The 57,671-nt window shown below is 42.6% G+C and carries 59 protein-coding genes (1 of these 59 running past the window's edge); all 59 read right to left on the bottom strand.

What is annotated here, in order from left to right:
• Positions 1 to 194: the 5' portion of a dipicolinate synthase subunit B gene (gene dpaB / locus ACOJQI_RS08080; protein ID WP_421384669.1), read on the bottom strand. It extends 400 nt beyond the left edge of the window; the window shows 194 of its 594 coding nt (coding positions 1–194); it begins with the start codon at positions 192 to 194; its stop codon lies beyond the left edge, outside the window.
• A 5-nt stretch (positions 195 to 199) separates the two neighbouring features.
• Positions 200 to 1,093 (bottom strand): dipicolinic acid synthetase subunit A, encoded by an 894-nt coding sequence (gene dpaA, locus ACOJQI_RS08075; RefSeq protein WP_421385424.1) that lies wholly within the window; start codon positions 1,091 to 1,093, stop codon positions 200 to 202.
• A 224-nt stretch (positions 1,094 to 1,317) separates the two neighbouring features.
• Positions 1,318 to 1,551, bottom strand: a complete 234-nt coding sequence (locus ACOJQI_RS08070; protein WP_421384667.1) for a YlmC/YmxH family sporulation protein — start codon at positions 1,549 to 1,551, stop codon at positions 1,318 to 1,320.
• A gap of 177 nt (positions 1,552 to 1,728) precedes the next feature.
• Positions 1,729 to 2,973, bottom strand: coding sequence for a M16 family metallopeptidase (locus ACOJQI_RS08065; protein WP_421384665.1), 1,245 nt, complete (start codon positions 2,971 to 2,973; stop codon positions 1,729 to 1,731).
• Between the two features lie 33 nt (positions 2,974 to 3,006).
• A complete protein-coding gene (locus tag ACOJQI_RS08060; protein WP_421384663.1) occupies positions 3,007 to 4,005 on the bottom strand; it encodes a polysaccharide deacetylase family protein in 999 nt (332 codons plus the stop codon).
• 555 nt (positions 4,006 to 4,560) lie between these two features.
• Entirely contained in the window at positions 4,561 to 6,681 is a 2,121-nt protein-coding gene (pnp, locus tag ACOJQI_RS08055; protein ID WP_421384661.1) for a polyribonucleotide nucleotidyltransferase, read from the bottom strand.
• A 365-nt stretch (positions 6,682 to 7,046) separates the two neighbouring features.
• Positions 7,047 to 7,316, bottom strand: coding sequence for a 30S ribosomal protein S15 (gene rpsO / locus ACOJQI_RS08050; RefSeq protein WP_006837488.1), 270 nt, complete (start codon positions 7,314 to 7,316; stop codon positions 7,047 to 7,049).
• A 128-nt stretch (positions 7,317 to 7,444) separates the two neighbouring features.
• Positions 7,445 to 8,395, bottom strand: a complete 951-nt coding sequence (gene ribF / locus ACOJQI_RS08045; RefSeq protein ID WP_421384659.1) for a bifunctional riboflavin kinase/FAD synthetase — start codon at positions 8,393 to 8,395, stop codon at positions 7,445 to 7,447.
• A gap of 19 nt (positions 8,396 to 8,414) precedes the next feature.
• On the bottom strand, positions 8,415 to 9,320 hold the full coding sequence (truB, locus tag ACOJQI_RS08040) for a tRNA pseudouridine(55) synthase TruB (RefSeq protein ID WP_421384657.1): 906 nt from the start codon (positions 9,318 to 9,320) through the stop codon (positions 8,415 to 8,417).
• 456 nt (positions 9,321 to 9,776) lie between these two features.
• Positions 9,777 to 10,136: a 30S ribosome-binding factor RbfA gene (rbfA, locus tag ACOJQI_RS08035; RefSeq protein ID WP_421384655.1), complete on the bottom strand. Its 360-nt coding sequence runs from the start codon at positions 10,134 to 10,136 to the stop codon at positions 9,777 to 9,779.
• Positions 10,137 to 10,182: 46 nt separating this feature from the next.
• On the bottom strand, positions 10,183 to 10,461 hold the full coding sequence (locus tag ACOJQI_RS08030) for a DUF503 domain-containing protein (protein WP_421384653.1): 279 nt from the start codon (positions 10,459 to 10,461) through the stop codon (positions 10,183 to 10,185).
• Complete coding sequence (infB, locus tag ACOJQI_RS08025) at positions 10,461 to 12,614, bottom strand: translation initiation factor IF-2 (RefSeq protein ID WP_421384651.1); 2,154 nt, start codon at positions 12,612 to 12,614, stop codon at positions 10,461 to 10,463. The genes ACOJQI_RS08030 and infB overlap by 1 nt, the downstream gene beginning before the upstream one ends.
• A 4-nt stretch (positions 12,615 to 12,618) precedes the next feature.
• Positions 12,619 to 12,939 carry a YlxQ family RNA-binding protein gene (locus ACOJQI_RS08020; protein ID WP_421384649.1) on the bottom strand — a complete coding sequence of 107 codons (321 nt, stop codon included), beginning with the start codon at positions 12,937 to 12,939 and terminating at the stop codon, positions 12,619 to 12,621.
• A gap of 10 nt (positions 12,940 to 12,949) precedes the next feature.
• Complete coding sequence (gene rnpM, locus ACOJQI_RS08015) at positions 12,950 to 13,219, bottom strand: RNase P modulator RnpM (protein WP_421384647.1); 270 nt, start codon at positions 13,217 to 13,219, stop codon at positions 12,950 to 12,952.
• 12 nt (positions 13,220 to 13,231) lie between these two features.
• On the bottom strand, positions 13,232 to 14,356 hold the full coding sequence (gene nusA, locus ACOJQI_RS08010) for a transcription termination factor NusA (protein ID WP_421384646.1): 1,125 nt from the start codon (positions 14,354 to 14,356) through the stop codon (positions 13,232 to 13,234).
• Between the two features lie 38 nt (positions 14,357 to 14,394).
• The gene (rimP, locus tag ACOJQI_RS08005; protein ID WP_421384644.1) at positions 14,395 to 14,865 is read right to left on the bottom strand and encodes a ribosome maturation factor RimP; all 471 of its coding nucleotides are present in this window, start codon (positions 14,863 to 14,865) and stop codon (positions 14,395 to 14,397) included.
• 424 nt (positions 14,866 to 15,289) lie between these two features.
• The gene (locus ACOJQI_RS08000; RefSeq protein WP_421384642.1) at positions 15,290 to 19,612 is read right to left on the bottom strand and encodes a PolC-type DNA polymerase III; all 4,323 of its coding nucleotides are present in this window, start codon (positions 19,610 to 19,612) and stop codon (positions 15,290 to 15,292) included.
• Between the two features lie 146 nt (positions 19,613 to 19,758).
• The gene (locus tag ACOJQI_RS07995) at positions 19,759 to 21,465 is read right to left on the bottom strand and encodes a proline--tRNA ligase (RefSeq protein WP_421384641.1); all 1,707 of its coding nucleotides are present in this window, start codon (positions 21,463 to 21,465) and stop codon (positions 19,759 to 19,761) included.
• A gap of 156 nt (positions 21,466 to 21,621) precedes the next feature.
• A complete protein-coding gene (rseP, locus tag ACOJQI_RS07990; RefSeq protein WP_421384639.1) occupies positions 21,622 to 22,878 on the bottom strand; it encodes an RIP metalloprotease RseP in 1,257 nt (418 codons plus the stop codon).
• Positions 22,879 to 22,941: 63 nt separating this feature from the next.
• Complete coding sequence (gene dxr, locus ACOJQI_RS07985; RefSeq protein ID WP_421385423.1) at positions 22,942 to 24,093, bottom strand: 1-deoxy-D-xylulose-5-phosphate reductoisomerase; 1,152 nt, start codon at positions 24,091 to 24,093, stop codon at positions 22,942 to 22,944.
• Between the two features lie 62 nt (positions 24,094 to 24,155).
• The gene (locus ACOJQI_RS07980; RefSeq protein ID WP_421384638.1) at positions 24,156 to 24,950 is read right to left on the bottom strand and encodes a phosphatidate cytidylyltransferase; all 795 of its coding nucleotides are present in this window, start codon (positions 24,948 to 24,950) and stop codon (positions 24,156 to 24,158) included.
• Positions 24,947 to 25,741, bottom strand: coding sequence for an isoprenyl transferase (locus ACOJQI_RS07975; protein ID WP_421384636.1), 795 nt, complete (start codon positions 25,739 to 25,741; stop codon positions 24,947 to 24,949). Before ACOJQI_RS07975 ends, ACOJQI_RS07980 begins: the two co-directional genes overlap by 4 nt.
• Before the next feature lie 318 nt (positions 25,742 to 26,059).
• Positions 26,060 to 26,617: a ribosome recycling factor gene (gene frr / locus ACOJQI_RS07970; RefSeq protein ID WP_421384635.1), complete on the bottom strand. Its 558-nt coding sequence runs from the start codon at positions 26,615 to 26,617 to the stop codon at positions 26,060 to 26,062.
• Positions 26,617 to 27,342 carry a UMP kinase gene (gene pyrH / locus ACOJQI_RS07965; protein WP_421384633.1) on the bottom strand — a complete coding sequence of 242 codons (726 nt, stop codon included), beginning with the start codon at positions 27,340 to 27,342 and terminating at the stop codon, positions 26,617 to 26,619. Before pyrH ends, frr begins: the two co-directional genes overlap by 1 nt.
• 105 nt (positions 27,343 to 27,447) lie before the next feature.
• On the bottom strand, positions 27,448 to 28,332 hold the full coding sequence (gene tsf / locus ACOJQI_RS07960) for a translation elongation factor Ts (RefSeq protein WP_421384631.1): 885 nt from the start codon (positions 28,330 to 28,332) through the stop codon (positions 27,448 to 27,450).
• Positions 28,333 to 28,527: 195 nt separating this feature from the next.
• Positions 28,528 to 29,238: a 30S ribosomal protein S2 gene (gene rpsB / locus ACOJQI_RS07955; protein ID WP_113929918.1), complete on the bottom strand. Its 711-nt coding sequence runs from the start codon at positions 29,236 to 29,238 to the stop codon at positions 28,528 to 28,530.
• Positions 29,239 to 29,390: 152 nt separating this feature from the next.
• Entirely contained in the window at positions 29,391 to 29,957 is a 567-nt protein-coding gene (locus ACOJQI_RS07950; protein WP_421384629.1) for a hypothetical protein, read from the bottom strand.
• A 66-nt stretch (positions 29,958 to 30,023) separates the two neighbouring features.
• Positions 30,024 to 30,779, bottom strand: coding sequence for a FliA/WhiG family RNA polymerase sigma factor (locus ACOJQI_RS07945; protein ID WP_421384628.1), 756 nt, complete (start codon positions 30,777 to 30,779; stop codon positions 30,024 to 30,026).
• Positions 30,780 to 30,861: 82 nt separating this feature from the next.
• Positions 30,862 to 31,359: a chemotaxis protein CheD gene (locus ACOJQI_RS07940; RefSeq protein ID WP_421384626.1), complete on the bottom strand. Its 498-nt coding sequence runs from the start codon at positions 31,357 to 31,359 to the stop codon at positions 30,862 to 30,864.
• Positions 31,356 to 31,991 carry a chemotaxis protein CheC gene (locus ACOJQI_RS07935; protein ID WP_421384624.1) on the bottom strand — a complete coding sequence of 212 codons (636 nt, stop codon included), beginning with the start codon at positions 31,989 to 31,991 and terminating at the stop codon, positions 31,356 to 31,358. The genes ACOJQI_RS07940 and ACOJQI_RS07935 overlap by 4 nt, the downstream gene beginning before the upstream one ends.
• A gap of 108 nt (positions 31,992 to 32,099) precedes the next feature.
• Complete coding sequence (locus ACOJQI_RS07930) at positions 32,100 to 32,540, bottom strand: chemotaxis protein CheW (RefSeq protein WP_421384623.1); 441 nt, start codon at positions 32,538 to 32,540, stop codon at positions 32,100 to 32,102.
• A 15-nt stretch (positions 32,541 to 32,555) separates the two neighbouring features.
• Positions 32,556 to 34,631, bottom strand: a complete 2,076-nt coding sequence (locus ACOJQI_RS07925) for a chemotaxis protein CheW (RefSeq protein WP_421384622.1) — start codon at positions 34,629 to 34,631, stop codon at positions 32,556 to 32,558.
• A gap of 15 nt (positions 34,632 to 34,646) precedes the next feature.
• Positions 34,647 to 35,729, bottom strand: a complete 1,083-nt coding sequence (locus ACOJQI_RS07920) for a protein-glutamate methylesterase/protein-glutamine glutaminase (RefSeq protein WP_421384620.1) — start codon at positions 35,727 to 35,729, stop codon at positions 34,647 to 34,649.
• On the bottom strand, positions 35,730 to 36,599 hold the full coding sequence (locus ACOJQI_RS07915) for a MinD/ParA family protein (protein ID WP_421384619.1): 870 nt from the start codon (positions 36,597 to 36,599) through the stop codon (positions 35,730 to 35,732).
• The gene (gene flhF / locus ACOJQI_RS07910) at positions 36,596 to 37,747 is read right to left on the bottom strand and encodes a flagellar biosynthesis protein FlhF (protein WP_421384618.1); all 1,152 of its coding nucleotides are present in this window, start codon (positions 37,745 to 37,747) and stop codon (positions 36,596 to 36,598) included. The genes ACOJQI_RS07915 and flhF overlap by 4 nt, the downstream gene beginning before the upstream one ends.
• Positions 37,744 to 39,780 (bottom strand): flagellar biosynthesis protein FlhA, encoded by a 2,037-nt coding sequence (gene flhA / locus ACOJQI_RS07905; RefSeq protein ID WP_421384616.1) that lies wholly within the window; start codon positions 39,778 to 39,780, stop codon positions 37,744 to 37,746. Before flhA ends, flhF begins: the two co-directional genes overlap by 4 nt.
• Positions 39,781 to 39,805: 25 nt before the next feature.
• On the bottom strand, positions 39,806 to 40,888 hold the full coding sequence (gene flhB / locus ACOJQI_RS07900) for a flagellar biosynthesis protein FlhB (RefSeq protein WP_421384614.1): 1,083 nt from the start codon (positions 40,886 to 40,888) through the stop codon (positions 39,806 to 39,808).
• A gap of 1 nt (position 40,889) precedes the next feature.
• A complete protein-coding gene (fliR, locus tag ACOJQI_RS07895) occupies positions 40,890 to 41,666 on the bottom strand; it encodes a flagellar biosynthetic protein FliR (protein ID WP_421384613.1) in 777 nt (258 codons plus the stop codon).
• A 4-nt stretch (positions 41,667 to 41,670) separates the two neighbouring features.
• Complete coding sequence (fliQ, locus tag ACOJQI_RS07890) at positions 41,671 to 41,940, bottom strand: flagellar biosynthesis protein FliQ (protein WP_421384611.1); 270 nt, start codon at positions 41,938 to 41,940, stop codon at positions 41,671 to 41,673.
• Between the two features lie 13 nt (positions 41,941 to 41,953).
• On the bottom strand, positions 41,954 to 42,619 hold the full coding sequence (gene fliP, locus ACOJQI_RS07885) for a flagellar type III secretion system pore protein FliP (RefSeq protein ID WP_421384609.1): 666 nt from the start codon (positions 42,617 to 42,619) through the stop codon (positions 41,954 to 41,956).
• The gene (locus ACOJQI_RS07880; RefSeq protein WP_421384607.1) at positions 42,612 to 43,286 is read right to left on the bottom strand and encodes a flagellar biosynthetic protein FliO; all 675 of its coding nucleotides are present in this window, start codon (positions 43,284 to 43,286) and stop codon (positions 42,612 to 42,614) included. The genes fliP and ACOJQI_RS07880 overlap by 8 nt, the downstream gene beginning before the upstream one ends.
• 61 nt (positions 43,287 to 43,347) lie before the next feature.
• A complete protein-coding gene (locus ACOJQI_RS07875; protein ID WP_421384605.1) occupies positions 43,348 to 43,710 on the bottom strand; it encodes a response regulator in 363 nt (120 codons plus the stop codon).
• 18 nt (positions 43,711 to 43,728) lie between these two features.
• Positions 43,729 to 44,934 (bottom strand): flagellar motor switch phosphatase FliY, encoded by a 1,206-nt coding sequence (gene fliY / locus ACOJQI_RS07870; RefSeq protein ID WP_421384603.1) that lies wholly within the window; start codon positions 44,932 to 44,934, stop codon positions 43,729 to 43,731.
• Positions 44,924 to 45,922 (bottom strand): flagellar motor switch protein FliM, encoded by a 999-nt coding sequence (gene fliM, locus ACOJQI_RS07865; RefSeq protein ID WP_421384601.1) that lies wholly within the window; start codon positions 45,920 to 45,922, stop codon positions 44,924 to 44,926. Before fliM ends, fliY begins: the two co-directional genes overlap by 11 nt.
• A 31-nt stretch (positions 45,923 to 45,953) precedes the next feature.
• A complete protein-coding gene (gene fliL / locus ACOJQI_RS07860) occupies positions 45,954 to 46,376 on the bottom strand; it encodes a flagellar basal body-associated protein FliL (RefSeq protein ID WP_421384600.1) in 423 nt (140 codons plus the stop codon).
• Positions 46,366 to 46,587, bottom strand: a complete 222-nt coding sequence (locus tag ACOJQI_RS07855; RefSeq protein WP_421384599.1) for a flagellar FlbD family protein — start codon at positions 46,585 to 46,587, stop codon at positions 46,366 to 46,368. The genes fliL and ACOJQI_RS07855 overlap by 11 nt, the downstream gene beginning before the upstream one ends.
• A 58-nt stretch (positions 46,588 to 46,645) precedes the next feature.
• A complete protein-coding gene (locus ACOJQI_RS07850) occupies positions 46,646 to 47,866 on the bottom strand; it encodes a flagellar hook protein FlgE (protein ID WP_421384597.1) in 1,221 nt (406 codons plus the stop codon).
• 72 nt (positions 47,867 to 47,938) lie between these two features.
• Positions 47,939 to 48,331: a TIGR02530 family flagellar biosynthesis protein gene (locus ACOJQI_RS07845; protein ID WP_421384596.1), complete on the bottom strand. Its 393-nt coding sequence runs from the start codon at positions 48,329 to 48,331 to the stop codon at positions 47,939 to 47,941.
• 16 nt (positions 48,332 to 48,347) lie between these two features.
• A complete protein-coding gene (flgD, locus tag ACOJQI_RS07840; protein WP_421384594.1) occupies positions 48,348 to 48,983 on the bottom strand; it encodes a flagellar hook assembly protein FlgD in 636 nt (211 codons plus the stop codon).
• Positions 48,984 to 48,992: 9 nt separating this feature from the next.
• Complete coding sequence (locus ACOJQI_RS07835) at positions 48,993 to 50,354, bottom strand: flagellar hook-length control protein FliK (RefSeq protein ID WP_421384593.1); 1,362 nt, start codon at positions 50,352 to 50,354, stop codon at positions 48,993 to 48,995.
• Between the two features lie 32 nt (positions 50,355 to 50,386).
• On the bottom strand, positions 50,387 to 50,989 hold the full coding sequence (locus tag ACOJQI_RS07830) for a MotE family protein (RefSeq protein WP_421384591.1): 603 nt from the start codon (positions 50,987 to 50,989) through the stop codon (positions 50,387 to 50,389).
• An 8-nt stretch (positions 50,990 to 50,997) separates the two neighbouring features.
• On the bottom strand, positions 50,998 to 51,441 hold the full coding sequence (gene fliJ / locus ACOJQI_RS07825; RefSeq protein ID WP_421384589.1) for a flagellar export protein FliJ: 444 nt from the start codon (positions 51,439 to 51,441) through the stop codon (positions 50,998 to 51,000).
• Entirely contained in the window at positions 51,438 to 52,760 is a 1,323-nt protein-coding gene (gene fliI / locus ACOJQI_RS07820) for a flagellar protein export ATPase FliI (protein WP_421384587.1), read from the bottom strand. Before fliI ends, fliJ begins: the two co-directional genes overlap by 4 nt.
• Positions 52,757 to 53,536 carry a flagellar assembly protein FliH gene (fliH, locus tag ACOJQI_RS07815; protein WP_421384585.1) on the bottom strand — a complete coding sequence of 260 codons (780 nt, stop codon included), beginning with the start codon at positions 53,534 to 53,536 and terminating at the stop codon, positions 52,757 to 52,759. The genes fliI and fliH overlap by 4 nt, the downstream gene beginning before the upstream one ends.
• Complete coding sequence (gene fliG, locus ACOJQI_RS07810) at positions 53,529 to 54,545, bottom strand: flagellar motor switch protein FliG (protein ID WP_421384583.1); 1,017 nt, start codon at positions 54,543 to 54,545, stop codon at positions 53,529 to 53,531. The genes fliH and fliG overlap by 8 nt, the downstream gene beginning before the upstream one ends.
• 12 nt (positions 54,546 to 54,557) lie before the next feature.
• Positions 54,558 to 56,144, bottom strand: coding sequence for a flagellar basal-body MS-ring/collar protein FliF (fliF, locus tag ACOJQI_RS07805; RefSeq protein WP_421385422.1), 1,587 nt, complete (start codon positions 56,142 to 56,144; stop codon positions 54,558 to 54,560).
• Positions 56,145 to 56,196: 52 nt separating this feature from the next.
• Positions 56,197 to 56,502 (bottom strand): flagellar hook-basal body complex protein FliE, encoded by a 306-nt coding sequence (gene fliE / locus ACOJQI_RS07800; RefSeq protein WP_421384581.1) that lies wholly within the window; start codon positions 56,500 to 56,502, stop codon positions 56,197 to 56,199.
• 11 nt (positions 56,503 to 56,513) lie between these two features.
• A complete protein-coding gene (gene flgC / locus ACOJQI_RS07795) occupies positions 56,514 to 56,975 on the bottom strand; it encodes a flagellar basal body rod protein FlgC (protein WP_421384580.1) in 462 nt (153 codons plus the stop codon).
• Position 56,976: 1 nt separating this feature from the next.
• Complete coding sequence (flgB, locus tag ACOJQI_RS07790) at positions 56,977 to 57,366, bottom strand: flagellar basal body rod protein FlgB (protein ID WP_421384579.1); 390 nt, start codon at positions 57,364 to 57,366, stop codon at positions 56,977 to 56,979.
• Positions 57,367 to 57,671 lie beyond the last annotated feature (305 nt).

Raw genomic sequence — 57,671 nt, 5'->3', positions numbered from 1 at the left:
GTTACATCTTCAATTCTTTTGATCCAGTCCTCTCCGTCACCGAATCTTGTAACTGTATTTTTCACTGTCGAGGTTACAACAGGGATAACTTCCGCCCCTTCATTCACCAGTCTTTCAATCTCCGGAAAAACCGCATCGTAGGTACAATGTGAACCTGTCAATCCAAATCCGATTCGTTTTCCTTTAACACTCATGTAAATTACTCCTTTCTTGATGTTAAGTCATGAAGCAAGAGTTGAGACAAAACATTTGCCAAAATCTGTCCTGCTGATTTTGGAGCTACAATCCCAGGAAGTCCAGGTGCAAGCAATGCTTTCACCCCGCGCTTCTCGGCATACCTGAAATCGGTTCCGCCAGGTTTCGAAGCGAGATCAATGATGAGGGTATGTGCAGGCATCTTGGCAATGACACCGGCTTTAACCACTTGTGCTGGTATGGTATTAATGCACATGTCACACTCTTTGACCTCTTTCTCCAAGTCATCAAGATGGAACGGCTGAAGCCCCATTTCCGTAATTCGTGCCAAATGTTCACTCTTTCTAGCTCCGACCTTTACCCTCGCACCCAGGTGATGGAAGGTTCGCGCGACACTCATCCCTACACGGCCAAGCCCGAGAACGATCAAGTTGGAGCCATGAATCGTAAAGTCGGTATGCTGTATAGCCATCATGATGGTTCCTTCCACGGTCGGAATGGAATTATAAATTGCCACATCATCCCGTTCAAATAACTGAATCAGCTCTCTCTTTGCCGAAGAAGTGATTTCACTAAGATACTTATTCGTAATCCCAGAATAGATTTTGCAATGGGAAGGAGTACTCTTCAGTATCTCTTCTGTAAGCTTTATTTTTTCATTGGAGAAAATCGTTTCAATTTCCCCCTCCAGGCTGGTGCCAGGTACAGGGAGAATGATTGCGTCAACTGAATCAAATTCAACTTCATCTATCTTTTCTTTAACCGCACCTGTAAAAGCATGGTCCAATTGTTCAAATCCTATCAAGGAAATTTTCGCATCGAGCTCTGTAAGCTTACGAATAATCTCGAGTTGACGAGCATCTCCGCCTAAGACTGCGATCTGCATTCCAGTCAACATCAATGCTTTCACCTTCTTTTAACGTAATCGCGTTGCCACCTGCAAAGGTTTATCACTTCAACATTGTATGAAGGCGGAGGGCAATAGGTGAGTAGCCTTAGGAAATTAAGGGATATTGTTCAAACTTAGTTCATGTCTCCCACTCTTTTAAAAGCAAAAAATCCCCTTGTAAGAAGGGGATTTAACCTGAAAACCAATTTACATTATTCACGATTTCCTCTTGACTATTCCTCTGCCACTTCCAGGATGATCATATCAGACCCTATAGTGCGGATATGCTGCCAGGGCACCCTGATTTCACTGTTTTGCTTTCTCATCCACTTTCCTGTTGGGATCACCAGGGCGTTGATCTGCCCTGTCCGCTCATTGAATTCCAGGTCCGTCTGTCCAAGCACACCAAGCCTTTCTGCTCTTTTGAAATCCACTATTTCCTTGCCGCTCAATTCACTTAATCGCATAGGAATCATCCGCTCCTTATGAATATTTTCCTCCAGCAGTGCAGCTTACCGGCTGACTGAATCCTTATATTAAATGTATAAACTGCTTTTCCATTTTAGAAGTGAGTTTGCAAATTAATATAGGAATAGCCATATCAAAAATAAAAAGCTTCAGGCCAAATGGCCTGAAGCTTTTTATCAAGAATTACGTATATTGGCCGGCATTTCTCCATCCGGACTGATAAGGGCAGCAGAAAAATCGTTGTTGAAAATTTCTTTGCCAAGATTGTTAACCCTGTCAATTGTCACTCCATCAATTTCTTCCACGATCTCATCCAGTGAACGATGTTTTTTCAATAGTAATTCATTTTTACCATTTCTGCTCATTCTGCTGTTGGTGCTCTCGAGGCTGAGCATCAGGTTCCCTTTTAGCTGCTCTTTGCTGTTTGCCAATTCTTTGGAAGTAATTCCATCTGCTTTTAATGTGTCCAGTGTGGACTGAATTGTCTCAAACAACTGGTTTAATTGCTTAGCACCCGTTCCGCCGTATATTGTAAGCATGCCGCTGTCTTCATAAGCAGAATGATACGAAAATACAGAATAAGCCAATCCTCTTTGCTCCCTGACTTCCTGGAATAAGCGGGATGACATGCTTCCTCCAAGGACATTATTCAAAACGATAAGGCTGTAGATATCATCGTGGCCGATCTGCAGACCCGGATATCCAAGGCATAAGTGAGCCTGCTCCGTATCTTTTTTCTTGGATACCTTATTATGGTGGAAAGACGGTGCAGCATTTTGTTCATGCCCCTTGCCGCCTTCATATTCCCCGAATAACTTCTCGACCTGCTTAATGAAAGAAGCATCAACATTCCCCGCCACAGATATCACTACGTCATCCGGAGTATACATATTATGCATATAATCCCTTAATGTCTGGCCATTGAAAGTGTCAAGCGTTTCCTCCGTCCCAAGAATCGGATACCCGAGTGGATGACTCTTGTATACCGCCTTGCTGAGTACATCATGGACGATATCATCAGGGGTGTCTTCATACATTTTGATTTCTTCGTATACGACATTCTTTTCCTTCTTCAATTCCTCTTCATCAAAAGCGGAATTAAAGAACATGTCAGCAAGTGTTTCCAAAGCATACTGAGCATGATTATCAAGGACCTTTGCATAATAGCAAGTATACTCCTTCGAGGTAAAAGCATTTACCTGGCCCCCGATACTATCAAAGGATTCGGCGATTTCACGTGCACTTCTTGTTTCTGTCCCTTTAAAAAACATATGCTCCAGGAAATGAGAAATCCCATTATTCTCCTTGTTCTCATGGCGGGATCCCGTACCAATCCATATACCGATTGCAACGGATCGGACAGTCGGAATTTCTTCCAGAACTATTCTTAGACCATTTGAGCATGTATATTTGTTAATCAAAAAAATTCCTCCTGTTCATGTTGTCAACATCTTCTAGTTCTTATCATTACTTTTTCCTTTTAGGAGAGAATTATTTCCTGTTTTTATAATTCTTTCTTCCTTCAGCAAACTAGAGACTGTTCCAATTCTTAATTCTTCTTTCTTAACAGCTGTAATAAGTGCAGGAAGCGCAGATGAAGTGGATGCTGTCGGATGCATAAGTATAAGTGCTCCCTTATGCAGTTTTGATGTTACTCTTTCTACTATGACACTTGGTGCCGGTTTTTGCCAGTCAATTGTATCGACACTCCACAAAATCGTCTTCATTTTATACTCGCCTGCAATTTTAACTACTTCATCATTGAACCCTCCGCTTGGCGGACCAAATAACTTCACTCTTTTACCAGTGGTCGCTTCAATGATTTCATTCGTTTTTGAGATTTCTTCCCTGATCTTCGCTCCAGAAAGTGTCTCCATTTTAGGATGGGAATAGGAATGATTTCCGATTTCATGGCCTGAGTCTGCAATCATCTTGGCCAGGTCAGGATTTTCTTTTACCCACCTTCCCTCCAAAAAGAAAGTGGCATAAACTTGATGCTTCTTCAGTGTGGCAAGCATATCCGGTATGTATTCATTTCCCCACGCAACGTTAATAATAAACGAAGCCATTGGTTTTTCCGGATTTCCCCTATAAATAGGAAGCGGGGGAAGATCAGTCAGGTGCACTGCAGGGGAAACCTGATCAAAAACTAACCGCTCACTATTAAAAACACCCTCATTCTTCATTTTCTCATAAGAACTCTTAATATTCACCTCTAAACCATTGTACCCAGGTGTTCCCTTCCATACAGGATCATTCTTGGCATCAATCGCAGGAACTTCATATTTTTCAGCCTCTGTTTTGATTTGGTCCAGAAGCTTTTCCGGCTTGGCATCAACTGTAACGGCGCCTTCCTTCAAACTTGATAGATATTGAGACGTCACAGGATTGCTGACAGATATAATGGCAGCGACGACACATACAGTAATGCCGGTCAGTACCTTGTAATTCATCTTTCCCTCACCCTTTCTTATCCCTATCAGCATATGATAAAACGGGACAAGGTAGAACTTTAGAGGCACAGCAGTTGGAAAGGTATTCAATGTGAATTCGGTATTCCTATTTTGATTTCGATACCCTGGCTGGCAAACAGTTATAGTGTAATCCTCCTGGTGCTGTTTCGTACAAAAGAGACCTGTATGTCGCTGAATAGCCGCTTACGCTTAGTTTTCAACACCGCCCCAGAGTCACCCACCTCGAGTCTGGTTCAGACTAACCCTTTTAAACCAAGATACTTACGAAAGGCTGTATTCAAAAAGATTATTTCTTTTACAGTAGGTTCTCGTTTGTATCAAGGGTTGATTGGAGCGGAAGGTGTGTGATCTCCTGCGGGACTAGCGGGACAGGTGAGACCCCGCAGGCGCAGCCGAGGAGGCTCAACGCCCGCCCCGCGGAGTCGCACACCTGGAGAGGAAATCAACAAACTCATCCAGATAGCAACAATCCTTTAAGAAAAGAGCGAAAAGAAAAAAAGCCAACCGCATTCGGTCAGCTTCTTTTCTTTTCATTTATTTTTGAGCCTGTTCTGCTTTTTCGCGCTGCTCTTTCAATACTGCTTTGCGGGAAAGGTTTACACGGCCTTGTCTATCGATTTCAGTCACTTTTACAAGAAGTTCGTCCCCGATGCTGACTACATCTTCAACTTTGCCGATTCTTTCCTCTGCAAGTTCAGAGATATGAACCAGACCGTCTTTTCCGTTGAAGATTTCAACAAACGCTCCAAACTTCTCGATTCGTTTAACTTTACCAAGATACATTTGACCGACTTCAACTTCGCGTACAATGTCCTCAATGATCTTTTTGGCTTTTTTATTCATCTCTTCGTCAGTTGATGAGATGAATACAGAACCATCTTGTTCGATGTCAATCTTCACGCCGGTTTCTTCAATGATTTTATTGATCTGTTTACCGCTTGGTCCGATAACATCCCTGATCTTATCAGGGTTGATGGACATTGTGAGGATTTTTGGTGCATATTGAGACAACTGTCCACGGGACTCGGAAATTGTTGAAAGCATGCTGTCAAGGATATGCATCCGTCCACTCTTAGCCTGTTGAAGTGCTTCTTCAAGGATTTCCCTGGACAGCCCTTCGATTTTGATATCCATCTGTAAGGCGGTTACCCCTTTGGAAGTACCAGCAACTTTAAAGTCCATGTCTCCCAGATGGTCTTCCATACCCTGAATATCAGTCAGGATAGAGTAATGTTTACCTGATTGGATCAGACCCATTGCAATCCCTGCAACAGGAGCCTTGATCGGTACACCCGCATCCATCATCGCAAGTGTGCTTGCACAGATACTTGCTTGTGAAGTGGAGCCATTTGACTCCAATACTTCGGAAACCAGACGGATGGTATAAGGGAAATCCTTCTCCTCAGGAATTATTGGCTCAAGAGCTCTTTCACCAAGTGCCCCGTGTCCGATTTCACGGCGTCCCGGACCACGGATAGGACCCGTTTCCCCAACACTGAATAGCGGGAAATTGTAATGGTGCATAAAACGTTTTGATTCCTCAAGCCCTAAACCATCGATTACCTGGACATCTCCCAATGCACCAAGAGTACAGATACTCAGAGCCTGAGTTTGTCCGCGGGTGAATAAACCTGAACCATGTGTTCTTGGCATTAACCCTACTTGTGATGCTAACGGACGGATTTCGTCAAGCCCGCGTCCATCCGGACGGACTTTTTCTTCTGTGATCAAGCGGCGTACTTCACCTTTTACAAGCTTGTCCAGAACCTGTTTCACTTGTTTAAGCTGATCATCGTCTGCTTCCTTCTCTTCAAATTTAGCAATGACATCATCTTTAACAACTTTAATCGCAGCTTCGCGGGCATGTTTCTCCTGCACCTGAATCGCCTTGACCATATCTTCTTCACAAAGTTCGCGAACTTCTGCTTCAATATCTTGATCGATTTGATAAAGTTCTACTTCCATCTTTTCCTTGCCGACTTGTGCAGCAATTTCTTCTTGGAAGGAAATCAGCCTTTTGATTTCTTCATGGCCGAACATGATAGCTTCAAGCATGGTTTCTTCAGGAACTTCATCCGCTCCAGCTTCAACCATATTGATGGCATCTTTCGTTCCAGCTACAATCAGGTTGATTTCACTTTTGTCCAGTTGTTCAACATTTGGATTGATGATGAATTCGCCTTCAATCAGTCCGACTTGAACACCTGCAATCGGTCCTTCAAACGGAATATCAGAAACAGTCAATGCAAGCGAAGAGCCAAACATCGCTGCCATTTCAGATGAACAATCCTGGTCAACACTCATCACCATACTGATGACTTGAACTTCATTTCTGAATCCATCTGCAAACAGCGGACGGATTGGACGGTCAATCAAGCGGCTTGTCAGTACGGCTCTTTCACTAGGACGTCCCTCACGTTTGATGAAACCTCCTGGTATTTTCCCTACAGCATACAAACGCTCTTCATAGTTGACAGTCAATGGGAAGAAATCCAAAGGCTTTGGCTGTTTTGATGCTGTCGCTGTGCTTAATACAGCTGTATCACCGTAGCGGATTAAAACGGCACCATTTGCCTGTTTCGCCAGCTGTCCATATTCTACTGTTAATTTCCTGCCTGCCCAATCTATGGAAAACTCTTTTGTTTCTTGTTCCATAATGAACCCCTCTCTTTTACTTCTCAATTAAGAGTATTCGGTTTCTCTCATACCCTTGAAGCAGATATATACACAATTTTCAATTGAAATAAGCGACTTTTATATGTATTTTGACTTATCCTGTATAGGAATATTCCTTAGTCAGGTCCTTTCCAGAATTATAAAGCCATCGGCGCCACCAAGGAAAAATACTGGCTAGCGAAAAAATCCGCAACTTTCAAATGCTTGAAAGTAAACAATCAAAAATGAAAAAGCAAAATGCTTTTTGCTGCTTCATTCTTGATTGTTTGATTAGCAGTATTTCCCTTATAGTGTATGCCCTAAACCTAAATAAAAAGCGGGAAAAAATCCCGCTTCTGAGTCACTTATCGGCGTAAACCTAATTTGTTGATCAAATCACGGTAGCGCGCTACATCTTTATTACGCAAGTACGTTAAAAGATTACGACGGCGACCTACCATTTTCAAAAGACCGCGACGAGAGTGGTGGTCTTTCTTGTGAGTACGTAAATGGTCGTTCAAAGTGTTAATTTCTTCTGTAAGGATAGCAATTTGAACTTCTGCAGAACCAGTATCGTTCTCGTGAGTTTTGAACTCGTTGATTAGTTCGTTTTTGCGTGTTTGTGTGATAGCCATCCATTTCACCTCCTAATATTCTTTCGAAATCCCCTGATACCCAGCAAACGTTGGTGAATCGTGCTGCCAAGTAAAGGTTCATTGTCATACGTTTATTAGAATACTACTTTTTCTATCATAAATCAAGTCTAAACGAATAATTTTTGAAAGTATGCAATAGCTTCCTGTTTATCTTTCTCAATTTGTGCAATCAACTGCTGAATTCCATCGAATTTCTGCTCGGATCGGATATACCTATGCCATTCAACTCTTACTTCTTCACCATAAATGGAAGAATTATAATCAAAAATATGGACTTCAATGGATAAAACCTTATCATCGGGATTGTTGAATGTCGGCTTATAACCTAAGTTTGCAACTCCGTTATGCCACTTGCCTTGCACAAATAGCCTGACTGCATACACACCTTTTCTGGGAATGATGTAATCATCCGACAGCTCAATGTTCGCTGTCGGGAAACCGATTTTTCTCCCGCGTTTATCCCCATGAACCACTGTTCCTGAAGTCGTGTAATATCTGCCAAGGAGCTTTTCCACCTTTGCAGCTTCTCCTTCGTTAAGGGAATGCCTGATAGAGGTTGAACTGATTTTCTCATCCTCATCTGTGAGCTTATTAACCGTTGTATAAGTGAACTTATCCCTTGAATGAAATTGCAGTGTCTCCATGTTGCCTTTTCCAAGCTTTCCATATGTAAAATCAAAGCCTGCAGAAACATGCTTGACATTCAGATTAATGATATATTGATCCACATATTCCTGAGGATGCAAATTGGCAAAATCAGAAGTGAATCTCACAATGAACAAGTAATCGACTCCCAATTCTTCAATCAGCCTGACCTTATCCTGAAGCGGTGTAATATAGTGGACATGCTTATGTTTACGCCCCAATACCACTGATGGATGCGGATCGAATGTCATGACAGCACTCTGTAAGTTCCGTTTCTCTGCCTCCATGACCGCCGTATTGATTACTTGTTGATGTCCTTTATGCACTCCGTCGAAATAACCCAGCGCCATTGAAAGAGGAGGAAAATCCTCTGAACTGAATGAATGGGGATGATGGACCGTAATAACCTTCATGTTACCTCACCTATTTTCGCTAATCATTGAATAATACTTTTACAGGCTTTATGATGCCCGGCTTTTCTGGATGCGCCTGATAGATCGCTAACGTTTTTCCATTATGGTTCATCGCAACTTGATCATCCGGCCACTTTTCCGGCATATTAAGCACTGCACCGTTCTTTACTTTCATAGCTAATGTATCACTTAAATCCCATTTCGGCAAATGAGAGATGCCTTCTTCAATTGGAAACAAAGCTCGTTCCACTTGGCCGGCGCTAATGAGTTCTTCCAATTTTTCGAAAGTGACACAATCTTTCTCTTCAAAAGCGGCAGACCTGATCCGTGTCAATTCTGACATGTGTGCCGGGTAACCCAGCCTCTCACCAATTTGGACTGCGAGTGTTCTAATATAGGTTCCTTTGCTGCAAGAGACACGGAATTTGAAACTGATGCTTCCCCCATCTAAGATATTGCGGTCATCAAGTAGTTCGATATCATGAATGGTTACAGTCCTGCTGGGGCGCTCGATGACTTTGCCCTCTCTTGCATACTCATATAATCGCTTGCCATTAACCTTGACAGCTGAAAACATGGGGGGAGTCTGAGTTATTTCTCCTTTAAAGGAGTTTAAAACGTCAATGATTTGTTCTCTGGTATATGATTCAGTGACTTGCTTCTCTTCTACAGTTTCTCCCCATGCATCTTCAGTTGTGGTCGACCTGCCGATGGTTACTTCGCCTTCATAGGCTTTTCCGCCATTCATGATATATTCGGCTACTTTGGTAGCTCTGCCGATACACAGGGGCAGGACACCGGTCACTTCAGGATCGAGTGTGCCGGTATGCCCTACTTTCTTTGTCCTAAGCATCTTTCTGACCTTAAAGACACAATCATGGGAGGTCATCCCCCTTGGCTTCCATAGTGGTAAAATGCCATTCATGTTCTATCCCTGCCTTTCTTGTGAAGATTGATTTCCGCTCCAGGTGTGCAACTCCGCGGGGCGTGCGTTGAGCCTCCTCGGCTTCGCCTGCGGGGTCTCACCTGTCACGCTAGTCCCGCAGGAGGTTGCCCACCTTCCGCTTCAATCAACGTTGCTTTAAATATAGATAAATAATAAAAAAAATTTTTATTTATTTGTTCAAGAGTTATATGTAAAGGACATTAATTATCTTCAGTCTACAAATATCATTCTTCTCATCTCGTCTAAGTATGAATCCTATCTATACCAGATTGGCCGCTAGTTTCCCTAAGAACTATCACCATACAGCAAATAAACAATCCTTTCTGGTAAGATTCATCTTGACAACATAATATTACAATGAAAAAGGCTGACCCAATCTCTTGGTCAGCCTTTGTTCATTTATGAAGAAAGCTCCTGTTTCCCCAGCCGGGAAAATCAGTCGCGCTTTTCTTCAGGTTCATCTTGAATTTTTTTAAGCAATGATTCGATGCGGTTTCCATAATCGATCGATTCATCAAATTCAAAAATGAGTTCAGGTGTTTTGCGCAAACGAACCCGCTGTCCGATTTCCGAACGAATAAATCCTTTAGCTTTAGCCAGTCCCTTCAAAGTGCTTTCTCTCTGTTCTTCATCACCAAGAACAGTGATATATACTTTGGCTTGCTGCAGATCCCCTGATACTTCAACATCAGTCACTGTTACAAAGCCGACTCTCGGGTCTTTGATTTTTCGTCCGATAATATCGCTGAGCTCCTTTTTCATCTGCTCGCCAACACGGTTAGAACGATGGCTCATCAATATCACCTCTAACTTCCTTGTTTATAGCTGAAGCTTAAAAGACTCAAAGCAGTTCATGCACTGTCTCTCCTCTTTCCCATTCAGGAAATGAATCTGTAAGCTTCAGAGCACTGTCAATGACCGAACGGGCGGATTGACTCGAAGATGAGACAGTGACGATGGCAATCCTTGTCCGCTGCCATACATCCTGGTGGTCAATTTCTGATACCGCCACATTATATTTCTGCTTCAAACGGGTCAACACCCGCTGAAGCACTGCTCTTTTGTCCTTAAGAGAATGAGAATCGTGGATAATAAACTCACATTCTACATAAGCGATCATTATCTTTTGATTTCCTCCATTACGAACGCTTCTATGATATCTCCTTCTTTGATATCGTTGAAGTTCTTGATGGTAATACCACACTCATAGTTAGTGGCAACTTCCTTAACATCATCTTTAAAGCGTTTCAAGACATCGAGTTCACCTTCATAGATGACTACTCCATCACGGATGACACGCACTCCGCTGTCACGGGTGATTTTCCCGTCTGTTACATAGCTTCCCGCAATTGTCCCGACTTTAGACACTTTAAATGTCTGGCGTACTTCAGCCTGGCCGATGATTTTCTCTTCAAACTCAGGATCAAGCATACCTTTCATGGCGGATTCGATTTCTTCAATCACGTTATAGATGATACGGTGAAGGCGGATTTCTACTCCCTCTGCGTCTGCAGCACGTTTGGCATTGACATCCGGTCTGACATTGAAACCGATGACAATCGCATTTGATGCAGCAGCCAGGGTAATATCAGATTCATTCAGCGCACCCACACCAGTATGGATGATCTTAACATTTACACCTTCGACTTCGATCTTTTGAAGTGAAGCAGCAAGTGCTTCAACTGAACCTTGGACATCCGCCTTCATGACGATGTTCAGGTCTTTCATCTCGCCTTGTTTCATCTGCTCAAACAAGTTATCAAGGCTGACACGGGATTTTTCTCCACGCTGGGCCTGAAGAGCCTGCTGTGCACGTGTTTCTCCAACAGAGCGGGCAGTCTTTTCATCTTCAAATACAACGAACCTGTCTCCTGCTTGAGGGACATCGTTTAATCCTGTAATTTCAACAGGAGTAGAAGGGCCTGCTTCCTTGACCCTGCGTCCAAGATCATTGACCATTGCGCGTACACGACCGAATGTTGTGCCTACCACAATTGGGTCTCCGACTCTCAGCGTACCGTTTTGAACAAGCAGTGTAGCTACAGAACCGCGGCCTTTGTCAAGTTCTGCTTCAATAACAGTACCTTGAGCCAAACGGTTTGGATTTGCTTTAAGCTCTTCTACTTCGCTGACAAGCAAGATCATTTCAAGAAGGTCATCGATTCCTTCACCTTTCAAGGCAGAAAGAGGAACGAAGATAGTGTCTCCTCCCCATGCTTCAGGAACAAGCTGGTACTCAGTCAGTTCCTGCATGACACGATCAGGGTTCGCTGCTTCTTTATCCATTTTGTTAACAGCAATGATAATCGGCACCTCAGCTGCTTTAGCATGGTTGATTGCTTCTACTGTTTGCGGCATGACACCGTCATCAGCAGCAACAACAATGATTGCAATATCCGTAACTTGAGCTCCGCGCGCACGCATTGTAGTGAAGGCAGCATGCCCCGGAGTATCCAGGAAGGTAATCTTTTTGCCGTTTTCTACGATTTGATAAGCACCGATATGCTGAGTGATCCCGCCGGCTTCACCTTCTGTTACTTTTGTGTTTCTGATGGAATCAAGAAGCGTTGTTTTCCCATGGTCGACGTGTCCCATGATCGTTACAACAGAAGGACGCTCAACTTGATCCTCTTCTTGATCTTCTGTGAAGTACACTTCAAGATCAGATTTATCCACAAGGATTTCCTCTTCTACCTCTACACCATATTCCGCGGCTACAAGTTCGATTGCTTCTTTTTCAAGCTCCTGGTTGATTGTCGCCATGACGCCAAGCATGAAAAGCTTTTTAATGATTTCAGAAGGCTCACGGTGAAGCTTCTTCCCAAGCTCTGCCACAGTCAGAGACTCTGAGAAAGTAATTTTTTCCGGAAGCTCTTTTTCTTTTTTCTTCTGAGGCTGATTGTTTGAGTGATTATTTTGGTTGTTCTTATTGTTTCGGTTACTTCGGTTGTTTGACTTGTTATTAGGCTTATTGTTGTTTTTACCTTTATTAGAGTTGTTAAACCCTTTTTTCTGCTGGTTTTGTTGTTCAGCAGGCTTCTTGCCGTCGCGGTTTTTTGGCGCTCCGGTTTTCACTTTATCATTCTTTGGCGCTTTGTCTGCGGAATTACCTTCATTGCCGCCATATGATTTATCCAGCTTCTTAACGGTGTCGTCTTCTAGTGTTGCCATATGATTTGATACCTCAATATTCATTTCTTTTAGTTTAGAAATAACGTCCTTACTTGAAACGTTATGTTTTTTAGCGTATTCGTATATACGTAATTTGCTCATATGTTCACCCCCATTGAGATTCATCGAGCAGCTTGGAGATCTTAGCTGCAAAGCCGGCATCAAGTACCGCTACAGTCACTCTGGCGTCTTTGCCGATTGCTCGTCCGAGAATACCTCTGTCTTCCACTTGATAAACAGGAACTTCATAAAAGCTGCATTTATCAGTGATCTTCTTCCTGGTATTTTCAGAAGCATCGCCTGCAAGAATGACGACCTTTGCCTTTTTGCTTCGGATTTCCTTAATGACAAGCTCTTCGCCTGAAATTACTTTGCGTGCCCGATTTGCCAATCCAAGCAGAGACATCCATCGATTTTGCTGATTCATTCGTCAGGAACTACTCCTTTTCCACTAAAGCAAGCAGTTCATCATAAATTGAATCATCCACTTTTGCCTGTAATTGATTGGCTATTGCATTTTTCTTTTTTGCTGTTGATATTGCATCCTTCGTTTTAGAAAGGTATGCCCCTCTCCCTGATTTCTTACCTGTCTGGTCGACGGAAACTTCGCCTTCCTTAGAACGAACAATTCTGATCATTTCTTTTTTAGGTTTCATTTCCCCTGTGGCCAAGCATTTTCTTAGAGGGATTTTCTTTTTCGTACTCATCGGTTATCACCTTTATTCCAGATCTTCAGAAGGATTTTCTTCATAATCCTCTTCATCATTTACCGGAAGAAGAGGTTCGTCTGTCCTCGGGTATATGCCTATTTCACGAGCATCGGTTTCACTTTTAATATCAATCTTCCAGCCTGTCAGTTTTGCTGCAAGCCGGGCATTCTGGCCTCTTTTTCCGATAGCGAGCGACAATTGATAGTCAGGGACGACAACTGTTGTGGCTTTTGCCTCTTCATCAACCTGCACATCCAATACTTTGGAAGGGCTCAAAGCGTTTGCAACAAATGTAACCGGGTCTTCTGACCATTGGACAATATCAATCTTTTCGCCTTTAAGTTCATTCACGATTGCCTGGACACGGGCTCCCCGGGTTCCAACACAAGCGCCTACCGGATCGATTTCCTCATTTGCGGCGGCCACGGAGATCTTGGAACGGTCGCCGGCTTCACGCGCCACTGATTTGATTTCTACAGTTCCGTCAAAAATTTCAGGCACTTCGATTTCAAATAAGCGCTTCAGTAATCCCGGATGGGTTCTGGATACAAAGATCTGAGGACCCTTAGTCGTTTTTTCAACCTTCGTGATAAAGACCTTAATGCGGTCATGAGGCTTATAGGATTCATTCGGCATCTGCTCATTTACTGGAAGAAGAGCTTCAATTTTGCCAAGGGCCACATAAATGAAACGGCCATCCTGTCTTTGAACAATTCCGGTCATGATATCTTCTTCTCTGTCAGCGAACTCAGAGTAGATGATTCCGCGTTCAGCCTCTCTTACACGCTGGGTAACGACCTGCTTGGCCGTCTGTGCCGCAATTCTCCCGAAATCTTTTGGAGTGACTTCAAGCTCGACCACATCGCCAGTATCATATCCCGGATTGATTTCTTTCGCATCGTCCAGGGAGATCTCAAGACGTGAATCAAAGACTTCGTCAACAATTTCTTTTCTTGCAAAGACACGCATTGATCCATTTTCAAGGTTCAGGTCAACCCTGACGTTTTGCGCCTGGTTGAAATTCCGCTTATACGCAGAAACGAGTGCCGCCTCAATCGCTTCAATAATTACATCTCTAGAGATGCCTTTTTCTTTTTCAAGTACATTTAGAGCTTCAAGTAATTGAGAACTCATAGTTATGTCATCCCCCTTCTAATAAAGGTCCTTCCGTCTTATGAAAAAGTGACAGCCAGGCGCGCCTTAGCTACTTTTTCCATCGGAATGTCTACCTGTTTCTTCCTTGTCTTGATTGTCATTTCTATTGATAAAGAATTTCCATCATAGGACAGAAGCTTCCCTTCAATCGCTTTTTCACCATTGATAGGTTCATATGTTTTCACATGGACATTCTTCCCGACCGCTCTCTCAAAGTCCTTTTCCTTCTTGAGCGGGCGCTCAGCACCTGGTGAAGAAACTTCAAGGAAATAATTATGAGTGATCGGATCGATTTCATCCAGCTTTTCACTCAGCCGCTCACTAACGATTCCGCATTCCTCAATGTCAACACCGGTTTCTTTGTCGACAAACACACGCAGGAACCAATTGGAGCCTTCCTTAACATATTCAACGTCTACCAATTCAAGTGACATGTCATCTAAAATCGGTGTCACGAGTTCATCTACGAGTTCAGTAATTTTACTCATACATACCTCCTGGATAATAAAAAGAAATCTTGGACCAGGAATCATAATTCCCAGCTAATAAAATATCGGACCGCCTAGTAATATAGACAGGCAATGTTACAGCCTGGGCTGCAACCCCTGTCTATTACTTTAACTCTCGTTAGTCTGGTACAAGCCTGAAAGCTCAGCGAAATCCGCTTTGAAAGATATTTTATCATTCCTGTTACAAGATGACTTTCGGCTTGAGGGATGAAAGGCAGAGCAAGATTCGTTTCTGTCATAAGATGAACAAATAGAATCCAGTCAGGCAAAAAATCCCTAATCAACAACGAAAGAGTGGGGGCGCCCCACTCTTTCCTTCAGAGTTATCATTAGTATTTCCAATAAAAATATACCATAACCAACATTTTTTTGCAAACAAAAGCCTTGACAATCCAAGCTCTCATTAGAACAGAGATAATTGGTTCTGGTCAGGAAGAGCATCCAGGCATCCATGGTTCGTCAAATACTCAATGATTGTTTTGGAGACCCTTCCTCTTTGCTGAAGGTCTTCCTTAGAAAGGAATTCCCCTTCTTTCCTTGCATTCACTATATTGATAGCGGCATTTGTCCCTAATCCGGGAATCGCATTGAATGGAGGGATCAAAGAATCGCCATCAATGACAAATTCAGTGGCAGATGAGCGGTATAAATCCACCTTCTGGAACTTATAGCCTCTTTCACACATCTCCAATGCCAGTTCAAGTACTGTCAACGTATTCTTTTCTTTAGGGGAGGCATCCAGTCCCTTGCTGGTTATTTCTTCTACTTTGGCCCGGATTGCCTGGCTTCCCCTTACCATCGCTTCTATATCGAAATCTTCAGCACGGACAGTAAAGTAAGCAGAATAATACAGCAAGGCATGATGAACCTTGAAATAGGCAATCCTGACTGCCATCAGTACGTAAGCTGCAGCATGGGCTTTAGGGAACATATACTTGATTTTCTTACAGGAGTCGATATACCAATTCGGCACTCCATTCTTGATCATTTCCTCTTCCCATTCAGGCTGAAGTCCTTTCCCTTTTCGTACAAACTCCATGATTTTGAAGGCAAGGGAAGGTTCCAGCCCCTGATAAATCAAGTAAACCATGATGTCATCACGACAACCGATTACCTCGCTAAGGTTACAAATATTATTATGGATGAGTTCCTGGGCGTTCCCAAGCCATACATCCGTTCCGTGTGAAAGGCCGGAAATCTGAACTAGTTCAGAGAACGTTGTCGGTTTTGTATCCTCAAGCATTTGTCTAACAAATCTTGTTCCGAATTCAGGTATACCCAATGTACCAGTTTTACACATGATTTGTTCCTCTGTGACACCCAGGGACTCAGTGCCGCTGAATATCTTCATTACTTCAGGATCATCGGTCGGGATTGTCTTAGGATCGATCCCCGATAAATCTTGAAGCATGCGGATGACCGTCGGATCGTCGTGGCCGAGGATATCAAGTTTCAAGAGATTATCGTGGATTGAATGGAAGTCAAAATGAGTCGTTTTCCACTCCGAATTTTTATCATCAGCCGGAAATTGGATAGGAGAAAAGTCGAAAATATCCATATAATCCGGCACAACAATAATCCCGCCCGGATGCTGCCCGGTGGTTCTCTTAACTCCCGTGCATCCTTGCGCAAGCCTGTCTACTTCAGCACCCCTGATCTGGAGGTTGTTATCCGAAGCGTATCCCTTCACATATCCAAATGCTGTCTTGTCCGCAACCGTACCAATTGTTCCTGCGCGATATACATTATCTTCACCGAAAAGGACCTTTGTATAGTCATGTGCCTGAGGCTGGTATTCCCCGGAGAAGTTCAAATCGATATCGGGAACCTTATCTCCTTTGAATCCAAGGAATGTCTCAAACGGGATATCATGTCCGTCTTTCTTGAAGACATTTCCGCACTCAGGACAATTCTTGTTTGGCAGGTCAAAGCCTGATCCGACTGATCCATCATCAAAGAACTCCGAATGTTTGCACTTCGGGCAAACGTAATGAGGAGGGAGTGGATTCACTTCTGTGATTTCCGTCATTGTGGCCACAAAAGACGAACCGACCGATCCACGGGATCCTACCAGATATCCGTCACTAAGAGACTTCTTAACAAGCTTTGCTGAAATAAGATAGATAACCGCAAATCCATGTCCAATGATGCTTTTTAATTCTTTTTCAAGCCGTGCTTCAACGATTTCAGGGAGCTCATCTCCGTATATGCTCCTGGCCATCTCATAACTCATGCGGCGCATCTCTTCATCCGCCCCATCAATCTTCGGTGTATAAAGATCATCTTTGATCGGTTTGATCTCGTCGATTAAGTCAGCAATCTTGTTGGTATTCGTCACAACAATTTCCTTTGCCTTTTCTTTTCCAAGGAATGAGAAACAATCCAGCATCTCGTTTGTTGTCCTGAAATGGACATCAGGCAGTTTATGCCGGTTCAGCGGGTTGGCACCGCCTTGGGAACCTACAAGGATTTCCCTGTGGATTTTATCCGTTTCATTAATGTAGTGGACGTTTCCTGTTGCTGCAACCGGCAAATCAAGTTTTTCACCAAGTTTCACAATATTCCCTATGATCTCTTCAAGGTTCTGGTCCGATTGAATCAGTTCAAGTTCTATCAAGTGTTGATAGACTTCCTTAGGATGAACCTCGAGATAATCGTAGAACCGCGCCGCTTCCTCTACTTCTTCCGGGGCTTTTTGCATCATCCCTTCAAAGACTTCTCCCTTATCGCACCCCGAACCAACCAGGATTCCGCTGCGGTATTTCTGCAGCAGTGATCTCGGAATACGTGGTACACGATAGAAATATTCCAAATGGGATATGGTTACAAGCTTAAATAAGTTCTTGAGCCCTTCTTCCGTTTGAGCAAGCAGTGTCACATGTGATGGACGGGAACGTTTATATGCATCGCCTTTCCCCATGTAATCATTAAACTGATCATGGTAGGTGATCCCTTTTTCATTGGCATCTTTCAGCATTTTAAGGAGCAGATAACCTGTTGCTTCGGCATCGTAAATGGCTCTGTGATGCTGGGTAAGTTCCACATCAAATTTTTTGGCAAGAGTGTTTAACCGGTGATTCTTCATCTCTGGATAGAGAAGTCTCGCCAATTCAAGGGTGTCGATAACCGGATTTTCAGCCTTTCCTAATCCAGCCTTACCATAACCAACATTAAGGAATCCCATATCAAATGAAGCATTATGTGCGACAAGTACGGCGTTTTCAGCCCATTCTTTAAATGATTTCAATGCCTCTTCAACTTCAGGAGCATTCTGCACCATGTCATCCGTTATTCCTGTCAAATTGATGGTCGTTGCTGAAAGCGGATGATGAGGATTGGCAAAAGATTCAAATCTATCAATGATTTCGCCATCTCGTATCTTAACCGCGGCCAGCTCAATTATCGTATTATACATGGCTGATAATCCGGTGGTTTCAACGTCAAACACTACATAAGTGTCTTCATCAAGATTTCTATGGGCATCGTTGTATGCAATCGGCACGCCGTCGTCAACTAGATTGGCTTCTAAGCCGTAGAGGATTTTGATGCCGTGTTTTTTACTTGCGTTGAAAGCCTCGGGAAACGACTGCACGACTGCATGATCGGTAATGGCCACTGCTTTGTGTCCCCACTTACTTGCTTGTCCTACCAAATCGCCGACAGATGAGACTGCATCCATTTGACTCATTGGAGTATGAAGATGCAATTCAACCCGCTTTTCATCTTCCGCTGCTGTATCTTTTCTTAGTACAGGGGCGATCTCATTGACATCATTGGCAATCATGACGAGATCTCTGACAAATGTATCATTTTGAATGCTTCCGCGGCATCGCACCCACATTCCCTTTTTCACCCTGTTCATGATGGCTGCATCTTCTTTGTCACGTGAAAACATCTTGACCATAATCGAACTTGTATAGTCAGTGATTTTAAAAGTCAATAAAGTACGTCCGCTGCGAAGCTCTTTTGTCTCAGCCGCAAAAATGTATCCTTCAAGCGCAATTCTTCTTTCTTCATCATAAATTTGTTCAATCTTTCTGAACTCCGCATCATCCTTGATGGTCAAACCGATGCTGACAGGACCTGATGGTGCCGCATCCTGTTCCTTTTCATTAGCTTGCTTTTGCATTTCAATGACTGCCTGTTTCGCTCTCTCTTCATCTTCACGCCTTTTGGCCTCAAGGAATTTCTGATAGTCGTCATTTCCACTCTCAGATTGTTTTACTTCTGCATCTATCGAATAGGCAGGGAATCCGAAATTTTGAAATACTGATGAAATGAAGCCGGCATATTTTCTCTTTAATGCAGTCGCTTCAGTTGCATTTGATGTCTGAACAATGATCTTATTGCCTTTTACTTTAGGAACCTGCTGATTCAAAAGTGCAAGCAACGGTGGTGAAATGCCGTCAATTTCTTTAATGCATTCATTCCAGTAATCCAATAATTGTTCTTCAGTGTGAGAATGATCAAGGAGTTGGATTGTAAATTGAACCTTGGCAATGTGCTGAAAGGCTTGCTGGAGTCTTATGGAAAAGGTGCTCCATACAGCACAAGGTACAAGTTTTTCTAGAGTAAAGTAAAAATGCCACCTTTTTTCCTGGCGGTCTACCAGAAGCTTTTCGATCTGAGCTGAGTGAAAATGCTGAACAACTGCATCCTCTGTCAGTCCCAGCTGCATGAGTAATACTTGAAACCTCTCTTTTTTACCGGCGGGATTATCTCGCAAATCATTTCTCCCCCATTCATTTTTATCTATCTCTAAATAGTCAAAAATAATTTTAGTACATAATAAAGGGACTGACCTTATGATCAGACCCTGTTGTCTTTAGGAATTTTTAATGAATCCCTTCTATCATACCATAAATTCCATCCTTATTGATTGCGAAATAATTCCTGCAGCTTAGCAGCAAGTTCGTCTTTATGAACTTCCAGTACTTCACCTGTCTTTCTGATTTTCACTTCAACGACACCTTCAGAAGCTTTCTTTCCGACTGTAATCCGGAAAGGCAGTCCGATAAGGTCAGAATCGGTAAACTTGACGCCAGGACGTTCCTGACGGTCATCAAGCAAGACGTCAAACTTTTGTTGCTTTAAGTCTTCATAAAGCTGTTCTGCCAGCTCACGCTGCTCATCGTTCTTGATATTAATCGGAACAATATGAAGATCAAATGGCGTTAAGCTTGATGGCCATTGAAGACCATTATCATCACTGTATTGTTCTGCGACAGCTGCAAGAGTACGGGAAACTCCAATTCCGTAACAGCCCATGATCATGGATTGGGATCTTCCATTCTCATCAAGGTACTGCGCACCCATCGCATCACTGTACCTTGTTCCCAATTTAAAGACATGCCCAACCTCGATTCCTTTGGCGAACTGAATCGTTCCTTCACCATCAGGAGACAGATCTCCTTCCTGAATGAATCTAAGGTCAGCAAATTGATCGACATTGAAATCCCTGCCATGATTGACATTGGTAAAGTGGAAGCCTTCTTCATTCGCTCCGCAAACAGCATTTTTCATGAATTTAACTGCTTCATCAGCAAAGATTTTCACTTCAGCCTTCATACTGGCAGGACCTATGGAACCTACAGGCGCATTCAGCAATTCCTTGGTTTCTTCAGCCGTGGCCAGTTCAACGACAGATGCCTCAAGCAAATTTTTCACTTTGATGTCATTTACTTCATGGTCACCTCTGACAATGACCAGAACAAATTCTTCATCCACTTTAAACAAAAGCGATTTAATGCATTGTTCTTTGCCTGTTTGGAGATGGCTGCTGACTTCCTCAATGGTTTTAATCCCAGGAGTTTCAACTTTCTCCATTTCCCTCTCTGCTTCTGTTGATTCCTCATAACGAGCTATTACCGGTGCCATTTCAATATTAGCTGCATATTGGGAGGTATCAGAGTATGCAATCGTATCTTCTCCAATATCTGAAAGAACCATGAATTCGTGGGTATCCTTCCCGCCCATTGCTCCTGAATCGGCGATTACCGCCCTGAAGTTCAAACCGCAGCGGTTGAAAACATTGGAGTAAGCTTGAAAGATCTTCTCATATGTTTCATCAAGGCTTTCGTAGGAGGAGTGGAACGAGTATGCATCTTTCATGATGAATTCCCTTCCTCTCAGCAACCCAAAGCGCGGCCTTTTCTCATCCCGGAATTTCGTTTGAATTTGGAACAATGTCAATGGCAGCTTTTTGTAAGATTTGACTTCATCCCTGACAAGGGAGGTGATGACTTCCTCATGGGTTGCACCCAGTGCGAAATTCCGCTTATGTCTGTCTTCCAAACGCATCAGTTCAGGGCCGTACGTACTCCATCTCCCTGATTCCTGCCATAACTCTGCTGGCTGGAGTGCAGGCATCAATAGTTCAACTCCGCCTGCATTGTTCATTTCTTCCCGAATGATTTCTTCTACTTTTTGGAGGACCTTGCGTCCAAGAGGAAGAAAACTATAGATACCGCTCGCGTTCTGTCTGATAAAACCCGCACGCAATAACTGCTGGTGACTTTTCACTTCTGCATCCGCTGGTGTTTCTCTTAGAGTCGGAATTAACGTCATACTTTGTTTCATATCCTACCACCTCAAACAATATTAGTTTCTTTATGTAATGCTGCTTCCCAAGACTTTAAAACTATTCAATATCACCTGTACTACGAAATCTTTTCATGGGATCATCAAAAGAAAAGAGAACGAACAGGTTCATTCTCTCTTCTGCCTTTACTTATATTACAGGAAGAACCGCTGGATATCATTCCATGTAACCACAAGCATCAATACCATCAGAAGCGCAAATCCTATAAAGTGGACCATCCCTTCCTTTTGACGGTCTACCGGCTTTCCTCTGATTGCTTCTACAGCAAAGAACATCAGTCTTCCACCATCCAATGCCGGGATAGGAAGAAGGTTCATGATACCGAGGTTGATGCTTAGGATCGCTCCCCATCTCATCAGATAATAAATGCCGGATTGAGCTACGATATCAGTAGATTGGTAAATGCCGACCGGGCCTGACAACGCATCAATCGAGAACTGCCCTGTAACCAGCTTTCCTAGCATTTCAAAAATAAGCACTGTCCATTGGTAAGTCTGCTCGAAACTATTGGTTACCACTTTCAAAGGAGATTTCTCCACAGGACTATGGACGCCTATGATGCCTATTTCCTTGTCCTCTATCACCTGTGGTTTAGGTGTTACAGAAAGTTCTTCCGTATTTCCGTTTCGATCGACAGTAAACAGCAATTGGTCCCCCGGATGTTTCTGGATGATAGTGACGATATCTTCCCACGTAGAGATTTCATTGCCATCAATACTCAGGACTTCATCCCCTTGCTGTAAACCGGCTTCCCTGGCTGCACCATCATCGGTCAGCTTCCCAAGTAACGGTTCATTGACAGGTACACCTTGAAGCAAACCTACCAGCAAAAAGATGACAAACGCCAATATGAAGTTAAAAAGCGGACCTGCAAAGATTGCCATTGCTCTTTGCCCCAAAGTTTTTGATGCGAACTGGCGGTCCCAGGGAGCCACTTGTGTTTCAACACCATCTTCAATGATGACAGCGTCCCTGCTGATAGAAAAGGTCTTCAGCTCTTCTTCGCCATCTTCGTATCCCCTGACGAAAAGCTTATGCTCAAGATCGCTTTCTTCAACTTCCACTACACGGATATTTGGATATCTGTCCTTGTTGTTAAGGATGATCTTTTGAATGGTTTCATCCTCATTTAGAACCAATCCTACACGGTATCCAGGTTTGATATCAATCATTTCAGGATCCTCACCCGCCATACGGACGAAACCTCCAAGCGGGAGAAGACGGATTGTATAGGTTGTTTCTGATTTCTTATATGAGAAAACTTTTGGCCCGAAGCCGATTGCAAATTCCCGGCACATTATTCCCGCTCTTTTGGCAAAAATCAAATGTCCTAATTCATGAAAGAAAACAAGTGCGCCAAAAATAACAATAAAGGCTATCACTGTCTGCAAATAGAAAACCACCTTTGTAAATGATGTAGAGATGAAATACCTTGCCTTTCAGCCCCCTGGAAGTTATGCAAGACTGATTGAATTTACAAATCGCCGGGTATCTGAATCTATGCTTCTGATTGTTTCTAAATCCGGCTGTTTAATCAACTCATGCTTTTCCAGCGCCTTTTCAATAAGAGTCTCAATCTGAAGGAAAGAAATTTCTCCATTAAGGAATCTTGCAACCGCCGCTTCGTTTGCTGCATTCAGGACAGCCGGCATAGATCCGCCAGCTTTACCGGCATCAAATGAATACTTCAGGCAGCGAAAGCGCTCAAAGTCCATTTCTTCAAAATGAAGCTTACCGAATTCCGCCAGGTTTAACCTGCTTCCATGGTTTCTTTCAAAACGATCCGGATAAGTCAAGGCATATTGGATCGGCACCCTCATATCAGGTGTCCCAAGTTGGGCCATTACTGAACTATCATGGAACTCCACCATGGAATGGATGATGCTCTCTCTATGCAATAATACTTTGATATCCTCAAAAGGGATCCCAAATAGCCAATGTGCCTCAATGACTTCCAATCCTTTATTCATCATTGTAGCAGAATCGATTGTAATTTTGGCGCCCATGGACCAATTGGGATGGTTAAGGGCCTCATCTACCGTTACACCTTCCAGTTCTGCCCTGGTCCGGTCTCTGAAGCTGCCTCCCGAAGCTGTAATGATGAGAGATTCGATATTCTTTTGATTTTCTCCCTGAAGACATTGAAAGATGGCTGAATGTTCACTGTCCACCGGAAGAAGCGGTACGTTTTTCTTACGAGCCGCTTCCATAACAATATGTCCTGCTGTAACAAGGGTTTCCTTATTCGCAATAGCTATGGTTTTACCCGCTTCAATTGCCTGTAAAGTCGGGTATAGTCCAACACTGCCAAGGACCGCATTCACTAATACATCAGCATCATGGTGGCACGCGACTTCAAGAAGCCCTTCCTCTCCCCAAAGCACCCGCGTCCCGGATGGAACTTCGTTTTCTAGAGAAAGTGCGTCTTCCTTTAACTGGACCGATACGATTTTTGGACTGAATTCATTTATTATCTTTTTCGTTTCACCTATATTTCTTCCGGCTGAAATAGCCGTAAGTTCAAACTGTTCCTTATTTTCCCTGATGACATCCAGGGTTTGCAATCCGATTGACCCGGTTGCCCCAAGTAAACTGATTTTCTTCAACATATTCACTCCTACATAAAAACACTTTCTGCTCTATTCTTACTTCCCTGATTTCCCTAAACCTATAAAACATTAAGAAAGTGAAGGAGAGGCAGAACGAATAACAGACTGTCAAAACGGTCGAGGATGCCTCCGTGTCCAGGCAGCAGATGACCCGAATCTTTAACATTATAATGCCGCTTCAACGCTGATTCCACTAAATCTCCAATTTGTCCAAAAACAGATAGGATAGCTGATACAATCAGCAGCTTGGGAAGGGAAATATTCAGGTCGGCAACAAAAGTGAAGATGATGGCTACAATCATTGCACAAACCACTCCGCCAATGGACCCTTCAATCGTTTTATTAGGACTGATATCCGGCCAGAGCTTTTTTTTCCCGAAAGCCCGTCCGATAAAATAAGCACCTGAATCAGTCGCCCATATCAGGAAGAGTGAATAAAAGACGAACTGAATTCCTGCATCAGCATTCCTTGTCTCAATAAAATAATAAAAACCTATGCCTACATAGAGAGTGGCAAGGATAGAGAACGCCACATCATCAAACGAAAATCTGTTCTTAGCTGCGACAGTGTATGTCAAAAACAATAGTACCGCCAACAGAGCAAGTTCAATTTTGCTGTAACCGAGCTCCTCTATAACATCAATATATTGATCGGGAAGTAAAAAAATCCATAAAAGTGCAATAGAAATAATCCCGGGGACTGAAAATATTTTGAGATTCCTCATTTTTAACGCTTCATACAATCCTATTGTTGCAATTAAGTATGTCAATAGTAAGAATGGCGTTCCTCCGAACAGTACAATTGGCAGAAAAACAGCCGCTGCTATTACAGCAGTAAGTATCCTTTGTTTCATTCTAATTCCTCACTTTGTATACCGCCGTACCTTCTTGACCTTCCCTGGTAAGCTTCAATAGCCTCTATTAAATGTTCCTCTTGAAAATCCGGCCAAAGAACCGGTGTGAACCAGAATTCAGTGTAGGCAAGCTGCCAGAGCATGAAATTACTCAACCGCATCTCTCCGCTCGTACGGATCAGAAGGTCGGGATCAGGAAGATCCTTTGTCATTAAATAACTCGAGAAGGTTTCTTCGTTTATTTGGTCTTTATCTATTATACCATTGCTGACATCATTTAAGACATCTTTAACAGCTTCCATGATTTCGAAACGGCTTCCGTAATTCAAAGCGAAGTTTAAAATAAGCCCATCATTTTGTTCCGTTTCTTTCATCGCTTTCTTAATGGCATTTGCTGTATGGGAAGGAAGCTTATCTTCATATCCCATCATGGTGACCTTCACATTTTCTTCTATCAATTCCGGCAAGAAAGTTCCAAGGAATTCCTCAGGCAATTTCATAAGGTATTCAACTTCCATTTTGGGCCTCTTCCAATTTTCTGTTGAGAAGGCATATAAAGTCAATGTCTTTACTCCAAGAGAGTTTGCCATCTTGGTGATTTTCCGTACCACTTTCATGCCTTCATGATGGCCTGCTATTCTTGGCAGGGCTCTCTTCTTGGCCCATCTTCCATTGCCATCCATGATAATCGCGATATGATTAGGGATTCGATGCTTTAACACTTCATGAAATTTTTCGTCAAACTCAGTCTTATCCTTTTGACTTTTCCATAATTTCATTTTATTTAACATAATTGATCCTCCACAAAAACAATAGTATCAATTTCATTCATTATCCAGTATTTTGACAAGCCTTTTCCTTATCATGACCTGTTTCAAGTTTTCAACTATGACCATTATATTCATATCGAATAAAGGCATAACCTTGCAGGAAACACAAAGATGAAATTGATTAGAAATACTTTTTCCCTACTATCATATCAAAAATATGTATATTTATCTTTAAAAATCCGGAAATACTCTACTCCGTATATAAATCCTGCGAAAGTATGGATAAGATGCAAAAAACCCCCTGAATAGAGGGTTTTTGCTTTAGATTGTTTGAATGAATCAAACTTCCAAGATTTCTTTTTCTTTATCTTTCGCAATGGAATCAATTTGATTGATATGGTCATCTGTCATTTTTTGAACATCATCAGAGTAACCGCGAAGGTCATCTTCTGTGATCTCACCGTTCTTCTCTAACTTTTTCAAGTCATCGTTTGCATCGCGTCTGATATTGCGGATTGCTACCTTCGCATCTTCTGATTCTTTCTTCACCAATTTAACGAGGTCCTTACGGCGTTCCTCTGTCAATTGCGGGATTACGATGCGCAGAATGTTTCCATCACTTGTTGGTGTGATGCCTAAATCTGATTTTAAGATCGCTTTTTCAATATCTCCAAGTGAGGACTTATCATATGGCTGAATGACAAGCATCCTTGCTTCAGGAACAGAAATACCAGCTAACTGGTTTACGGGAGTCGGTGCTCCGTAATAGTCAACAGTTATCTTATCCAGTAAAGAAGCATTAGCTCTTCCCGCACGGATAGAAGCCAATTCTCTTGTGAAAGTTTGAATCGCTTTTGTCATTCTTTCTTTAGTATTGGACATAATTTGACTTGGCATTATGCTTTCCCCCTTACGATTGTTCCGATTGATTCACCCATGACGGCGCGTTTAATGTTTCCATCTTCAGAAATAGAGAAGACAATAAGCGGAATATCATTATCCATGCATAAAGATGATGCAGTGGAATCCATGACCGCGAGACCTTCCTTGATCACTTCCAGATATGACAGCTCATCATATTTCACGGCATTTGCATCCGTTTTAGGATCAGCTGTATATACCCCATCCACGTTATTTTTGGCCATAAGGATTACTTCCGCTTCAATTTCCGCAGCTCTTAATGCAGCAGTTGTATCAGTAGAGAAGTAAGGATTCCCTGTACCGGCAGCAAAAATAACTACACGTTTTTTCTCTAGATGACGGATTGCCCTGCGGCGGATGTAAGGCTCAGCTACCTGACGCATATCGATAGAAGTTTGAACACGTGTTTCAATACCGATCTGTTCAAGGCTGTCCTGCAGTGCCAAGGAATTCATTACGGTAGCAAGCATTCCCATATAGTCAGCTGAGGCACGATCCATCCCCATTTCACTGCCGACTTTTCCACGCCAGATGTTTCCGCCGCCTACTACTACCGCAACTTCTACACCAAGCTCAGCAATCTCTTTTACATCTTCTGCGACACTTTTAATGATGGCTGGACTAAGTCCGAATCCTTGTTCACCAGCAAGTGCTTCACCGCTTAATTTTAATACTACTCTTTTGTACTTTGGAATGCTCATTTGAACCTCCATATGTAGTTATTTTTTGGTCGAATGCCTGTCAGGCTTTGAAAAAGAGGGAACACACAGTGTGTTCCCCTTTTGGAATAAAGTAGACCCTGTGGGTTACTTCTTATTTACTTGGCTCATAACTTCATCAGCGAAGTTTTCCTGGCGTTTTTCAATGCCTTCTCCAACTTCATAACGAACGAAATCTGTTAACACAGCACCTTTAGACTCAAGGAATTGACGTACTTTTTGATCAGGGTTTTTAACGAATGGCTGATCAAGGATACATACATCTTCGAAAAACTTGCCAAGACGGCCTTCTACCATTTTAGCTACGATGTTTTCAGGCTTGCCTTCATTAAGAGCTTGTTGAGTAAGCACTTCGCGCTCACGCTCAACTTCTTCTTCAGAAACCTGGTCGCGGGATACATACTTAGGGTTTAACGCAGCAGCATGCATTGCAACATCTTTTGCAGCGTCAGCATCAGTTGTACCTTCAACAACAGTTAGTACACCGATTCTTCCGCCCATGTGCAGGTATTCACCGAAAGCATCGTTATCAGATTTTGTGCGGATCGCAAAACGGCGAAGAGTGATTTTCTCACCAATTTTAGCGATAGCAGAATTGATGTATTCACCAACAGTGCTGCCGTTTTCCATTTTTTGATCAAGAGCTTCTTCCACGTTAGCCGGCTGGTTTGTCAGCAGGTGTTGAGAAAGATCTTTAACCACTGTTTGGAAGTTTTCGTTTTTAGCAACGAAATCTGTTTCAGCATTCACTTCAAGGATAACAGCTGTGTTTCCTTCACTTTGAATGTAAGTAGTACCTTCAGCTGCAATGCGGTCGGCTTTCTTAGCTGCCTTTGCGATACCTTTTTCACGAAGAAAGTCAATTGCTTTGTCCATGTCGCCGTCAGTTTCTTGTAAAGCTTTTTTACAATCCATCATTCCAGCGCCAGTTTTTTCACGAAGTTCTTTTACCATTTGCGCAGTAATTGCCATAATGATTTTCCTCCTTTGAGTATATTATGTAAGCTTATAAATGCTTGTACTCTTCTTTTTAAAAAAAGGTGATAAGGGGTATCCACTCATCACCTTTTCAGATGAACCGTACCAAGTATGATCCACAGCAGTTTCTGCTAATGTAAGGTGCAGATTATCTGTCTTCCATATAAGCCGGTCTTTAAATGCTTTTGATTACTCAGCTGCAGTTACAGCTGCTTCTTCGCCCTGCTTAGCTTCAAGGATGGCATCAGCCATTTTTGAAGTAAGTAGTTTAACCGCACGGATTGCATCATCGTTTGCAGGGATTACTACATCGATTTCATCCGGGTCACAGTTTGTATCAACAATACCAACGATCGGGATGTTCAACTTGCGTGCTTCCGCTACAGCGATACGCTCTTTACGAGGATCGATGATGAATAGTGCGTCAGGAAGTTCTTGCATATCTTTAATTCCGCCAAGGAATTTAACTAAACGCTCATGTTCTTTTTTCAATTGTACTACTTCTTTCTTCGGAAGAACTTCAAAAGTTCCGTCTTCTTCCATCTTTTCGATTTGCTTCAGACGGGAAATACGCTTTTGAATTGTTTCGAAGTTAGTCAGGGTACCACCCAACCAACGCTGGTTGATGAAGTACATTCCTGCACGTTCTGCTTCTTCTTTAACAGACTCTTGTGCTTGTTTCTTAGTACCTACGAAAAGAACTTTACCGCCGTTACCAGCTAATTCTTTAACGAAGTTGTAAGCTTCTTCAACCTTTTTAACTGTTTTTTGAAGGTCAATGATGTAGATGCCGTTACGCTCTGTGAAGATATACTTCTTCATTTTAGGGTTCCAACGGCGAGTCTGGTGACCGAAATGAACACCAGCTTCAAGCAATTGTTTCATAGAAATTACTGACATGTGTGTTTCCTCCTAATTGGTTTTTATTTTCCTCCGCTCATGATCGTCTCCAGGCAGAAACTTTTTTCAAGCACCTTCCGCCAGAATCCCGTGAGCGTGTGTAATCACACCGTTAATTACTATAGCACAGTCATATGCAGCAATCAAGAAATTTATTTTTTATTTTGTCGAAACTTCAATAAAAGCTCGATTTCAGTAATACCCCTGCCTAATTCTTTCGCAATATCATCGAGAGTATACCCTTTTTCTTGCAAAGTTTGGATTTGATTGTATACCGTATCTTCCTTTGAAGGTTCGACTGGAGGGATATGCTTTTCACTGTCTATGCTTTCTTCTTTCACGGTATTTTGTGAATAAGCTTTCACTGCATTTTGACGCTTGTAGGAGTGGTTGTTAATTGCCTTGTTTTCTACTCCCGCTTCATGATGGTGATTGTGATCATTTTGCGCTTTCTCAGCAGCTTGTTTGATTTTCTCCACTTTTTCCTGGCTTCGGCTGAAGTTTCCTTCGTTTACAGCCTGAAACTGCTGGATAAAGCGCTCATTATCCTCTTTCATTTCAAGCAGATATGAGGATATGATATCCTCCATTTCCCGGACGGCCTTTTCTTGCCGTTTCTCAACCTCAAGCAGCCTGTTCTGCCTGGTATATAGAATGACAATCGCCAAAAGGGCTGCAATATTCAAGATAAAAGAAATAAAAATTAAAAGTGTTTGCATCAGTTCACCCTTTATCTTTATTCAGTAGTATAGTTGATTCACTTTTTGAACCTTCGCCGCTTGCTTTTAAGCAAGTAGATTGCGAAGCTTGAAAATCGCTTTGGAATGGATCTGGGAAATCCTTGAAGTCGATAAACTCATGACTTCCCCGATTTCGGTCAGTGTCAGCTCTTCATAATAGAACAGGCTGAGCACCATTTGTTCCTTTTCTGACAAAGACCGGATTGTCTCTGTCAATTCTGAAATATTTTCTTTTTTGACCAGTTCGGCTTCAGGCATTATTGTATGGGCGTCTTTTATTGAAAAAGAGTGCTGGCCATCATTTTCCTCATCAGTAACCTGCTCATCTATCGAAAGAACATTTGCAAGGAAGTATTCGTTCATGGTCTGAAATACTTCCCCTTCCTCCATCTGCATTTCCTGAGCAATCTCCTCAGGGGTTACATGACGGAGCAGCTTCTGTTCCATCGTCTCAATCTTAGCTTCAATTTTCTTTGCCCTCTCTCTTGTGGAGCGAGGAAGCCAATCCTCTTTCCTAAGGCCGTCGATAATGGACCCCCTTACCCTGAAAGAAGCATATGTATCAAATTTTAAATCTCTTGAAGGATCGAACTTCTCCAATGCATCCAACAGGCCCATCAAGCCGAGACTTTTCAAATCTTCCCTGGAAACATTTTTGGGCAGGCCGACAGAGATCCTTTGAACATGATATGAAACAAGGGGCAAATATTTTTTGACCAGCATATCCCCAGCATGTGGATCTTTCGATTTCTTCCAAAGGTCCCAATAGGTTTGTTCATCTGCTGCAGAGGGTTGAGACATTGTACTCCTCCTCCCGGTATTCAAGATTGGCTGTATTTATAACTCGTGCTATATTTTAAAATTTTTGATATTGAACCTGCCATCAAATGTCTTTGGTTCCCTTATTTACGGTACGTACATTCAATAAACAAGTATCAAGATGAAATTCAATGGTCCTTCCGTTATTGCCCCCTGTATCCTCAGCTGCTATAGGAATTCCCAATTGTCCGAGTGCTATTTTCACAGCTTCCACATTTCTTGGTCCGATCCGCATTAATTCAGAGCCGGAAGTAAATTGGAACATTTGTGCTCCACCCGCAATTTTTGCTTTCAAACGACTGAGCCTGCCTCCATGGAAAATCATGAGCCTTACTAACTCAGTGATTCCTGTATCAGCAAATTTAGCCAGATTGAAATTGTTTTCTTTCGCCAAGCTAGAAGAGGGAAGCATGACATGCACCATCCCCGCAAGGTTAGCCCCCTCATCATAGAGGACGACTCCTACACAGGAACCCAGTCCTGACGTCCTGACCGACTGGCCGCCTTTGACGATCTTCAAGTCCGCTATACCAACTCTTATTACTTCTTGAATAAGATTCACGATTCTACTCCCAGTGATTTAAAAATGATATCAAACGATTTCGGGTCAGGCAGCAAAAAGAAGTGGCCCTTAACACTTTCCGCTTCAGCCAACTCATCCTCTTTAAGAGCGGTATCAATCACAATAGCGTTGTCACTGGTTTGGGAAACTTCCAATAGACCATAACTTATGATGGCTCCTGCCATATCGACCGATAGAGCAGGGACCGATGGATAGATGTTCAAATTCGTGAAATCACTCAGTGATGAAAGGTACGAACCTGAAAGTATATTGCCCAGTTCCTGCATGGCTGATAATCCAAGCTCTGAATACGGCGGCCGCTCAAAAGAAAAGTCTTTCTCCCCTGTCATCTGATGTATGAAGCGGGAACCCTGTGTTAATGGGAGAACAAAAAACATACTTCCAGGAGCATCCCCTTCAATACGCAGGAACACGCTGACAACTACATTATCTGGACCTCCAGCCATTTCCATCATTTCATCAAACGAAACAACTCTGACTTGAGGAACTTTCATATCAACTTTCTTATTCAATAGAGTTGAAAGAGCAGTTGCCGCATGCCCTGCACCAATATTGCCGATTTCCTTAAGTATATCCAGATGAAGGCTGGTTACCTTTTGGTCAATTCCCATTATTCCAAACCCCAATTTAATAGATTTATTGTTTATTTACGGAAAAGGCAAGGAGAGAGCTGTGTCTGCTGCTGCCTGGTAAACTTGTGTGGACGGGTATGATATTTTTCAGTTTAAGACTGCTTCCAGATTCAAGAGGACAAGAAGCCGCTTTTCCAGTTTGGCAACACCGCTGATATAATCAGCTCCTACTGTTCCGACGACCTCCGGCTGGGCTTCGACAGCTTCAGCAGGAATATCGAGAACGTCGTTGGCTGCATCCACTACCAGTCCGACTTCCATATCATTAAAACCAGCAATGATTATCCTTGTATCCTCTGAATTCTCTTTTTCAGGAAGATCGAAGCGGCTTCTTAAATCAATGACAGGAGTAACGACTCCCCGCAGATTGATGACTCCCCTTACAAAACGCGCCGCCTTCGGGACACGGGTGATGTGCTGGATTTTCTCAATAGAACGTACTTGGCTGACTGGTATTGCATACTCTTTTTCCATAAGTTGAAAAACAATCACTTTTAAGTCAGCAGGTGCTGTAGCATTTTCACTCATTATCGCTGCCCCCCGTTATTTGATTAATACGTTGCAATCTACAATTAGAGCTACCTGGCCATCACCAAGGATAGTTGCTCCCGAAATCGCAAATACATCAGTAAGATAATTCCCAAGTGATTTCAAAACTACCTCTTGCTGGCCGATGAATGAATCAACAACCAAACCGGCCATTCTGTCTCCTTTTCGGACAATGACAACAGAGTGGAACTCATCCTCTTCTCGTTTAGCCACTTCGAATACATCTTCCAAGAATAGCAGCGGGACGACTTTTCCCCTGAAGTCAATTACTTTCTGGTTGTGCGCGTTCAAGATATCTTCCTTTTTAATGATGGCGGTTTCAATGATGGAGGATAATGGGATTGCATACTTTTCTTTTTCCACTTCAACCAGCATGACCGAAATAATGGACAGCGTAAGCGGCAGCTGGATCGAAAAAGTGCTTCCTTCACCCAGTTCGGAATCAATTGTAATTGAACCGCCCAATGATTCTATTGTTGCTTTTACAACGTCCAGTCCTACACCTCTGCCTGATATATCAGAGATCGTTTCGGCTGTTGAAAAACCGGATGCCAGGATTAGTTCATATACTTGACGGTCAGGTAGAGAAGAAGCTGTTTCTTCCGTTACAACTCCTTGAGAGACTGCTTTTTTCAACACTTTCTCCCTGCTGATTCCGCCGCCGTCATCTGAAATCTCAATAAAGACATGATTTCCGCTGTGGTATGCCTTCAACGTTACAGTACCTTCTTCAGGCTTTCCATTCTGCCTGCGGATTTCAGGAGTCTCGATTCCATGGTCGATGGCATTTCTCAATAAGTGAACAAGAGGGTCGCCGATTTCATCAATGACTGTCCGGTCTAATTCTGTTTCAGCCCCGACGATTTCCAACTCAATCTTTTTGTTGAGATCCCTTGCAAGCTGCCTGATCATCCGAGGGAATCGGTTAAACACCGTTTCTACAGGCACCATTCGCATATTAAGAATGATATTCTGCAAGTCTCCTGAAATCCTTGACATCCTTTCAACGGTTTCATTTAACTCTGGATGATTAAGATCATTTGAGATTTGTTCAAGCCTTCCCCTGTCTATGACAAGCTCTTCAAACAGGTTCATTAGAATATCAAGGCGTTCTATGTTTACCCTGATGGTCTTATTTCCTGCGGCTGCTTGCTTGGAAGGAGCAGGTTCTTTCCTCTCGTCCTTTTTGGCATTGTGAAGTGCCGATGTTTCTTCCATTTTGTTCGGCTGTCGTTCCGGCATCTCTTGCCTTGAAGGAACGTTTATATCATGATTAATAGAAGGCTGTTCTTTTCCCTTCTCCAGTTCAACCAGGCGGACACTAACATTATGTACCTCTGAAACTTTCAGGATTTTGTTCTTGATGTCTTCTTGAGATTCTATCGTAACAATGCTTACCAGGAAGCTCTGGTCGAAATTTTCTTCCTCCAAAACATTTACAGCAGGAATTGATTTTATTACTTCTCCGCACTTTTCCAGAACTTCAAAAACCATGAAGACCCTGGCAGCTTTCAGGAGACAGTCTTCTCTCAGAGTTACAGAGATTTCATAACATTGGAAACCCTGTTCTTTTGACTGTTGAATGACCGTCTGCTCAAATTGATCATATTCAGGATGATAAGTAACGGCTGTTTCAGCTTCCATTACGGCAGCAGCAGCTTCATCCATGGCTTTAAGGCTGCCTAAAGATTCCCCTTTTTCTATCATTGCAAGCTTTTGGACAATTTCTGAAACCTCACGTTTTCCATCTCCACCTTCTGCAATGGAAAAAACCATTGCTTCCAGGTCGTCCACAGCCATGAAGACAACATCAAGAATGAGCGATGATACTTTGATTTTGCTGTTTCGGATAGCGTCCAGGACATTTTCCATCTGGTGGGTCAGATTGGCCAGATCCTCGTAACCCATTGTAGCTGCCATCCCCTTCAAGGTATGAGCAGATCTGAATATTTCATTAACAATCGACAGGTCTTCAGGATTCTTTTCAAGTTCAAGCAATTGTACATTACACGTTTGCAAATGTTCTTTACTTTCCTCAATAAACACCTCTAAATACTGGTTCATTTCCATGAGTTCCACACCTCTCTAGGGCATATACTTCATAATGCATCCGGCTATATTTTCTATGGATTCGATTTCATCTACAAGATTGGTAGAAACGGCAGCTTTTGGCATCCCATAAACAATACAGGATTCTTCTGCCTCTGCAATTGACTTAACAGCGCCATTCCCCTTCAATTTTACCAGACCTTTGGACCCGTCAGAACCCATGCCTGTCATAATAACGGCAATCTTGTCATAATTTGTTATTTCGCTGACTGATTCAAACATGACATCCACAGCAGGGCGATGACCGCTCCGCGGGAGTTCAGAGTCGTCCAATACCGCCATTAATCCGCCTCTTTTTTCCTCTACCTTCAGATGGAAACCCCCGGGTGCGATATAAGCTGTCCCCTTCTCCAACACCTCTCCATGCTCAGCTTCTTTTACAGTGATTTTGGAAAGTGAATTCAACCTGTTTGCCAGTGACTTAGTAAAGCCCGGCGGCATGTGCTGGACGATAAGAATTGGTGCCTGTATATCCGAAGGGAGAGAGGTCACAACCTGCTGCAGGGCTCTCGGACCACCTGTAGAAGTACCAATGCAGATGATTTTATCCGTGTGCTGATTCCATGGGGGCAAGGTGCTGCTGCTTGGAGCCTTTGCTTCAGACACTGCGTTAAATATCCCATTCTTCTCTTTACTATCTCTGGAAAGCCTGGCTATTGAAATACTGCCGGCATTCAATACCTTGGCGACCAACTCTTCTTTAACTTTATGTAAATCAAGCGAAATGGCTCCTGAAGGCTTTGCTATAAAATCTACTGCACCGTGATTCATGGCTGTGATGGTATTCTCGGCTCCCTCTTTCGTTGTCGAGGAGAGCATAATAACCGGCAAGGGGTGTTTTTCCATAATGATTTTCAAGGCTTCTATTCCATTCATTTCAGGCATTTCAACGTCTAATGTCACTACATCGGGAGCAAATTTTTCGATTTTCAATAAAGCATCTTTCCCGTTCCGTGCCGTCCCCACCACCTCCAAATCCGGTGAGGTGGACAGGAAATCCGTAATGAGTTTTCTCATAAAGGCTGAATCATCAACCACCAGGACTTTTTTCCGAATCATTCAACCGTTCCTCCTGAACAGAATCCTTTTCAAGTTTGAAATGAATCCTTTTTTTTCTGAAGATGTGTATGTGGTATTACCGGAAAGGTATTGTTCAAGTACACGGCAGATCGACAAGGATATGGCAGATTGCGGAAAGGAAGTCAGTAACGGGACTTGCTGAGTGACTGCTTTCCGAACGGCCCTATCCTCAGGCAGAACACCAAAAAGATACACTTCCTTGTTTAAGAATTTAACCATCGCCAGCTTCAACCGGTTTAGTGTATCAATTCCCTCATTTTCACTTTCCGCTCTATTGCAGATGAGATAGAATTGTTTCTCTTTATCTTTCATATAAATATACTTCATCATGGAGTACGCATCTGTCACTGCTGTTGGTTCAGGTGTTGTCACAACAAAAATGTCATCTACGGCCATCAGTAATTCCATCGTATGATGTGCAGCTCCTGCCCCCATATCAAAAACAATATATTCATAAGAATGAACAAGCGATGAAAGGGCATTTAACAGTCTCTCAATATCAATATCGTCCCATTCCACTATATTATGAAGACCATTTCCTGCACTTATATAGGAAGTCCCGTCTCCGTCAGTGAAGATGATTTCTTCTATCTTCGTTTCCGGGTTGTTTATGAAGTCTGTAATCGTTTTATCAGGCTGTTTGCCTAAAATGATATGAATATTCCCCATTCCAATATCCATATCGAATAACAGGACTTTCCTGCCCTTATTTTGCAATGCAAGGGAGAAGTTTACAGCAAAATTCGATTTGCCAACCCCTCCCTTTCCGCTGACCACTGCTATTGTCTTTGCGCTTCTTTGCTGTGATTCAAGAATTTTCAATCGTAACCCTTGCGCTTGATCTATCATTTTTCCTTACCTTCCATCACCAGATCCACAATTCCTTTTGGAGATGCTTCCGATATATCTTCCGGAACGTTCTGTCCCGCGGTAATATAAGCTGCTCCCTTTTCGCGGGATCTTATAATGTTATACATGGTTCCGTAACTCGACGTTTCGTCTATTTTTGAGAAGATGAATTTCTCAATGGGTATGGTGGAAAAGTTATTGATAATTTCATTTAAATCTTTTTCTTTTGCAGTCATTGATAACACAAGGAATGTTTCCATATCATTTTCAAAGTCAATCATTTTTGCCAGATCCTGTACATACTTCTCTTCTCTAAAATTCCTTCCGGCTGTGTCGATGAAGACCACATCATAATCACTGAATTTTTCAATCGCCTTTTGAAAATCAGCAAGTTTATACACCACTTCGAACGGAACATTCAATAGCTGTGCATAAGTCTTTAATTGTTCAATGGCCGCAATCCGATATGTGTCAGTTGTAATGAATGCAATTTTTTTCCGTTTTTCCAAAACTGCTTCTGCAGCCATTTTCGCGAGGGTAGTCGTCTTGCCAACCCCTGTTGGCCCTATTACATTCACATACTTTTTCTTATAACTGGTTCCTCCAAAAGGAAGAATCTCGAGTTTGCTCATCATTAATCTTGAAACAGCAGCATTCAACTCAGGAGCTGATAAGGCATCTTCTCCTTCACAAAGACTCATAAGATGCTCCCCTGCTTCATGAATATACCTCTCGTCCACTTCCTGGTCTTTAAGAAAAAGAAGGAGATGACGGATGTTTACCGGATAATGTTCAAAACCATTATTGATTTTTAATTGTTGTACAATCGATTTAAGTTCGGATATTTCCTTTTTTAACTGGAGTGGACTGCTGCCATCATCCACCTTTGGTTCCTTCTTCATAACAGATGGAGCAGCTTTTTCTTCAGGTTTATTCTGATAATTCTTGCTGCGCTTCTCTCTTTTCTCCTGTTTAGAAACTGGATCGACAGCAGCAATCACTTCAATGTTTTTCTTTTTGAATAAACCAAGGACCCCTCCAGTGTAAATGACCTTTGAATTTAAAATGACCGCACTTTCTCCCAGTTCTCCCCTTATCTTCTTCATGGCTTCAGGCATGGAGGGTGCTGTATACTTTTTTACTTTCATTCAATATTCACCAACCCTAAACTTTGGACTTCTACATTTGCTTCCAACTCATTATAAGAAAGCGTCGGAACCTGAGGGAAATACCGTTCAATCAACTGACGGACATACATCCTGATGGCAGGAGAGCATAAGATGATCGGTGACTCCTCCATCATGGATAACTGCTCCACCTGAGATGCCAGTGCCTCAAGTATGCGCTGGGAATCGTTCGGGTCCATAGATAAGTAATTTCCATGCTCTGTCTGCTGGACAGCGTCGGCAATCATTTTTTCTATTCTGCCTGAGAGGGTAATCACTTTAAGAGTCCCTCCCTGATCGACAAATTGAGACGTGATCTGCCGTGCCAACGCCTGGCGCACATATTCTGCCAATAATTCAGTGTCTGTACTCATCTTTCCATAGTCTGCCAATGTTTCAAAGATGATTGGAAGGTTTCTGATCGATACATTTTCCCTTAATAATTTTGCAAGTACTTTCTGAACTTCTCCAACTGATAACGGATTTGGAGTCACTTCTTCGACTAAAATCGGATAGGATTCCTGAAGATGGTCAATAAGCTGTTTAGTTTCCTGTCTGCCAAGCAGCTCGTGCGCATTGTTCTTAATGACTTCAGTAATATGGGTTGAAACTACTGATGGAGGATCGACTACGGTGTAACCGAAAATTTCCGCCTGCTCCTTCATGTCTTCCCCGATCCACTTAGCAGGAAGGCCAAAGGAAGGCTCGATGGTATCAATTCCTTCGATAGACTCGTCCTCCACCCCCGGGCTCATTGCCAGGTAATGGTCGAGAAGCAGCTCTCCCCTTGCCATTTCATTTCCTTTGATTTTCAATCTATATTCATTCGGCTGCAGTTGAATATTATCCCTGATACGTACAACCGGAATAACTAATCCTAGTTCTATAGCAAGCTGTCTCCGTATCATCACGACCCTGTCAAGAAGATCTCCCCCTTGATTGGCATCTGCCAGAGGAATCAAACCGTATCCGAATTCGAACTCGATTGGATCCACATTCAGGAGGTTAACCACACTCTCAGGACTTTTCATTTCATCCTGTTCTCTTTCTTCTTCCATTTCAATCAAGTCTTCTTCATCTTCTTTCGGCGCTCTTGACAGCATATAGCCTCCAACTCCAAGTGCAGCAGCTACCGGAATTGTCAGGATGTCATTGATCGGTGTAAATAATCCCAGCAGGAAGATTGTTCCCCCTGCTACATATAACATAGGGGGAAAAGCCAGAAGCTGATCGATGATGTCTTTACCAAGATTTCCATCCGAAGCTGCTCTTGTGACGACAATACCAGTGGCAGTGGAAATTAACAGTGCCGGTATCTGACTCACTATGCCATCTCCGACTGTCAGTAAGGAATACCTTGTTGCAGCTTCACCGATAGGAAGCCCCTGCTGGGTCATACCGATGATGATACCAAAGATCAAGTTCATCAAGACTATGATGATTCCGGCGATTGCATCCCCTTTTACGAACTTGGAAGCACCATCCATTGCTCCGTAAAAGTCTGCTTCCCTGCTCACCTTTTCGCGGCGGTCCCTTGCTTCATGTTCGGAGATGATACCGGCATTCAGATCGGCATCAATACTCATCTGTTTCCCCGGCATGGCATCAAGGGTGAAACGTGCTGCAACCTCGGAAACACGTTCTGAACCTTTCGTGATAACGATAAATTGAATAATAATTAGAATAATAAAAACAACAAGACCCACGAGAACGTTACCGCCGACTACGAAGGTTCCGAACGTTTCTACGACATCTCCTGCTTCCCCGTTACTCAAGATGGAACGGGTCGTTGATACATTCAGGCCCAGCCTGAATAATGTCAATAACAATAACAGGGATGGAAAGATGGCAAATTGCAGCGGCTCATTCATATTCATTGAAGTAAGAAGCACTAGTAATGCCAAGGAAATATTAATAATGATCAGGACACTTAACAGCCAAGGCGGAAAAGGAATGATAAGCATGGCTACTATGAGGATGACACTGAATAGTACGGATAAATCTCTTGCTGACAATTGCATTCCCCCCTATCTTCAGCCTTTACAGCTGATTTTTCATCCGGTAGACGTAAGCCAGAATTTCGGCTACCGCTTTAAAGAACTCTTCCGGAATAGTGTCGCCGATTTCAGCACTGTCATATAAAGATCTTGCCAATGGCCTGTTTTCGACCATGATGATATCATTCTCTCCGGCAATAAATTTGATCTTCTGTGCCAAAAAGTCCACTCCCTTGGCAACCACATAAGGAGCATCTGATTTATTTTCATCGTATTTCAAAGCAATGGCATAGTGGGTTGGGTTGGTGATGACCACGTCTGCTTCAGGCACTTCCTGCATCATCCTTCTCATGGCCATTTCCCTCTGCCTTTGCTTGATCTTTGATTTGATCAAAGGGTCTCCCTCAGTATTCTTGTGTTCATCTTTGATATCTTGTTTAGACATCCGGATATTCTTTTCAAAATCATATTTCTGATATAGATAGTCAAAAACGGATAAAAACAACAATGCCAACGAAGCGGCAATCCCCATCTGAACAGTCAGAGATGCCATCGTCGCCAGGGAGTCATGGATGGACTTAAAAGATAACCCAAGCACCTCATCTATATTCATCCATAGGATGACAAAAGTAATGGCGCCGACAAATCCGATTTTCAATATCGATTTCAACAATTCTACGATCGCTCTTATCGAGAATATCCGTTTTGCCCCTTTGATTGGATCGATTTTTTCCAGTTTGGGCTGCAGTGGCTCTGAAGTGAACATCACCCCAACCTGTATATAATTCGAGAATATACCAGCCAATAAAGCAACAAGCATAATGGGCCCAAGCAAAATCGCAACTTGCTGCAGCACTTCCATAACGATCAGCATGAATGATTCCTGCGTCAAGTCCATCATCATATAGTCCTGGAAAGAGATGCGGAATAAGTCAAAAACAACGTTGCCGATATAAGACGCACTAAAAGTCAAAAATAAAAATACAGCAAGTAAGATGACAGCTGTATTAACATCCTGGCTCTTGGCTGTCTGCCCTTTCTTCCTTGAATCCTGTCGTTTTTTCGGTGTGGCCTTTTCAGTTTTCTCACCTGCAAAAAACTGCAGATCAAGGGAAAGCAATTTCACATTAAGCGCCTCCGATAAGTTTCATTAAATCCCTCATTGTGTACATCATCAATTCAAACATTTGCTGCATCAGCGTCATCATGGCTCCAAGTACAATAAATAGCACAAGGAAACTTACAGCAATCTTTATCGGAAAACCGACAACAAATATATTCAGCTGCGGTACAGTCCGTGCGACGATTCCCAGTGCCACATCTACCAAAAACAGTGTCGCCACAACCGGAATGGACATTTGAAAAGCAATGATAAAGACGGAGTTGAACGTTTTCACCACATACTCAGCAACATTCTCATTTCCAAGAGGAATCCAGGGCTGATCAATCGGGATGAATTGATAACTGTAAAAAACTCCATCCAGAAGCAGGTGATGCCCGTCCAAAGCAAGTAATAGGAGCAGTGCAAAAGTATATAAATACTGTCCCACAAGCGGAGATTGGGCCCCAGTCTGAGGATCAATTACGTTAGCAATCGCAAATCCCATTTGAAAATCTATGAAACTTCCTGCTACCTGAATGGCCGAGATGATCATATAGGCTGCAAACCCAATTAACAGCCCAATAAGGGCTTCTTTCATGACCAACAATATATAAGCTGCATCAATGGCGATAGGAGCGGAATCAATTGTGTAATACATTATCCAGGCGATCACACCTGAAAACCCCAGGCGGTGCTGAGCAGGAATCGACCTGTATGAAAATAGAGGCAGCGTGACGAAAAACGCCGATACCCTCATGAAAACCAATAAAAAGATTGAAAGGTTCGGGATCAATTCTTCCATACCCTTATCCTACAAATCTGTTCAGATTCGAGAATATCTCAGATGCAAAGGTAACCAATTTTGTCAGCATCCAAGGTCCAAAAAAAACAACGCCCACAAGAACAGCAACGATTTTCGGTATAAAAGCCAATGTCTGTTCCTGGATTTGGGTTGTTGCCTGAAAGATACTGACAACCAAACCAACGACCAATGCCAGCAGCAGCAAAGGCCCGCATATAACCAATGTTGTATAAACTCCTCTTTCTGCCAGAGCAATAACCGATTCAGCATTCATATTTTTCACCTACTTAAAAACTTTGAAGAAGAGATTTCACAACAAGATACCAGCCGTCCACCAGTACGAACAGCAGTATTTTAAACGGCAGAGAAATCATGACCGGAGGAAGCATCATCATTCCCATAGACATCAAAACACTTGCTACCACCATGTCGATGACAAGAAATGGGATGAAAATCATGAACCCGATTTGAAAAGCCGTTTTGATTTCACTGAGCGCAAAGGCCGGAACCATCGCCGTCAACGGAATATCTTCGATTGATTCCGGTCGCTCGGCACCAGAGTAGTTCAGGAATAGCTCCAAATCCTTTTGCCTTGTATGCTCGCTCATAAAGTCCTTGAGAGGTCCGGCGGCATTTTCATATGCCTGTTCCAGGTTGATCTCATCATTGAATAGTGGTGTAAGAGCTGTCTCATTTACTTCTTGGAATGTCGGTGCCATTATAAAAAAAGTCAAAAACAGCGCAAGTCCCATCAAAACCTGATTAGGCGGCATTTGCTGGGTTGCCAGGGAGGTCCGCACGAATGATAATACGATGACAATCCTTGTAAAGGACGTCATCAGAATCAGGATTCCCGGCGCAATGGATAGTACAGTAAAAAGAAGCAGGAGCTTAACTGAAGTAGACACAGAATCCGGCGAGGCCGAATTGAAAAATTCCATGAATTCATTCATCTTTATCTTTCTCCCTGTTGTTTAAGTCATTAAGCATCTTTTTTCTGCCTTTCCTTATATCATCAATCTGAGATTTCAATAAGCTCTGAAACGACTGGCTGTCTTCTTTTTCCACCTGCGATTTAAACGCGGTCTTATTCCCAAGCCATTGTGACAGCATATCCTTCTGCTGTTGAAGTCCTTGAGATTTTTCGTCATAAAATGCGAGGATATCGTCTTTTTCTTCTTTTTCATCAATTTCTTTAAGAAGCTGGATGTCTTCTCCGACTCCAAGAATCAGTATTCTCTCACCTACTTTTACAAGCTGAACTGACCGGTTCCCCCCCAATGTCGTGCCGCCAAGGTTATGAATTAATTTTGTCTGTTGAAATGATTTGCTCTTTTGATTAATGAATTTAAGTAAGAAATAAATCAATGCAATAACAAAAACAAGTGCAAAAATCATTTTCAAATAATCCATTGCCGATACACCTGTCGAGGCCTCTGAAACAACAACTTCATTTCTCTCTTGTTCTGCAGGCGTTATTTTTTCATTACTCTCTTCGGGTTGTTCCCAGTAATCTTTAACAGTACCATCAAACTCTGCATATGCCTGTGTGTTCCCAGTCATATGCAGAGCAGCTGCTAGAGCAACAATGAAAAAAATATTCCTAATTATCTTCCTCAAAAAAAGCACCTTCTCCTAATTCTCATGCTTTGATGTACCTGCAGTACATCTGCGTTACAGCTTAGCTTAACGCTTTTTGGATTGCTTCAATAACACGGTCTGCCTGGAAAGGCTTCACGATGAAGTCTTTTGCTCCTGCCTGGATGGCATCGATGACCATTGCTTGCTGTCCCATAGCAGAGCACATGATGATTTTAGCATTCCCATCGATGGCCTTGATTTCTTTAAGCGCTGCAATACCGTCTTTTTCGGGCATGGTGATATCCATCGTAACAAGATCAGGGTTCAATTCCTTAAACTTTTCAACTGCTTGGTTTCCATCCGCTGCTTCTCCGACTACTTCGAAACCGTTTTTCGTAAGAATATCCTTGATCATCATTCTCATAAAAGCCGCATCGTCCACTATTAAAATTTTATTTGCCATATTTCTTTCCCCCGTATTCTATTTTAATTTTTTTAGTCGGTCTGATTGACTAACAATATCTGTGATTCTAACCCCAAAGTTTTCATCGATTACCACAACTTCACCTTTGGCAATCAATCTGCTGTTGACAAGGACATCTACAGGCTCGCCGGCGAGTTTGTCCAGCTCAATGATGGATCCGGATGACAGCTCCAGAATATCTTTTACTGAACGATTCGTCCTGCCAAGTTCCACAGTAACGTTTAATGGTATGTCTAAGAGCATGTCCAGATTTTTGCTTTCTGACTTCCCTATGGATGGCTGTTCAAAGCTGGTAAAGGAGGCAGGTTGTACATGCACAGGCTGCTCAATACCCTGATTAGTTCCAAAATGCTGCGGTTGTGCCTTCTCTTGCTGTACATAATGAGCGGGCGCCTCTCTATACATTTCCTGTTGATAATGCGGCTGCTGCCCAGCTGGTGCCGAGTGTCCCCCTGTTGGATCTTGATGATTACTTCCCTGTTCCTTCATTTCGGAATCTGCTGAAGCTGCATCACTGTTATTGGTGAGTTCGTCGACAAGCTGTTTAGCAAATTGCAGCGGAAGAAGCTGCATTATGCTTGAATCTATCAATTCCCCTACTTTTAGAGAGAATGATATCTTGGAAAGCAAATCCTGCTGTGGAATCGTATTTGCCCCTTCTCCTTCTGGAAGGTACAACATGTCCACCCTCGGAGGAGAAATATCCACTTTCTTATTGAAGACAGTAGACATCGAAGTTGCAGCAGATCCCATCATTTGGTTCATGGCTTCCTGAACAGCGCTGATCTGGATCTCCCCTAGATTACCAGAAGGGTTCAAGCCGTCCCCGCCAAGCATCAAATCAGCAATAATCGCTGCATCTTCCTGCTTGATAACCAAAAGGTTGGCGCCTGAGAAACCCTCGGTATACTGCACTTGTATCGCTACATAAGGATGCGGGAAATCATCTTCGATCCTGCTTCTTTCCAGGACGGAAACCTTAGGAGTCGTGATTTCCACCTTTTGATTCAGCAATGTAGAAAGTGCCGTTGCAGAACTTCCAAAAGAGATGTTCCCAATCTCACCGAGAGCATCCTGTTCAAATTCGCTTAAGTACTCTTCCACATTTAGTTCTCGAGAAGAAGCTGGCTCTTTCTCTTCACTGGTTGTGCCTCTCAAAAGGGCATCTATTTCATCTTGTGATAGCATATCATCACTCATCATCCTCTTCTCCCCCCTTTAAAGAATCCAATATTTGGACCGCTAGTCTATTATTGAGCTCACCCGGCTGGGCAGTGAATTTCGGTATTTCTCCAACTTTCACCAGCAAAGGTTCATCTATACGTCTATTCAGCTGGATGACATCTCCGATATCCAGCATAAGAAAGTCATCAATGGTGATGTCGGAGCTCCCCAGCTCAGCCACTACAGGCACCTGGGCTGTTTTTATTCTCTTCTTCAGTTTTTCAGTTTCCTTTGGATCTTTATCCTTTTGTTTAGTCTGCATCCAATAACTGACAGACAATTTAGGAATGATCGGCTCCAGCACAACATGAGGAATGCATATATTGATCATACCGCTGGTTTCACCAATTGTAGTGTTCATCGAGATGACCACTACGGTCTCATTTGGAGAGACCATCTGGAGAAACTGTGGATTCACTTCAAATTCTGAAAGAATCGGATCAATCTCAGCGATATTACTCCATGCTTCCCGCAAGTTATCAAATGCCCTTTCAAAAAGATTAGACATGATCTTTGTTTCGATTTCTGTCAAATTCTCTATTTTATTCATGCCGGTGCCTTTTCCGCCCATCACCCGGTCCATCATTGCATACCCGATGTTTGGATTGACTTCCATCAGGATATGTCCGTCCAGGGGGGGGACGTCGAAGATATTCAAGATCGTCATTTTAGGTACTGATCTTACAAACTCTTCAAAGGGCACTTGGTCGGCAGACACAACTGATATTTGCACATACGTCCTCAGCTGAGCCGAAAAATAGGTGGTCAGGAGCCTGGCGAAATTTTCATGAATTCTTGTCAGACTTCTGATTTGATCTTTTGAAAACCTGAGGGCTCTCTTAAAATCATAAACTTTCACTTTCTTCTGTTCTTCTTCTTTTTTGAAATCGTCGGCACTCATTTCGCCTGTAGACAAGGCAGATAATAATGCATCAATCTCATTTTGCGAGAGGACCTCACTGGACATTTCCTCACCCCCGTTTCCTTCAGAAGTTTTATTATTGAATCATGTAAGAGGTGATATAAACTTTTTCAACTTTCCCCTCTTGCATAAGGCCATTTGCTTTGTCTTTGATGGTTGTTTCCAGCTGCTGTTTTCCTTCTTTGCCTTGCAATTCTTCAGACTTCATTTCAGAAAGCTCTTCAATGATAATGTTCTTCATTTGGAAATCCCTCTTCTCGAGCTCTTCCTTCGCCTTCTTGCTGTCGGTCTGAACTTTAAAGGAGATCCGGATATAATCTCCGCTCAGGAGGTTGGTTGTCATTTCTGGAACATCCACAGACGCTTCAATTACTTCATCAATACTTGGTTCCGCTGCTTCTTCTTCATTAAACTTCAAAAGAACAATGAGGGCCAGGACTCCACCCAAAGTGATTGTCACCAATAAAATGAGTGTTATTGTTAGCAATTTATTCTTCATCGTGAATTCCCCCGGCCTTTCTTAGTCCCAGTACATTTATCTTTCTATAGAAGGAAACCGTTTTATCTTCCACCTCGTCCACCGTTTCTTTCACCACAATTTTCTTCCCGTTGGTAAGAGTAATGGTCGTGTCAGGAAATGCTTCTGCACTTTCTATGTATAAACAATTAAGCGAGAACGATTTGCCATTTAACTTTGTAAGTTTTATCAAATTTCATTCAGAGCTGGATGGAATAAGCCGTCCAGCCCTGTCCCTCCCTTGCAATCTATTATCGTTTCAAGTTTACAAGCTCTTGAAGGATTTCATCTGATGTTGTGATAATCCGGGTGTTCGCCTGGAAACCACGCTGCGCTGTAATCATCTCGGTAAATTCTTCAGAGAGATCTACATTGGACATTTCAAGAGAGCCAGAAACAATGGTTCCTCTTCCTTCACCGGCTACATTGATATTCGGTGTACCAGAATTGACCGATTGCTGGAATGAATTCCCCCCGGCTTTCGTCAAGCCGGATGGATTGCTGAACTTAGCCAGCGCCAGGTAGCCGATTGTGGTGATTTCACCATTGGAATAAACACCGTTTATTTCACCCATGGAGCCGATGTTAAAGCTTTCAAGCGAACCTGCTGTGTTTCCGTCAGGGTCGGCAGAAGCAGAAAGGTCACCTGGTTCATTTTTCAAGTTTGATAGATTCACTGTAACCGGAAGCAGCTCAGCAACTCCGTCATTATTCGTATCACTGATCGGCAGGTCAATAGCTGCTGTTGCAGGAGCTTCCCATTCCCCTGTCTGAGGGTTTTGCGTGAAATTGATTTGATAGGAAACAGGAGGCAGCGGGTTGCCATCATTTTGATTGATAAATTTCAAATCCCAAGTATGGGACGGGCTTCCTGCCGGTGTAAGTTCCATATCAAGAGTAACTTGTTTACCAGTTGAATCCACTACATTGATTTGCTGTACAAATGGATCACTTCCTGCTGCATCATTCGATAGATTTCCATACATACTGATAGTTTTAGTTGTTTTCGCAGGCAGTTGTGCATTTACGTTAACTTTGATATCCTGCAGAATACCATTTTCGTATGATTGAACTTTCATTCCATCGCCATTGACCAGGGTCCCGTTGTCATCCAAGTAAAAATTCCCTGCTCTTGAATAGAATTGAGCCTCCCCCTGCTTCACAACAAAATAACCGTCTCCATTGATTGCCAGATCAAGCGGGCGCCCGGTAGACTGCAGGCTTGACTGCGTGTGGATTGTATCAATTGTTGATAAAGTAGATCCAAGCCCGACCTGCATAGGGTTTCTGCCCCCCCGGGCATCCTGTGCAGCAGAAGCACCTGAAATGGTCTGATTCATTGTATCCTTGAACGTTACACGGCCTTTTTTGAATCCATAAGTATTTACGTTGGCAATGTTATTTCCGATTACATCCAGTTTCGTCTGGAAGTTTTTCATTCCACTGATACCTGAGTACATTGAGCGTAGCATGATATTTTCCCCTTTCTATTTTCACTGCATCTGTCATTCAGCAGTGACAGGCTTCCTCTAAGGTCCAGCCTATTAATCGATAATGATCGTTCCATCAATATTTGTGAAAATCTGCGTTCTGGCTTCCTGTCTGTCCATTGCCGTGATGACTGTAGAATTTTTGGCACTGACTATCAAAGCTGCATTGTTCAGCAAAACCAGGGATTCATTTACACCTTTTAGTTTGGCTTGCGCAACCTTACTTTCAACTTCTCTCCAGGTTTCTCCGGGTATTTCTATCCCTCTCTGCTTCAGTCTTAAATCGGCATGTTTACTAATCGTGAGTGAGCTTTCACTTTCGTTTATCGCTTCCTTGAAAGTCTGGGCGAATGTTTTTGAAGGCAAAGGCTTCTTTGTAATTCCTTTTTGAGGAAACTGTGACGTAATTGGTTGAGATGGCAATCGATTGATGATATTTCTTGGCATTCAACCACATCCTTTATTATTCGATTTTCATGATATCGTCTTCTTTAATTTTTTCTCCATTCTCTAAGTGGAACCATAGGGTGCCTTCTCTTTTTGAAACTGATGTAACGGTGCTATGTAATTCTGTTTCACCCTTATTCCAGTAAACGGTCCTTCCTATCAGGCTGCTGGCGTTGACCAGGGAATTCGTTCCAAAATCTGAACTGCCATGATTTACCTGTGAGACATTTCCAGGAGCAAGGGTTATTCCGTCTTCCATAATAAACTGGACTTCATTGTCTTTGAATCTGACAGCAGATACAATTCCTTTTCCTTCTTTGATTTCTGTCTTGCCCGCCTCTATTTCCTCAAGTTTATGCCATGTAATCTCTTTTCCGACAAACTGATTATAGGCTATCAGGTTGTTCTGGCTCTGTGATTCAATAAAAGTTTCCATGGATTTACTAAGGTTCGTTATTTGTTCCAATGTAGAAAAAGTTGCCATTTGAGCGATAAAATCTTTATCCTGCATCGGGTTGAGAGGATCCTGGTTCTGCAGCTGGGTCATCAGGATTTTCATGAAGTCGTCTTTACCCAGTGCATCCTTTCCGCCTTCTCTTTGTTTCTGATGCAATGAAGATAACAGTAAGTTTGAATTGATCGTGTTTGACATGGTCATCACCTATACTTCACTATTCATTAATAGTTCTTGAAATGAAAATTCCGGTTCTTCTTTGTCAGTTGTCTGTTGATTGGATTGGTCTTTTGACTGCTGTCCATTCTGCTGCTGAGATGGCTGCCGTTCCTGCTTGTAGGATTCTGTGAAAGACTGTGCAACCTCAATTTTTTCCACTTGAAGGTTCTGACTGTTCAATGCTTGCCTTAACCCTGTCAGTTGAGAGTCCAGTATATCTTTAGCTGCTTTTGTACTGGCAATGATTTTTGCTGTCAAGATTCCTTCCTGCTGCAACAACTCAATCCGCAAAGAACCAAGCTGTTCCGGATAAAGTTTAATTAACAATTTGCTCATATTCGGGGTATGCATCATCTGTGATTTTCCTATGATATTGGCAAACTCTTTAACGAATTGTTCATAGGTCGTACCTGTTTGGCTCTTATTCACAAAAAGTGAAAACTGTTCTGCACGTACCAGCTGCTGTTGACCAAATAACCCAGTAAGCTGCAGTCCTGCATTCGGCTTCGCCGCCTGTTCTCCTTCATACTTTGCCATTTTTTCTCCTGATGAATCAGCAGGGGTCATATGTAAGGACAGCAGAGACTTATTTGAAGGAAGAGTAAGTTTAGAAAGAGTTTCACCCGGATATTTGTTGTCCATCACAATGTTCTGCAAGTGGGTTTTCGGGTTGACATCTTCCTTGATGGTGAAATGGGTATGGAATACCTTCTCTACTATTTGATTCCACTTACCATCTTTTTGGCCAGCACCAGTCAAAACTTGCTCAATCTTCTCAGTAATCACCTTCAAGCTCTGTTGCAAGACTTCTGCCCGTTCAGTTTGCTGAAAGCTCAGATCTGACTGACTAAAGGCCTTCTCAAAAGCTTTGGAAGTTTTGAAAAGTATTTCCATAGCTGCTGGATCAAGCTGTTTTAGATTGGCAGCAGGCATTAAACTGATGGTCTCCATAAGCAGGAATAATACCTCTTCCTGATTTCCCTTTTCCACCTGAGGGAGTTGCTCTTTCAACATCGGCATATCCTTCAAAATGTCATTTATGATGGATTCCATTGATACCAGAAGGTCTTCCTGGGTTATTCCAGCTTGTAAAAGTATATTTTCCATATTTATTTCAGCCGCTTCAGTTTCCGCCATAGGCACAGCTTGCCCTGAATTCAGAACCTGCAAAAGCTTAAGGAGCTGTACCATACGAGTATCCTCCTGCTCAGAAGCCCCTTCCAATGAACCCATATCTGCCAGCAGCCTGCTGAAAAAATCACTCTTCTCCCCATCAGGAGTCTTTTGAAATAACCCTTTATCTGATACCTGTCCCGTGCTAGTCGTAGAAAGCATCGCTCCAACGTTCATATTGTCACCTCCCTTCAATTACTGCTTTTTAGTCAATTGGAATCCACATTTGCCGACAGTAACTCAGTATATTTCGCTGCATTTTCAGGAGGCATTTTTTCCAATATCTTTGCCAGTGTGTCCGGCTTGATATTCGATAATATCTTCACTGCCTCATCATTCTCCATATTAAGCAGGACTGGTGCAGCACTTTTCGCAGACATGGATTCAAAGGTGGAGATCATCTCTTTAAAGGCACGCTTATTTTCCTGCTGAATCTGCTCCAGTTCCTCAATTTGTGCCTGCATCTGTTCCTGTTCTGCCATCAGCCGTTCTTTCTCTTTCTCTTGAGAATCTATCTTTCCTTGAAGACTGCTGATTTCTGAATCTTTTTCCTCAATTGCTGATTGGAGGGTGAGCACTCTTTCTTCCAGCTTAGCCGCCTCTTCTTTTGCATCGGTTGGGATCACGGAAGAAATGACGGGAATCTTCACACCAGCTTCTTTCGCTTTTTCAAAAATATTTACACCCGCTAACTGCATGACAACTAAGGTTGTTACCACAGCAAACAGAAGAGGGATGATTCCTGCAAATAAAACCCATTGAAACCGGCTCGTTGATTTATCTTTCCTTTCCTTCTCTGCTGTCTTCCCCATGTCCTCACCTAATTTCTTTTATTCGTATATTGCATGACAGCCAGCTCATCGAGAACCTTGCTTTCTGAAGAATTAAGGGTTTGTTGATATTTATCAAAGTCATTTTCTTTTATCTTTTCGTACTTCTTCACTTCAACGTTCATTTCAGAAAGCTTCTGTTCGTGCCAGTTCATCCTGTTTCTTGCTTGTATGACCAGCCCCTGGTAATAATCTATGGTTTTTTCAATATTTGTTATAAAGTGCTGATTATGCCTGATGTCCTGTACCGATAGTCCACTGACCATTTTCTCGGACTGGAAGTTTTGCAAATCCTCTTTTTTCTTTAACAATTCGTAAAGTTTTTCAGCAATTTTTTCGAATTTCTCGACAGAAGCGCGGTATGATTCTCTTATTTCCTCTTTTTCTCTTTCTTTGAGAGTCAGGATTTTTTCAAATTTAAATTTATAACTCAACCCTTCCACTCCCCTTTTTGTGCCAGATTGATTATTTCACTGACACTTTCCTCCATAGTGACCTTTTCATCCGTTCCTTGTTTAAGGAAAGAAATGATCTTTGGATGATAAGCAATGGCCTGGTCAATTTCCTGTGAAGTTCCCTTTTTGTAGGCGCCGATGTTTATCAGGTCCTCTGAATTACTGTATGTGCTCATTAAATCCCTGAGTTTTTCAGCAGCTTTGAGGTGTTCTGTTGATGCGAGATGATTCATCAGCCTGCTTACACTCTTCAGGACATTAATTGCTGGAAACCGGCCCTTATTGGCAATGTTGCGATCCAGGACAATATGACCGTCCAGAATTCCCCTTGTAGTATCAGCAATAGGCTCATTCATATCATCTCCATCAACAAGTACCGTGTAAAAAGCGGTGATGCTGCCATTCTTGTTTGTGCCGGTTCTTTCAAGGAGCTTAGGTAAGATAGCGAAAACAGAAGGGGTATACCCTTTTGTCGCAGGGGGCTCTCCAACCGCAAGGCCGATCTCCCTCTGTGCCATGGCGACCCTTGTGACGGAATCCATCATCAACATGACATTCAAACCTTTATCACGAAAATATTCTGCGATTGCCGTCGCTGTGAATGCCCCTTTGATTCTCATTAAGGCCGGCTGGTCCGATGTAGCCGCTACCACTATCGACCGCTTAAGTCCTTCCTCACCTAGATCCCTCTCAATGAATTCGCGCACTTCACGGCCTCTTTCCCCTATTAGGGCAATGACATTAAGATCTGCGGTTGTGTTTCTCGCAATCATCCCGAGCAGGGTGCTTTTTCCTACTCCGCTTCCAGCGAAGATCCCAACTCTTTGGCCTTTTCCCACAGTGAGCATGCTGTCGATAGCCCGGACGCCGACCTCGATCTTTTCATTGATTGGAGGTCTTGATAGTGGGTTGGGCGGATCCTGTTCGGTATAAGCCGGTGTCAGCCCCCTTGGCAATCCTTCTCCATCCAGAGGATTCCCCAGTGAATCCACCACTTTGCCGATTAAAGAATGGCCCACCTTAATGGTCAAAGGTTTCGATGTCGCTTCAACGAGGCTTCCCGGGGAAATTTCATTAATATTGGAATAAGGCATCAAGATTACAGTCTCTTCTTTAAACCCCACCACTTCTGCCCTGATTTTCCTTCGGGTTTCAGAGAGGTGAATGAAGCATAAATCTCCAATCGAGCTCTTGGGTCCCTGGGATTCTATCATCAGGCCGACAACCCTTTTTACTTTTCCGAACTTTTTAAAGGACTGTATGGAAGGAATGTAATCTAACAGATCATCAGCTTTCATTCATCTTCACCTTCTAAGATTTCAACCAATTTGTTTTTTATCTCCCTTAGCTGAGCATCAATACTGACAATCACCCTGCCTTCACCCGTCTCAATGAAACAATCGTCCTTTCCAAGTCCGTCATCAGGATAAATCAACAGCTTGCGCAGAACCGGAAACATGGATTCCAGCTCCTCCTGATTATCATTAAGGAGACTGTAATTCGCGGGATGTACATGGATCTGGACTTCAGGCAGTTCCCTGACTTCTTTAATTGCACGTTTTATGACATCAAGGAAAACGGCAGGGTCTTCATCTAACGTCCGCCCTATAATCTTTTGTGCTGTTTGCATCCCAAGTTCTAGAATGACACTTTCTGCTTTTTCAATATGATTATAGTAATCGTCTTTGGCATTGGAGATTATTTCAACAGCCTGGCTGATATAGTGGCGGTATTCATCGATCCCTTTTTCCCTTCCATCATCCAGGCCCTGCAAGTAAGCCTGCTGATAGGCTTCCTGTTGAAGAATCTCTTTCTCCTGTTCCCATTTGGCTTTCAGAGAAGCTGTCTCATCTTCCAGCCTTCTTGCTTCTGCCCTGGCCGACTCAAGAAGCCTCTCTGCTTCTGCTTGTGCTTCCTGCAGCACCTTTTCCCGTTCCCGATTTAATTGCTGGTTATCCTGGTCATTATCTTTGCCTTCAACATCTGAAGGTCCCGAGATGTTCCTTAGAGAGATAATCTTCGCTTGACGATGCTGGGCATCAGAGGCTGGCACATTCTTAATTACTTTAGACAATGATATCGTCTCCTCCGCCGCGGGCGATGATGATTTCACCCGCATCTTCCAGCCTTCTTATAACGCTGACAATCCTGGACTGAGCTTCTTCAACATCTCGAAGCCTTACAGGACCCATGAATTCCATTTCTTCTTTGAATGTTTCTACCATTCTTGCAGACATGTTCCGGAATACAATATCCTTGACTTCTTCACTGGATACTTTAAGAGAAAGAAGCAGGTCTTCATTTTCACTATCACGGATCACCCTCTGTATGGAACGGTTATCCAAGGTGACAATATCCTCAAACACAAACATTCTCTTCTTGATTTCTTCTGCAAGTTCCGGGTCCTGAATCTCCAATGCGTCCAGAATCGTTTTCTCAGTGGACCTGTCAACACCATTCAAAACCTCGACAACCGCTTCAACTCCGCCTGTCTGGGAATAATCCTGAGTAACAGTTGTAGACAATTTCCTTTCAAGGATTGCTTCCACTTCACTGATCACTTCAGGTGATGTTCCATCCATCAATGCAATACGCCTGGCAATATCAGCCTGTACCTCCTGCGATAATTCAGAAAGAATCTGTCCCGCCTGCTGAGGATTTAAATAAGAAAGAATCAATGCAATCGTCTGCGGGTGTTCATTCTGAATAAAATTCAGGATTTGGGATGCATCTGCCCTTCTCGCAAAATCAAAAGGCTTAACCTGGAGTGATGAAGTCAGTCTGTTGATGATTGCCGAAGCCTGCTCATTCCCAAGCGCTTTTTCCAGCACTGTTTTGGCATACCCTATTCCACCCTGCGATATATAATCCTGTGCAAGCGCAATGTTATGAAATTCCTCCAGCACTTCCTCTTTAGCGACCGATTCAACCTTCTTGACCCCGGAGATTTCCAAAGTCAATTTCTCTATTTCTTCTTCGGACAGGTGCTTATAAACTGACGCTGATACATCAGGGCCAAGCGAGATGAGGAGAACGGCAGCTTTCTGTTTACCCGTTAATTCTTTTTCACGTTGTTTTACCATGTTGACTCACTCCTATTCATCAGCCAGCCAAGAACGTAATAGTTTCGCAAATTCTTCAGGCTTTTCCCTGGCCATCTTCTCCAATTGTTTTCTTCTGGCCGAACTTTCAGTCTCTTTTTCAGTATCGATATCGGGAATATTAATAGGCTGCTGTTCTTGCTCAAAAACAACCTCTTCTGCTGCGACACTTTTGTTCTTTCTAACGACTAAGAAAATCAATAATATAATGACAGCAAGCAGGATTCCGCCAATAACATATGACCACCACGGCAAAGCAGAAGGAGCTTCTTGTTCGAATTCCATCTTTCCGTTAAACGGCTGGACAGAAACGACAATTTTGTCTTCGATTGCTTCAGGTGTCAACTCGGTGCCGGCTTCTTTATCAATCGAAGTTCTGATGATTGTCGATAATATTTGCGATATATCTTCCTGTCTGTCTTGAGGGAAAGAATTTGGATCTTCAGGATCGGGCGGCTCAACCATTACTTGAATCCCTATATCCCTTATTTTATAAGGGCTTTCTACTATTTCTTTCCTTATTCTATTAACCTCGTTGTTTATCGTCTCTTCGATTCTCTCGTAATCACCATTGGAGTTCTCGCCTTCAACATATGTCCCAAGTCCATCGCCTGTATCTTCCGCAGCTGGAGCCCCCCCCGCTGCTGCACCTTCCCCCGTGAAGGTTTCAGTGATTCTCTGGACACTTACGGCGATTCCTTCCATATTTTCTTCATCAACTGGTGTTACCTGGTTTACTTCACTGTTTTCTTGGGTAAAGTCTATATCGGTAGTTACAGAAACAACGACTTTATTAAAACCGATTAAGGTACCCAGCATACTCTGCACTTGCTTTTGAATGTCCTTTTCGATCCTGTCCTTGACGTCCATTTGCTGGACGACAGTTCCTCCAAAGGAAGAATTTTCATTTTCCAGCTCAAAGTACTCAAAAAATTGATTCATGATGACGATATTATCTGTAGGAAGGTTTGGAACGCTCTTAGAAACAAGATGATATAAGGACTTAATCTGTTTTTGATCAAAATTGAAACCAGGTTTTGTGTTCAACACAATGGAAGCAGATGCTTGTTCTGTTTCTTCACTGACGAACACCCCTATTTCAGGCAGGGTAATCATGACGTTGGCATCCTGGACACCTTCAATTCCTTTCATCAGGTTTGAAAGCTCTGTCTGCATCGCATCCAGCTTCATGACGCTAAACTCATTATCAGTCATCCCAAAACCAGCATTTTGACTAAAAAAGGAATAATCGATGCTTCCGGAGTTCGGTATTCCTTCTGCAGCCAGTTCAACTTTCAATGTATCAACCATTTCGCTTGGGACCTTGATTGTCGAACCACCATCAGCGATTTCCGAAACGATACCTCTTCCATCAAGGTTTTCTTTAATACTACCTGTTTCCGAGGGGGCCAGATTGCTGTACAGCGGGACCAGACTCGTCCTCGTGGAGAGGAATCCCGTAATCGCTATGGCAAGGATAATCACTAATACAGCCGCTCCATACATAGCCTTTTGTTTTTTAGTACGTGCTGACCAGAAAGTATTCAATTGTTCTTTATATTTCTTAACAGTTTCATTCATCATAATCCCCCGGTTACTCTGTCAGATTTAGCGGCAACAATAACCGTAAAAGTTACATTGGCATTCTCATAATTTCTTGGTAGGCTTCAACTACCTTATTACGTACTTCCATTGTTGTCTGAAGGGTAATGCTGGCTTTTTGTGAGGCAATCATCACTTGGTGCAGGTCGACATTGCCGCCTCGCGCAAGTTTTTCAGTCAGCATATCGGATTCTTTCTGGCTTGTATTTACTTCTTCGATTGATTTTTTTAGAAAATCAGCAAAGTTTTGCTGATTTTGTACAGGTTTATTTAATTTTTTTTCAAACGACGGACTTATTCTGTTTTCAGTCGCAGAATATATATTATGTATAGCCATTAGCGTCCTCCCTATTTACCTATTTCCAGTGATTTCATCATCATTGACTTATTAGCATTAAAGACTGTCACATTTGCTTCATAGGATCTTGTGGCAGAAATCAAGTCAATCATTTCGCGAAGCGGGTCAACATTAGGCAGCTGTACATACCCATCCTGATTTGAATCAGGATGTTCAGGGTCGTATACAAGATTGAATGGAGTTTCTCCATCTTCTCTTATCTTTGCAACCCTGACGCCATTTCCGACAGCCCCGGAATCTTCAGCATTCATTGCTTTATTTAAAAATGAGGAAAAATGACCTCCATTCGGCTGGAAAACAACAGATTTCCTTCGATATGGCTGCCACTCCCCATCCACTAATTTACCTCTGGTCGTATCTGCGTTGGCCATATTGGATGAAATTACATCCATGCGCAGCCTTTGGGCTGAAAGTGCCGAAGCAGAAGCATTCATACTATGGAAAATAGACATATTATTTACCTCCCCTGATTACAGACTTCAAAGAGTTGAATTTACCATTAATCCGGTCTGATAGAGCATTAAAATAAATTTGATTCGCTGCCATATCAGACATTTCCTTATCGATATCCACACCATTTCCATTGTGGTTATATTGAAAAGGCCGGCTGTTGATGGAATATCCATTTCTTTTACTGCCAGGGAACTCAAAGTGGCGGGGATTCGTTCTGTTCGCTTCCAATGTTGAAATCGAATCGTTTAAGTGATCTTTAAAGTTGATAGACTTCGCTTTGTAATTTGGTGTATCAACATTGGCTATATTCTGAGAAATTACCTTCTGCTTGGCAGAAGAATAATTCAAACCATTTTCAAGAGAGTGAATGGTGTTGGAAAACAAACTCATTTTTTACACCTCTAACCAAGTTTTTGTCAAAGATTAATGAAATTTGACATTTTTTACGGAATTATAATATCTATTGTAATATTAAGCAAAATAAGTGTCTATGAATATTCCGTTAATTTTATTCCTACTTCTTATTCATTTTTGTCAGGGACTTTTTGCGTGTTTTTTTAAATGTGTATCCGATTTAGTGAATTTCTTACTTATCCTTCCTGATAATCAAGTCTTTCCTACCGTATTTCTTCCATTCTTTTCTACATCCCCAAGCGAATAGCATAGGGCCGCTTCTTTAATGGAATAAAATACCA

Source organism: Bacillus salacetis, assembly GCF_049177075.1.
Lineage (GTDB): Bacteria > Bacillota > Bacilli > Bacillales > Bacillaceae_B > Rossellomorea > Rossellomorea salacetis_A.
Note: the sequence above shows the minus strand (reverse complement) of the source record. Positions and strands in the feature narration are given on the sequence as shown.

What these genes read in the sequence shown, in the direction of transcription:
- ACOJQI_RS07930 (WP_421384623.1), bottom strand. Translation starts at nt 32,540, where the DNA reads ATGAGTGAAAATGCTACAGCACCTGCTGACTTAAAAGTGATTGTTTTT.
- fliE (WP_421384581.1), bottom strand. Translation starts at nt 56,502, where the DNA reads ATGGCTATACATAATATATATTCTGCGACTGAAAACAGAATAAGTCCG.
- dpaA (WP_421385424.1), bottom strand. Translation starts at nt 1,093, where the DNA reads ATGTTGACTGGAATGCAGATCGCAGTCTTAGGCGGAGATGCTCGTCAA.
- fliY (WP_421384603.1), bottom strand. Translation starts at nt 44,934, where the DNA reads ATGATGAGTGATGATATGCTATCACAAGATGAAATAGATGCCCTTTTG.
- rbfA (WP_421384655.1), bottom strand. Translation starts at nt 10,136, where the DNA reads ATGAGCCATCGTTCTAACCGTGTTGGCGAGCAGATGAAAAAGGAGCTC.
- flhF (WP_421384618.1), bottom strand. Translation starts at nt 37,747, where the DNA reads ATGAAAGTAAAAAAGTATACAGCACCCTCCATGCCTGAAGCCATGAAG.
- nusA (WP_421384646.1), bottom strand. Translation starts at nt 14,356, where the DNA reads ATGAGTTCTCAATTACTTGAAGCTCTAAATGTACTTGAAAAAGAAAAA.
- pnp (WP_421384661.1), bottom strand. Translation starts at nt 6,681, where the DNA reads ATGGAACAAGAAACAAAAGAGTTTTCCATAGATTGGGCAGGCAGGAAA.
- fliR (WP_421384613.1), bottom strand. Translation starts at nt 41,666, where the DNA reads ATGGAAGAATTGATCCCGAACCTTTCAATCTTTTTATTGGTTTTCATG.
- ACOJQI_RS07925 (WP_421384622.1), bottom strand. Translation starts at nt 34,631, where the DNA reads ATGGAAATGAACCAGTATTTAGAGGTGTTTATTGAGGAAAGTAAAGAA.
- ACOJQI_RS07980 (WP_421384638.1), bottom strand. Translation starts at nt 24,950, where the DNA reads ATGAAACAAAGGATACTTACTGCTGTAATAGCAGCGGCTGTTTTTCTG.
- ACOJQI_RS08030 (WP_421384653.1), bottom strand. Translation starts at nt 10,461, where the DNA reads ATGATCGCTTATGTAGAATGTGAGTTTATTATCCACGATTCTCATTCT.
- ribF (WP_421384659.1), bottom strand. Translation starts at nt 8,395, where the DNA reads ATGAAGGTTATTACGGTCCATCATCCCCATTCATTCAGTTCAGAGGAT.
- ACOJQI_RS08020 (WP_421384649.1), bottom strand. Translation starts at nt 12,939, where the DNA reads ATGAATCAGCAAAATCGATGGATGTCTCTGCTTGGATTGGCAAATCGG.
- flgC (WP_421384580.1), bottom strand. Translation starts at nt 56,975, where the DNA reads ATGTCTATTTTCCATAGTATGAATGCTTCTGCTTCGGCACTTTCAGCC.
- ACOJQI_RS07920 (WP_421384620.1), bottom strand. Translation starts at nt 35,729, where the DNA reads ATGATTCGGAAAAAAGTCCTGGTGGTTGATGATTCAGCCTTTATGAGA.
- rnpM (WP_421384647.1), bottom strand. Translation starts at nt 13,219, where the DNA reads ATGAGTACGAAAAAGAAAATCCCTCTAAGAAAATGCTTGGCCACAGGG.
- truB (WP_421384657.1), bottom strand. Translation starts at nt 9,320, where the DNA reads ATGAATGGCATTTTACCACTATGGAAGCCAAGGGGGATGACCTCCCAT.
- ACOJQI_RS07915 (WP_421384619.1), bottom strand. Translation starts at nt 36,599, where the DNA reads ATGATAGATCAAGCGCAAGGGTTACGATTGAAAATTCTTGAATCACAG.
- fliL (WP_421384600.1), bottom strand. Translation starts at nt 46,376, where the DNA reads ATGAAGAATAAATTGCTAACAATAACACTCATTTTATTGGTGACAATC.
- ACOJQI_RS07995 (WP_421384641.1), bottom strand. Translation starts at nt 21,465, where the DNA reads ATGAAACAAAGTATGACGTTAATTCCGACTCTAAGAGAAACACCAGCG.
- ACOJQI_RS07945 (WP_421384628.1), bottom strand. Translation starts at nt 30,779, where the DNA reads ATGTCTCAACCCTCTGCAGCAGATGAACAAACCTATTGGGACCTTTGG.
- fliF (WP_421385422.1), bottom strand. Translation starts at nt 56,144, where the DNA reads ATGAATGAAACTGTTAAGAAATATAAAGAACAATTGAATACTTTCTGG.
- ACOJQI_RS07975 (WP_421384636.1), bottom strand. Translation starts at nt 25,741, where the DNA reads ATGTTAAATAAAATGAAATTATGGAAAAGTCAAAAGGATAAGACTGAG.
- ACOJQI_RS07850 (WP_421384597.1), bottom strand. Translation starts at nt 47,866, where the DNA reads ATGCTACGCTCAATGTACTCAGGTATCAGTGGAATGAAAAACTTCCAG.
- ACOJQI_RS07830 (WP_421384591.1), bottom strand. Translation starts at nt 50,989, where the DNA reads ATGGGGAAGACAGCAGAGAAGGAAAGGAAAGATAAATCAACGAGCCGG.
- ACOJQI_RS08070 (WP_421384667.1), bottom strand. Translation starts at nt 1,551, where the DNA reads ATGCGATTAAGTGAATTGAGCGGCAAGGAAATAGTGGATTTCAAAAGA.
- ACOJQI_RS07845 (WP_421384596.1), bottom strand. Translation starts at nt 48,331, where the DNA reads ATGCCAAGAAATATCATCAATCGATTGCCATCTCAACCAATTACGTCA.
- flgD (WP_421384594.1), bottom strand. Translation starts at nt 48,983, where the DNA reads ATGTCAAACACGATCAATTCAAACTTACTGTTATCTTCATTGCATCAG.
- fliQ (WP_421384611.1), bottom strand. Translation starts at nt 41,940, where the DNA reads ATGAATGCTGAATCGGTTATTGCTCTGGCAGAAAGAGGAGTTTATACA.
- pyrH (WP_421384633.1), bottom strand. Translation starts at nt 27,342, where the DNA reads ATGAGCATTCCAAAGTACAAAAGAGTAGTATTAAAATTAAGCGGTGAA.
- tsf (WP_421384631.1), bottom strand. Translation starts at nt 28,332, where the DNA reads ATGGCAATTACTGCGCAAATGGTAAAAGAACTTCGTGAAAAAACTGGC.
- frr (WP_421384635.1), bottom strand. Translation starts at nt 26,617, where the DNA reads ATGCCAAGTCAAATTATGTCCAATACTAAAGAAAGAATGACAAAAGCG.
- flgB (WP_421384579.1), bottom strand. Translation starts at nt 57,366, where the DNA reads ATGAGTTTGTTTTCCAACACCATTCACTCTCTTGAAAATGGTTTGAAT.
- fliP (WP_421384609.1), bottom strand. Translation starts at nt 42,619, where the DNA reads ATGAATGAATTCATGGAATTTTTCAATTCGGCCTCGCCGGATTCTGTG.
- ACOJQI_RS07875 (WP_421384605.1), bottom strand. Translation starts at nt 43,710, where the DNA reads ATGGCAAATAAAATTTTAATAGTGGACGATGCGGCTTTTATGAGAATG.
- rpsO (WP_006837488.1), bottom strand. Translation starts at nt 7,316, where the DNA reads ATGGCTATCACACAAACACGCAAAAACGAACTAATCAACGAGTTCAAA.
- ACOJQI_RS07835 (WP_421384593.1), bottom strand. Translation starts at nt 50,354, where the DNA reads ATGAACGTTGGAGCGATGCTTTCTACGACTAGCACGGGACAGGTATCA.
- ACOJQI_RS07935 (WP_421384624.1), bottom strand. Translation starts at nt 31,991, where the DNA reads ATGGGAATTGACCAAAAGGTAACCAGCCTTCATCTGGATATACTTAAG.
- rpsB (WP_113929918.1), bottom strand. Translation starts at nt 29,238, where the DNA reads ATGTCAGTAATTTCTATGAAACAATTGCTTGAAGCTGGTGTTCATTTC.
- fliG (WP_421384583.1), bottom strand. Translation starts at nt 54,545, where the DNA reads ATGGTAAAACAACGTGAAAAAGAATTAACGGGTAAACAGAAAGCTGCC.
- fliM (WP_421384601.1), bottom strand. Translation starts at nt 45,922, where the DNA reads ATGTCCAGTGAGGTCCTCTCGCAAAATGAGATTGATGCATTATTATCT.
- rimP (WP_421384644.1), bottom strand. Translation starts at nt 14,865, where the DNA reads ATGAGTAAAATTACTGAACTCGTAGATGAACTCGTGACACCGATTTTA.
- infB (WP_421384651.1), bottom strand. Translation starts at nt 12,614, where the DNA reads ATGAGCAAATTACGTATATACGAATACGCTAAAAAACATAACGTTTCA.
- ACOJQI_RS07950 (WP_421384629.1), bottom strand. Translation starts at nt 29,957, where the DNA reads ATGCAAACACTTTTAATTTTTATTTCTTTTATCTTGAATATTGCAGCC.
- ACOJQI_RS08060 (WP_421384663.1), bottom strand. Translation starts at nt 4,005, where the DNA reads ATGAATTACAAGGTACTGACCGGCATTACTGTATGTGTCGTCGCTGCC.
- fliI (WP_421384587.1), bottom strand. Translation starts at nt 52,760, where the DNA reads ATGAAAGCTGATGATCTGTTAGATTACATTCCTTCCATACAGTCCTTT.